Annotated in this window: 42 protein-coding genes (2 of these 42 cut by a window edge); 12 read left to right on the forward strand and 30 right to left on the reverse strand. The window is 46.1% G+C overall.

The features are described from left to right. From B7990_RS05295 to B7990_RS05315, 5 genes are all read right to left on the reverse strand, one after another. A protein-coding gene (locus B7990_RS05295) for a hypothetical protein (RefSeq protein WP_254917334.1) crosses the window boundary here: on the reverse strand, positions 1-376 show its 5' portion. The gene continues 131 nt to the left of window position 1, outside the view; 376 of the gene's 507 nt are visible here — the first part of the coding sequence; it begins with the start codon at positions 374-376; the stop codon falls past the left edge of the window. A gap of 49 nt (positions 377-425) precedes the next feature. Further along, a complete protein-coding gene (locus tag B7990_RS05300; protein WP_254917335.1) occupies positions 426-1,796 on the reverse strand; it encodes an SUMF1/EgtB/PvdO family nonheme iron enzyme in 1,371 nt (456 codons plus the stop codon). Then, complete coding sequence (locus B7990_RS05305) at positions 1,793-3,181, reverse strand: SUMF1/EgtB/PvdO family nonheme iron enzyme (protein ID WP_088639995.1); 1,389 nt, start codon at positions 3,179-3,181, stop codon at positions 1,793-1,795. The genes B7990_RS05300 and B7990_RS05305 overlap by 4 nt, the downstream gene beginning before the upstream one ends. Positions 3,182-3,212: 31 nt before the next feature. After that, positions 3,213-4,523, reverse strand: coding sequence for an SUMF1/EgtB/PvdO family nonheme iron enzyme (locus tag B7990_RS05310; protein ID WP_088639996.1), 1,311 nt, complete (start codon positions 4,521-4,523; stop codon positions 3,213-3,215). 77 nt (positions 4,524-4,600) lie between these two features. Beyond that, on the reverse strand, positions 4,601-5,854 hold the full coding sequence (locus tag B7990_RS05315) for an SUMF1/EgtB/PvdO family nonheme iron enzyme (protein WP_176407220.1): 1,254 nt from the start codon (positions 5,852-5,854) through the stop codon (positions 4,601-4,603). 346 nt (positions 5,855-6,200) lie between these two features. Here B7990_RS05315 and B7990_RS05320 point away from each other — a divergent pair, with 346 nt between their 5' ends. Further along, positions 6,201-10,658, forward strand: a complete 4,458-nt coding sequence (locus B7990_RS05320; RefSeq protein WP_088639998.1) for an acyl-CoA dehydratase activase — start codon at positions 6,201-6,203, stop codon at positions 10,656-10,658. 319 nt (positions 10,659-10,977) lie between these two features. Here B7990_RS05320 and B7990_RS05325 read toward each other — a convergent pair whose 3' ends face one another. From B7990_RS05325 to B7990_RS05365, 9 genes are all read right to left on the reverse strand, one after another. Further along, positions 10,978-12,990: a hypothetical protein gene (locus B7990_RS05325; protein WP_088639999.1), complete on the reverse strand. Its 2,013-nt coding sequence runs from the start codon at positions 12,988-12,990 to the stop codon at positions 10,978-10,980. A gap of 307 nt (positions 12,991-13,297) precedes the next feature. Further along, a complete protein-coding gene (locus B7990_RS05330; RefSeq protein WP_088640000.1) occupies positions 13,298-14,737 on the reverse strand; it encodes a glycosyl hydrolase family 8 in 1,440 nt (479 codons plus the stop codon). A gap of 86 nt (positions 14,738-14,823) precedes the next feature. Beyond that, on the reverse strand, positions 14,824-16,281 hold the full coding sequence (locus B7990_RS05335) for a hypothetical protein (RefSeq protein ID WP_254917336.1): 1,458 nt from the start codon (positions 16,279-16,281) through the stop codon (positions 14,824-14,826). A gap of 22 nt (positions 16,282-16,303) precedes the next feature. Next, entirely contained in the window at positions 16,304-19,243 is a 2,940-nt protein-coding gene (locus B7990_RS05340) for a TIGR02171 family protein (RefSeq protein WP_254917337.1), read from the reverse strand. Between the two features lie 104 nt (positions 19,244-19,347). Further along, positions 19,348-22,140, reverse strand: a complete 2,793-nt coding sequence (locus B7990_RS05345; protein ID WP_088640003.1) for a TIGR02171 family protein — start codon at positions 22,138-22,140, stop codon at positions 19,348-19,350. A gap of 72 nt (positions 22,141-22,212) precedes the next feature. Then, positions 22,213-24,936: a TIGR02171 family protein gene (locus B7990_RS05350; protein ID WP_088640004.1), complete on the reverse strand. Its 2,724-nt coding sequence runs from the start codon at positions 24,934-24,936 to the stop codon at positions 22,213-22,215. Beyond that, the gene (locus B7990_RS05355) at positions 24,933-27,782 is read right to left on the reverse strand and encodes a TIGR02171 family protein (protein WP_088640005.1); all 2,850 of its coding nucleotides are present in this window, start codon (positions 27,780-27,782) and stop codon (positions 24,933-24,935) included. Before B7990_RS05355 ends, B7990_RS05350 begins: the two co-directional genes overlap by 4 nt. A gap of 95 nt (positions 27,783-27,877) precedes the next feature. Further along, a complete protein-coding gene (locus B7990_RS05360; protein WP_088640006.1) occupies positions 27,878-28,687 on the reverse strand; it encodes a transglutaminase family protein in 810 nt (269 codons plus the stop codon). Continuing rightward, positions 28,672-30,627, reverse strand: coding sequence for a hypothetical protein (locus B7990_RS05365; protein ID WP_088640007.1), 1,956 nt, complete (start codon positions 30,625-30,627; stop codon positions 28,672-28,674). Before B7990_RS05365 ends, B7990_RS05360 begins: the two co-directional genes overlap by 16 nt. Before the next feature lie 156 nt (positions 30,628-30,783). Between B7990_RS05365 and B7990_RS05370 the strand changes: the two genes are divergently transcribed. The 4 genes from B7990_RS05370 to B7990_RS05385 all read left to right on the forward strand — a co-directional run bounded on the left by B7990_RS05370 (position 30,784) and on the right by B7990_RS05385 (position 33,781). Continuing rightward, positions 30,784-30,975 (forward strand): TM2 domain-containing protein, encoded by a 192-nt coding sequence (locus tag B7990_RS05370; RefSeq protein ID WP_073422902.1) that lies wholly within the window; start codon positions 30,784-30,786, stop codon positions 30,973-30,975. Between the two features lie 136 nt (positions 30,976-31,111). After that, positions 31,112-31,738: an RdgB/HAM1 family non-canonical purine NTP pyrophosphatase gene (rdgB, locus tag B7990_RS05375; RefSeq protein WP_088640008.1), complete on the forward strand. Its 627-nt coding sequence runs from the start codon at positions 31,112-31,114 to the stop codon at positions 31,736-31,738. Positions 31,739-31,805: 67 nt separating this feature from the next. Continuing rightward, positions 31,806-32,846: a tRNA-dihydrouridine synthase family protein gene (locus B7990_RS05380; RefSeq protein ID WP_254917338.1), complete on the forward strand. Its 1,041-nt coding sequence runs from the start codon at positions 31,806-31,808 to the stop codon at positions 32,844-32,846. Then, a complete protein-coding gene (locus B7990_RS05385) occupies positions 32,843-33,781 on the forward strand; it encodes a radical SAM/SPASM domain-containing protein (RefSeq protein ID WP_088640009.1) in 939 nt (312 codons plus the stop codon). Before B7990_RS05380 ends, B7990_RS05385 begins: the two co-directional genes overlap by 4 nt. Before the next feature lie 49 nt (positions 33,782-33,830). Here B7990_RS05385 and B7990_RS05390 read toward each other — a convergent pair whose 3' ends face one another. Beyond that, entirely contained in the window at positions 33,831-34,325 is a 495-nt protein-coding gene (locus B7990_RS05390; protein WP_088640010.1) for a nucleoside deaminase, read from the reverse strand. Between the two features lie 92 nt (positions 34,326-34,417). Here B7990_RS05390 and B7990_RS05395 point away from each other — a divergent pair, with 92 nt between their 5' ends. After that, a complete protein-coding gene (locus B7990_RS05395; RefSeq protein WP_088640011.1) occupies positions 34,418-35,284 on the forward strand; it encodes an arginase family protein in 867 nt (288 codons plus the stop codon). Here the strand turns inward: B7990_RS05395 and B7990_RS05400 are convergent. The 6 genes from B7990_RS05400 to B7990_RS05425 all read right to left on the reverse strand — a co-directional run bounded on the left by B7990_RS05400 (position 35,271) and on the right by B7990_RS05425 (position 44,605). Continuing rightward, positions 35,271-35,462, reverse strand: coding sequence for a hypothetical protein (locus B7990_RS05400; protein ID WP_088640012.1), 192 nt, complete (start codon positions 35,460-35,462; stop codon positions 35,271-35,273). The genes B7990_RS05395 and B7990_RS05400 overlap by 14 nt on opposite strands. Further along, on the reverse strand, positions 35,449-36,006 hold the full coding sequence (locus tag B7990_RS05405) for a hypothetical protein (protein ID WP_088640013.1): 558 nt from the start codon (positions 36,004-36,006) through the stop codon (positions 35,449-35,451). The genes B7990_RS05400 and B7990_RS05405 overlap by 14 nt, the downstream gene beginning before the upstream one ends. A 247-nt stretch (positions 36,007-36,253) precedes the next feature. Beyond that, a complete protein-coding gene (locus B7990_RS05410; RefSeq protein ID WP_088640014.1) occupies positions 36,254-39,226 on the reverse strand; it encodes a type I restriction endonuclease subunit R in 2,973 nt (990 codons plus the stop codon). Positions 39,227-39,240: 14 nt separating this feature from the next. Next, the gene (locus tag B7990_RS05415; RefSeq protein ID WP_088640015.1) at positions 39,241-40,560 is read right to left on the reverse strand and encodes a restriction endonuclease subunit S; all 1,320 of its coding nucleotides are present in this window, start codon (positions 40,558-40,560) and stop codon (positions 39,241-39,243) included. Positions 40,561-40,667: 107 nt separating this feature from the next. Further along, positions 40,668-42,506 (reverse strand): class I SAM-dependent DNA methyltransferase, encoded by a 1,839-nt coding sequence (locus tag B7990_RS05420; protein WP_088640016.1) that lies wholly within the window; start codon positions 42,504-42,506, stop codon positions 40,668-40,670. 410 nt (positions 42,507-42,916) lie between these two features. Further along, positions 42,917-44,605, reverse strand: coding sequence for a carbohydrate-binding protein (locus B7990_RS05425; RefSeq protein ID WP_088640017.1), 1,689 nt, complete (start codon positions 44,603-44,605; stop codon positions 42,917-42,919). 238 nt (positions 44,606-44,843) lie between these two features. Here B7990_RS05425 and B7990_RS05430 point away from each other — a divergent pair, with 238 nt between their 5' ends. After that, positions 44,844-45,110 carry a hypothetical protein gene (locus B7990_RS05430; RefSeq protein ID WP_088640018.1) on the forward strand — a complete coding sequence of 89 codons (267 nt, stop codon included), beginning with the start codon at positions 44,844-44,846 and terminating at the stop codon, positions 45,108-45,110. A gap of 2 nt (positions 45,111-45,112) precedes the next feature. On the opposite strand, the gene B7990_RS05435 is transcribed toward B7990_RS05430, so the two are convergent. Next, on the reverse strand, positions 45,113-45,616 hold the full coding sequence (locus B7990_RS05435; protein WP_088640019.1) for a hypothetical protein: 504 nt from the start codon (positions 45,614-45,616) through the stop codon (positions 45,113-45,115). A gap of 152 nt (positions 45,617-45,768) precedes the next feature. Here B7990_RS05435 and hisC point away from each other — a divergent pair, with 152 nt between their 5' ends. Together hisC and B7990_RS05445 are read left to right on the forward strand one after the other, a co-directional pair. Further along, the gene (gene hisC / locus B7990_RS05440; RefSeq protein ID WP_088640020.1) at positions 45,769-46,878 is read left to right on the forward strand and encodes a histidinol-phosphate transaminase; all 1,110 of its coding nucleotides are present in this window, start codon (positions 45,769-45,771) and stop codon (positions 46,876-46,878) included. Next, positions 46,842-47,750: a pseudouridine synthase gene (locus tag B7990_RS05445; RefSeq protein ID WP_088640021.1), complete on the forward strand. Its 909-nt coding sequence runs from the start codon at positions 46,842-46,844 to the stop codon at positions 47,748-47,750. Before hisC ends, B7990_RS05445 begins: the two co-directional genes overlap by 37 nt. On the opposite strand, the gene B7990_RS05450 is transcribed toward B7990_RS05445, so the two are convergent. The 5 genes from B7990_RS05450 to B7990_RS05470 all read right to left on the reverse strand — a co-directional run bounded on the left by B7990_RS05450 (position 47,747) and on the right by B7990_RS05470 (position 52,759). Further along, complete coding sequence (locus B7990_RS05450) at positions 47,747-48,631, reverse strand: NAD(+)/NADH kinase (RefSeq protein WP_088640022.1); 885 nt, start codon at positions 48,629-48,631, stop codon at positions 47,747-47,749. The genes B7990_RS05445 and B7990_RS05450 overlap by 4 nt on opposite strands. Before the next feature lie 108 nt (positions 48,632-48,739). Continuing rightward, complete coding sequence (locus B7990_RS05455; RefSeq protein WP_088640023.1) at positions 48,740-50,107, reverse strand: 3-phosphoshikimate 1-carboxyvinyltransferase; 1,368 nt, start codon at positions 50,105-50,107, stop codon at positions 48,740-48,742. 19 nt (positions 50,108-50,126) lie between these two features. Continuing rightward, a complete protein-coding gene (locus B7990_RS05460) occupies positions 50,127-51,311 on the reverse strand; it encodes a prephenate dehydrogenase/arogenate dehydrogenase family protein (protein ID WP_088640024.1) in 1,185 nt (394 codons plus the stop codon). Further along, positions 51,311-51,574 carry a chorismate mutase gene (locus B7990_RS05465; protein WP_014547164.1) on the reverse strand — a complete coding sequence of 88 codons (264 nt, stop codon included), beginning with the start codon at positions 51,572-51,574 and terminating at the stop codon, positions 51,311-51,313. Before B7990_RS05465 ends, B7990_RS05460 begins: the two co-directional genes overlap by 1 nt. A 21-nt stretch (positions 51,575-51,595) precedes the next feature. Further along, a complete protein-coding gene (locus B7990_RS05470; RefSeq protein WP_088640025.1) occupies positions 51,596-52,759 on the reverse strand; it encodes a mechanosensitive ion channel family protein in 1,164 nt (387 codons plus the stop codon). 57 nt (positions 52,760-52,816) lie between these two features. Here B7990_RS05470 and galE point away from each other — a divergent pair, with 57 nt between their 5' ends. Then, the gene (gene galE, locus B7990_RS05475) at positions 52,817-53,833 is read left to right on the forward strand and encodes a UDP-glucose 4-epimerase GalE (RefSeq protein ID WP_088629247.1); all 1,017 of its coding nucleotides are present in this window, start codon (positions 52,817-52,819) and stop codon (positions 53,831-53,833) included. A 76-nt stretch (positions 53,834-53,909) separates the two neighbouring features. On the opposite strand, the gene B7990_RS05480 is transcribed toward galE, so the two are convergent. The 3 genes from B7990_RS05480 to B7990_RS05490 all read right to left on the reverse strand — a co-directional run bounded on the left by B7990_RS05480 (position 53,910) and on the right by B7990_RS05490 (position 56,567). Further along, positions 53,910-54,335, reverse strand: coding sequence for a hypothetical protein (locus tag B7990_RS05480; RefSeq protein WP_088640026.1), 426 nt, complete (start codon positions 54,333-54,335; stop codon positions 53,910-53,912). Between the two features lie 239 nt (positions 54,336-54,574). After that, positions 54,575-55,165, reverse strand: a complete 591-nt coding sequence (locus tag B7990_RS05485) for an inorganic diphosphatase (RefSeq protein WP_088640027.1) — start codon at positions 55,163-55,165, stop codon at positions 54,575-54,577. Positions 55,166-55,298: 133 nt separating this feature from the next. Next, positions 55,299-56,567 carry a BamA/TamA family outer membrane protein gene (locus B7990_RS05490; protein WP_254917339.1) on the reverse strand — a complete coding sequence of 423 codons (1,269 nt, stop codon included), beginning with the start codon at positions 56,565-56,567 and terminating at the stop codon, positions 55,299-55,301. 100 nt (positions 56,568-56,667) lie between these two features. Here B7990_RS05490 and B7990_RS05495 point away from each other — a divergent pair, with 100 nt between their 5' ends. Both B7990_RS05495 and B7990_RS05500 read left to right on the forward strand, forming a co-directional pair. Next, positions 56,668-57,132 (forward strand): hypothetical protein, encoded by a 465-nt coding sequence (locus B7990_RS05495; protein ID WP_088640029.1) that lies wholly within the window; start codon positions 56,668-56,670, stop codon positions 57,130-57,132. A 123-nt stretch (positions 57,133-57,255) separates the two neighbouring features. Beyond that, on the forward strand, positions 57,256-57,671 hold the 5' portion of the coding sequence (locus B7990_RS05500; protein ID WP_088640030.1) for an ATP-dependent helicase C-terminal domain-containing protein. Its footprint extends 2,212 nt past the window's final position; 416 of the gene's 2,628 nt are visible here — the first part of the coding sequence; its start codon is at positions 57,256-57,258; its stop codon lies beyond the right edge, outside the window.

The following is a 57,671-nucleotide window of genomic DNA, read 5'->3' on the forward strand; positions in this document are numbered from 1 at the left end:
ATGTCAGGCACGAATCGCTAGATATAATCGCTTTTAAGGAAGTTTCCCATGCGACAACAGGCTCGTCAACACAAATTTTAACGATTTCGTTTTTTTCTACTTCGAGCCAGTTTTCCTTGTTCAATGTATTGCGACTTACATTAAATGTTCTTTGGATTTTATTTTCAGGAATCTTTTCCAAATTTTTTCTTGGCTTGACACCTTTGACAGGCTTTTTCACCAAAATCGGGCCATTAAATCTTTCGGCGAGCCCAACAAGCTTTGAATACTCCAAGCAGTCCTTATACGCACCGCGGCTTTCTCCATGCTTGTCGTAATAGAACTGAGCATTCGCAAGCGCAAAGCATAACGTTAGGAACAACAAAAATATTTTCATACAATTGAATATACAAAAAGTGGACTGGGATAGCTTGGTCCTTCATTTGTCATTTAGATTTTACTTCTGTCCATTTGGCGTTGTTGCCAATGTTGCGGATGAGGCGGAAGCCAGCATCCATTCCGCCGTTATAATTTGATTCATAATATCCATAGTTTATCCATTTCCAATAAGGAAACATATCAATGGAATTTTGTTCGTATTCTTTTTTGACATGGTGGTCACCGCCTTTCAAACAAGATGGTCGACCTTGAAGACCTTTAAAAGGATTGCGTTCTTCGAAGAGAACATGCTCATAGACTAAGCCGAATATGTCGTATAGACCATATCCATTGGGAAGCAACTGTCCTACAGGTTCTGATTCGTAGTAATGCTTCCATGTTGCAAATCGTGCGTATTTGGCGGTTTCTTCAAATGCTACGGATGAATCACCCCATGGAGCTTTATTTTTTTTATCGCCACCACGTGCAAACATCATCCATTCATCATAATAGGGTAATCTGTATCCATCGGAGGTTTTGTCGACTTCAACTAGAATGAATCTATTGTAAGTGTACAAGTCATAATCATAATTGCCTATGACGTACCGGCCTTTTGATAAGATTTTTGATTCATCATAATCGTTCGCTGAAAAAATGTAATATGGTTTCAGCCCTTCTCGAGAACTGCGTGCATTAGCATACTTCATTGCCTGTAACAATGAAATTAAGCAAGCTGCAGAATCGTGGGTTACGCAGTTTTCATTTCTGATGCTATTATTCTTTCTGGATGTCCTTTGCTCTGCAAATTCTTTTAATTGTTTGTTTACAAACGAAGGATTTGCTGGGAGCGAATCCCACATTAACTGCGTTATTTCGCAGTTTGTTACGGGATACTTATCGACTAAATATGTTCCTGAGACAGATACAAACCTTTCTGGATCGCTTTCTGGTGAATGAGGATTGAAAATATCCCCTTTTCTGTCTTCAAATTTATTAAATCCTAACAGAACCTTTTCTTTTTTAAAATTCAAATACTTCATGCCTACCGCTAAATTAATCTTATGGGTTTTATTGCTTTTATGAACATAAACATTGATAGATTCAACCCCAATAAGCGTCGGCAATTGGAGCACGAAACATGAATCATTGTAAATACTTGATTTCAATGAAGTTTTCCAATCCTTAACTTTTTTATCTATGCAGACTTTGACAATTTCATTTTTCTCCACTTCGAGCCAAAGTTCTTTTCGCAGGGAATCGCGGCTTACCTTAAACGTTCTTTGAATTTTATCTTCTGGAATGTTTTTCAAATCTTTACTAGGATTGATGCCTTGTGCATTCGCAAGCGCAAAGCATATTGTTAGGAACAACAAAAATATTTTCATACAATGGAATATACAAAAATGAGAACCGGAATCACTCGGTTCTGCATTTGTCAATTAGATTCTACTTCTGTCCATTTGGCATTATTGCCGATGTTGCGGACTAGGCGGAAACCGCCAGCGTATTTAGGAAAATAATCGTTTGAAATGTAATCGTAACTAATACTTTCCAAGTCTGAACGACGGATTCCACCTTTTAAACAAGCTGGGCAATCATCTATGCATCTTAATGGGTTTCTCTTTTTTTCTTCTTTAGGTTCAATGGTAAAAAAAACATTATAATTATCTCTTGAATAATTATGCTTTTCAAATAGAACTTGTTCTTCAACTAATCCAAACATATCATATAGGCCAAATCCATTAGGCAAGAGTTTTCCAACAGGTCCTGATTCATAATCATTTTTGCACCAATGAAAAAATGATATTATCTTTTGTAAAAGACCTAAATCCTTTAAATCAGAACAACTTACCTTATCTTCAAATTTTGCGTATTTAGAAATTTCGTTAAAAGAAGTTGAATTACCCCAGGGCACATTATTCTTTTTATCACCTGCACGAGCGAGCATAACCCATTCGTCATAATAAGGAAGCCGATAACCATCAGAAGACGAATTATCATAAACTTCTATCAAGTTATTTTCATGCTCTATGAAATCATGGTAAACGATAAAATAATGATGCTCGGGAACTTCTTCAACTCCGTTACGATTGACAGACCTCGCTTTGCGATCAATTTGTACAAATTTATTACTAGTGTTTGAAAAGATATAATACGGTTTTAGACCTTCGCGAAGACTGCGAATATTGGCATATTTCATCGCCAAATATAAAGGAATTGTACTTGCTGCAGAATCATGGGTAATACATTTTTCGTTATTTTTTCTTGATTCCTTTTTTTGTACCCAAAATTTTGTAAAGTCATTTTCCATGGTATCTATTTGGGGAGAATTTAGAGGAATTTCATCCCATAACAGTTGTAAAAAATCACAATTAGTCACAGGGTATTTATCAACTAAATAGGAACCCGTAACATATACGATTTTTTCTTCATAAGGATTCATTTGGTAATCGTCATTTCCGTATAAAGTTTCTTCATTTTTGAAGTTCAAATACTTCATACCGACAGCTAAATTGATTTTATAGACGCTGTCAGAATCTGGATACTTCACATTAATTGGGTTGACGCCAACAAGCGTTGGAATTTGAATTTTTAGACACGAATCGTTTAGAATTTCTGTATTCAGCGAAGTCTCCCACGTGCGGACTTTTGCGGCAACGCAAATTTTGACGGTTTCGTTCTTTTCGACTTCGAGCCAAGTTTCCGCGCCTAAAGATTCACGATTGAGATTAAATTTTTTCGCAATCAACAAATACGGAACGACATGAACCGACCAAATAACAACAAAAAAAACTATAACGAATATTAAATATTTTTTATTCATCGTAGATAAAATAGATTTTTTTATTTAATCACTAATTTTCATCAACGGTTTTAATTTCTGTCCATTTAGCGTTATTGCCGATATTGCGGATGAGGCGGAAACCTTCAGCTCTGCCTCCTGTATAATTAGGTTCCGAATAACCATAAGTAATGTCTTTCCAATATGGTTCATATGTTACCTCTAGCGTTGGTTCTAGCAAAGCTCTATTGTTCCCTCCTTTTAAACATGATGGACTCCCTCTTTGTACAGAAAATGGATTATCTTCTTCGAAAAGGACGTGTTCCCATACGAGCCCAAATATGTCATATAATCCATAGCCGTTTGGTTTTAATTGTCCCACAGGCTGTGTATATCCATTTCCTATGCCAAAATTTGCATACCTCTGGGCATACTGTAAAGATGGTAAATAGTTACCCCAAATAGCTCTTTTTTTCTTATCTCCGCCACGAGCAAACATCATCCATTCATCGTAATATGGGAGTCTGTACCCATCTGATGATTCATCAACGGATACCTGAATATAAGCGTCTTTTGGATTGTTGAAATCAAGGTAACTAATGATGTATTTTTTTCTTGATATAATTGCTTGATTGTCTTTTGTTGTTTTGGAAAAAACATAATATGGCTTTAAACCTTCACGTTTGCTCCGCTCATTTGCGTATTTTATTGCTTGAAACAAGAAAATTGAACTTGCTGCAGTGTCATGGACTGGGCAATTTTCGTAGCGAACACTTGCTCCTTGTCTTAGAATCCATTGCTCAGCAAGATCTTTAAAAAAGCCACCCGGATAGGTTGATTGAAATGGAATACTATCCCACATTGTTTGAATGATTTCACAATTAGTTACTGGATATTTATCGATTAAGTATGCTCCTGTGATTGAAACCAGCCTTTCAGGATCCTCATTGATGTGCTGAAACATCCTTATGTCTTGCTCGGTATATTTGTTAAAACCAAGTAAAACCTCTTCATTTTTTAAATTCAGATACTTCATGCCGACGGCCAGATTGATTTTATAGGCACTGTCTGAATCTGGAAACTTCACATTAATTGTATTGACTCCGATAAGCGTCGGAATTTGAACTTTTAAGCATGAATCATTGAGAATTTCGGTTTCCAACGAAGTTTCCCATGCGCGGACTTTTGAATCCATGCAAATGTTGAGGGAATCGTTCTTTTCAACTTCAATCCATGTTTCAGGGCCTAAAGAATCTCGATGCAAGACAACATTTCTTTGAGCATTGTTCAACAAGTCTTCTGCACTCGGTTCTTTATCCGAGCAAGCAATGCTGAGGATTATTGCAGCAAGAAAAGCTATTTTCATTCCGACATGACTATTCATACGGCGTAATATACAAAAAAAGGCAAAAATTTCTTGATTATAAAGGGTTCATTTTTTGTCAGAAAAAATTTATTTTTTCACTTTGATTCGGACTTGGCTTCAGTCCATTTGATGTTGTTGCCGATGTTGCGGACTAGGCGGCCTCCTCCAAAATACCCTCCCCAATTTGGCTGTGAAGAACCATAATTTAAATCCTTCCAATATGGCTCAGCTGTTGCTTTACCTGCTGGATGTTCTTTTAATGAACGATTGTTGCCCCCTTTCATGCGAGAGGGATTCCCGTTTTGATCTGGAAATATATTAGAATTGTCCAAAAAAACATGTTCCCATACAAGTCCAAATATGTCATATAGGCCATACCCATTAGGTAATAATTGACCCACTGGTTCTGAATTCCAACCTTTTCCTGTTACTAGTTTAGCGTATTTTTGTGCATTTTCGAGAGTTGCTGAACTGTAGTTGCCCCAAGGTGCTTCGTTTTTTTTGTCTCCACCACGAGCAAACATCATCCATTCATTGTAATAAGGAATTCTATAGCCATCTGAATATGTGTCAATTAAAACATAAATATCTCCATCTTCATGATCTGTAAAGTCTAGATAGCTGATGGAAAAATATTGGTTTTCTGATAAGGAACTCTGACTGGCTGTGGTGAAATGGTAATAAGGTTTAAGCCCTTCACGAATACTGCGTGCATTCGCGTATTTCATTATTTGATATAAGAATAAGGTGTTTGCTGCAGAATCTTTAGTTGAGCAGTTTTCATTACGAATGCTTCTTTTTTTTCGGGAAATCCAATTGTTTGCAAATTCCTTTAATGTTGGGTTTAGTTTTGGAGTTGTATCGGGTATATCATCCCATAACAATTGTGTAATTTCGCAATTGGTTATGGGATATTTATCTACTAGATAAGTCCCTGTTACAGATACAAACCTTTCCGGATCTGTGTTTGTAAAATAATCAGATGTTGCTGCGATATCTTCAGGGTATTCATTATATCCAAGTAATACTTTTTCGTTCTTGAAATCAAGATATCTCATCCCGACAGCTAGATTGATTTTATGGGAACTATCCGAGTTTGGGAAATACACGTTAAGAGTTTCAACACCAATAAGCGTCGGAGCTTGGAATGCTAGGCAGGAATCGTTGAGTTCCACCGTACTCAGCGAAGTTTTCCATTCGCGGACGGGCGTGTCCAAGCATATTTTGATGGATTCGGCCTTTTCGGCTTCAAGCCAAAGCTCGTTTTTTAGCGAATCACTCTTTATATTATATTGGCTAGCATTCGCCAAAGCAAGGCTGGCAGCAATTAAAAGAACGGCTTTTTTCATTCCGACGCGGCATTTCATACAACTGAATATACAAAATTCATCAGTTTTAAAGATCCTTCGACTTCGCTCAGGATGACACTAGAAGTGACTGAATCCTTCCTCCCTGACGGTCGAGGATGACTCAGGATCAATGACCGTAACTGGATCCTTCCTCCCTACGGTCGTCAGGATGACGCATTTGTACCACCACCGCACTCCCCTTCTAATGACCAATGACTAATGACCAACAGCCTTGTCCACTGCACATGCGAGCAATTACCTAAAATTCGCCAAATTGCGCGTTTTATCGCCTTAAACGCCAAAAGTCATTTTCAAATAATGAAAAAAAACTAAATTTGGCTTCACTATGAATACTTCTATGAACGATTTATGGGTGGGTGTCGACGTAGGCTCCACCACTGTGAAAATTGCTGTAGTCGATCCCGAGACATCTAAGCTTTTACACTATACATATCAGCGTCATAACGCCATGCAGGCGAAAAAGGTCTACGAGGTCCTGCGCGAAGCCCATGCCCTTTTCCCGGGCAAGAACTTCAGGGTCACGTTCTGCGGTAGCGGCGGTCAGCCGTTCGCCGAGGCCACTCACGCCTTCTTTGTGCAAGAAGTAGTCGCAAACGCACTTGCGGTGCGTGCCACCTACCCCGATTCCAGGGTCGCCATCGAACTCGGCGGTCAGGATGCCAAGGTTGTGTTCTTCGAAAAGGACAAGACCACCGGTAAGCTCATCGCCTCTGACATGCGCATGAACGGTGTCTGCGCCGGCGGTACGGGTGCATTTATCGACCAGGTCGCGGAACTCCTCCGCATCAAGACGGAAGTATTCGAAAGCTACGCCAAGCGTGGCCAAAAAGTCTATGAAATCTCGGGCCGTTGCGGCGTGTTCGCCAAGACGGACATCCAGCCGATGCTCAACAACGGCATCGCCAAAGAAGATATCGCCCTTTCGAGTTTCCACGCTATCGCAAAGCAGACCATCGGTGGCCTTGCCCAAGGTATGGAAATCAAGCCGCCTGTCATTTTTGAAGGTGGTCCCTTAACGTTCAACCCGACTCTCGTGAAGGCTTTCAAGGAACGCTTGGGCATCTCCGATGAACAGGCGATTGTCCCGGAACATTCCGAAGTGCTCGTTGCCATGGGCGCCGCACTCGCTAACGGTTCCATGTTCGCGAACCAGGAATGCATGTACCGCGAAGAGGGTTCTCTCGACGCACTCGTTCACTTTAACGAAATCCGCCAGGCCGAGAACAAGGCCAAGGCAGCCTCCGACCTCTTCTTCCAGAGCGAAGCAGAATACAAGCTGTTCCTCGAAGAACACAAGATGGCGGACAACCATTACCCGCAGCCGCCTTCCGGCACGACCATCAACGCCTACTTGGGCATTGACGCAGGTTCTACCACCACGAAGTTCGTGCTCATCGACGAAAACGAAAAGGTCATCGACGGCTTCTACGCGAGTAACGACGGTGAACCGCTCGCCGTCTTGAAGCGCGCCATGGTGGACCTCGCCGACCGCTACGAAGAATACGGCGTGAAGCTCAACATCTTGGGCGTGGGTACAACCGGTTACGGCGAACAGCTCTTTGCAAAGGCCGTGCACGCCGACTACCACACGGTGGAAACGGTCGCCCACGCAAACGCGGCCCAGCGCCTCTGCCCCGACGTCTCGTTCATCTTGGACATCGGCGGTCAAGACATGAAGGCCATCTCCGTGCAAGACGGCGTCGTCACGGGCATCATCCTCAACGAAGCCTGCTCCTCGGGTTGCGGTTCATTCATCGAAACGTACGCCCGCAGCCTCGGCATCCCGATGGAAAAGATTGCGGAACTCGCTTTCAACTCCAAGAGTCCGTCTCAACTCGGCAGCCGCTGCACCGTGTTCATGAACAGTTCCATCATCACGGAACAGCGCGATGGCAAGCAGCCCGAAGACATCATCGCGGGTATCTGCCGTTCCATCATCAACAACGTCTTTACGAAGGTCATCCGCATCCGCAACCTGAATACGCTCGGCAAGAAGGTCGTGGTGCAGGGCGGTACGTTCAAGAACAACGCCGTTCTCCGCGCCTTCGAACAGTACACGGGCCTCAAGGCCATCCGTCCGGAACGCCCGGGCGAAATGGGCGCTATCGGTATCGCTCTCCTCACGAAGAAGTTCATGGAAGAAAAGCGTGCTGCCGACCCGAACGTGCAAAGTAAGTTTATCGGGCTTGAAGCCATGCGCACCTTCAGCTGGCACAACCAGCCGGGTCAGCTCTGCCAGTACTGCACCAACCATTGCTCCCGCACCATCGTCACCTTCAGTGATGGCCAGAGCTTTGTGACAGGCAACCGCTGCGAACGCGGCGAAGTCACCGCCGACCCGAACGATCCGGCCACAAAGAAGCTCATCGCCGAAATCAACAAGAAGATGCAGGCCGTGCCGGACATGATCAAGCGCACAAACCAGCTCCTGGTCAAGGACTACGCTCCGCAGATTCTCTTGCCGCAGAACGGAAAGACCATCGGTATCCCGCGCGTACTCGAATTCTGGAACAGCCTCCCCTACTGGAAAGCATTCTTCACAGCCCTTGGTTACACCGTTGTCGTAAGCCGCCAGAGCGACTACAAGATGTTCGAAGCAGGTCTTCACAGTGTGCCTTCGGATACAGTCTGCTTCCCGGCCAAGCTCGTCCACGGCCATGTGCTGAGCCTCATCGAAAAGAAGGTCGACCGCATCTTCTTCCCGATGATGATTTCGCTCCCAAGCGACCACACCAAGTTTAACGCCACGACGGTCTGCCCGGTCGTGCAAGGTTACCCGAACATCTGCCAGAACACGGACGAACCCGAAAAGAATTACGGCATCCCGATGGACCAGCCGATTTTCCACTGGGCAAACACCAAGCTCCGCAGAAGCCAGACCATCGACTGGTTCCACGACAACTGGAACATTGACAAAAAGATTTTGGACAAGGCAGTCACGGAAGGCGAAAAGGCACTCAACAATTACCGCACCACACTCCTCGAAGAAGGCCAAAAGATTCTCGACGAAGTGAAGGCAAACGACAGCTTTGCCGTTGTGATTGCAGGCCGCCCCTACCATGCCGACTTGCTCATCAACCACAACATTGCAAGCCACTTTACCGCCATGGGCATTCCGGTGCTCACCACCGAATCGCTCCCGGGCGTTTATGACCAGGATGTTCCGAGCCACACCCGCGTGGAAATCAAGAACACGTTCCACTTGCGCATGCTCGGCGCAACGATGATTGCTTCAAGAGACCCGCATGTTGAACTTGCCCAGATCGTGAGCTTCGGTTGCGGACATGACTCCGTATTGACCGATGAAATGATGCGCATGATGCACCGCGATTCCAACAAGGAAATGCTCATGCTCAAGCTCGACGAAGGTGACGCAAGAGGCCCGGTGGGCATCCGCATCAAGAGCTTTATCGAAACCGTGAAGGCCCGCCGTGCGGCAAACCTCCCGGACAAGCCGATTTCGAACGAACCGCAGTTCCACACGCCGTACGTGGCGAGCGACAAGACCAAGCGTATCATCTTGACACCGAACCTCTCGCCTGCATTTGCCATTCTCGCAAGTTCCTACATCCAAGGCAAGGGTTACCTCTCGGATTACCTCCCGGTTGCAGACAAGCGCGCTATTGAACTCGGCAAGAAGTACGTGCACAACGACATTTGCTTCCCGTGCCAGATCAACATTGGCGAATGCCTCAAGTGGCTCGAAGAACACCCGAACGTTCCGCAGACCGAAGTTTCAATGTGCCTTGCCAAGAACTGCGAAAACTGCCGCGCTGTGCAGTACTCCGTGCTTGGCCGTAAAGCTCTTGACGAAGCGGGTTACAAGGACGTTTCCATCATCACGACCGGCATCGACTATAAAGGCATGCATCCGGGATTCCAGCTCGGGCTCGACTTCCGTCTCCACACGCTCTGGGGCCTTGCATTCATGGACGCCATCGAAACGGCTTACCGTGCACTCCGCCCCTACGAAATCCACAAGGGTGATTCCAAGAAGATTTACAGCAAGTGGATGCCGGAACTGATGAAGACCGCCGCCACCCTCAAGAAGACGGAACTCGGCTCTGCTAAGCGCCTTGTCGAAATGCTTCGCCAGTGCATCGACGAATTCAACAAGGTCGAAATCACGGAAGCCCGTCAGAAGGGCATCCGCAAGCCGCGCGTTGCCGTGCTCGGCGAAATCCTCATGAACTACCACCCGAGCGCAAACGGACATGTCGAAGACTACCTCATGGACAACGGTATGGAAGTTTACCTCCCGGGCATGATGGACTTCTTCCGCGTTGACGAAGTTGTCCGCGCCGAAAAGATCAAGCGCGGATTCTCGGCAAACCCGATTGCAGACCGTATCGAAGGAAGCGTCACCGCAAAGCTCTTTGCACACGCCGCAGAAACAGCCAAGAAAGTCATGCAGTCGTTCAAGCTCTACGAACACCACGCCGACTGCTTCGAACTCGTGAACTACATTGACGGCATTATCGACCCGACATACAACACGGGTGAAGGCTGGCTCATCCCGGCTGAAATCCTTTACAACTCGAAGCACGGCATCAACAGCTTCATCATTGTGCAGCCGTTCGCCTGCCTCGCCAACCACATCAGTGGCCGTGGCCTCACGAAGGCTGTAAAGGAACGTTGCCCGCACGTGCAAATCCTGAGCTTGGACTACGATCCGGATACCAGCTTTGCCAACATCGAGAACCGCTTGCAGATGCTCATCATCAACGCTCGCGAACTCGAACGTGCGAATAAGGTGAACGGCCCTGCGGCCAGTAGGCAGTAGGAAGTAGACAGTAGACAGTGTCATCCTGAGTGAAGTCGAAGGATCTAAACATTAGAAAAGGAACCCCCGACGGGGTTCCTTTTTTTTGCATCGTCATCCCACATTCTCGTCATCCTAACGCGAAGCGGAAGGATCCAGTTAAATCCAGCTTTCTCATTACAAGATTTAACTGGATGTTTACCCAAAGGGCATAACTCCACTAAGCTACTTAAGTAGCAAGTGTCGTATATCGGGACTTTGTCCCTCAACATGACGATAAAAAAAGACTTCCTCTTTCGAGGAAGCCCTTTTTCACAATTTGACTTAAATCGTTAACGAATTAGCGGACTGCAACGCGCTTCGTAGCGAGGACCTTGCGGCCTTCGGAGAGGCGAACAATCACAGCACCCTTGCCAGCAAACTGAGCCATGTCAACGGTCTTTGCAGCACCGGAGAATGTTTCAGAGAGCAGCATGTCACCGCGAACACTAAAGATCTTCACGGACTTCACGCCGTTGGAGGTCGTTGCGATGTTCAAGGTGTTGTTCATGACAACCAAGCTAGCCTTCGCTGCAACTGCGGCAACGACATCGAGCGTACCGTTGTTACGGCCATTAGCCTTGGAAATAACCGGATCTGCCTTCGGCTTCACGACTTCAGGTTCACCGCAAGAGGTTTCGACCCACCACCAGGTCTGGGAGGCTTCTTCGTTAATCCACTGCGGAACACCTTCACGGACGCGGTCCGGATTCATGGTGTAGCACTTGCCAGCACCCATGTTTCTCAAACCAGAGTTGTAGCAATGCTGATCGTAGTCGCCCGTACCGTTCTTGAATTCGATGCAAGCAGAGACGACGATTTCGCTAGAGCTAGATTCAACAGAGCTGGAAGATTCCACGCTAGAGCTGGATTCAGCAGAGCTGGAGGATTCTTCGCTGGAGCTGGATTCAACAGAGCTGGAAGATTCTTCGCTGGAGCTAGAAACGACTTCGCTAGAGCTAGAGACAACCGTACCACCGCACGGAGTTTCAACCCACCACCAAGTCTGGGTAGCAATTTCGTTGATCCAGAGCGGGTTTTCGTTCTTGCGGTCCGGGTTCATGGTATAGCACTTGCCCGGAGCCATTTCCTTAAGACCAGAGCTGTAGCAGTGGTCGCCGTAGTTGCCCGTACCGTTCTTGAACTCGATGCAAGCAGAGACGACGATTTCACTAGAGCTAGATTCAACAGAGCTGGAGGATTCTTCGCTGGAGCTGGATTCTTCGGAGCTAGAAGATTCTTCGCTAGAGCTGGATTCTTCGGAGCTAGAAGATTCTTCGCTGGAGCTGGATTCTTCGGAGCTAGAGGATTCTTCGCTAGAGCTGGATTCTTCAGAGCTAGAAGATTCTTCGCTGGAGCTGGATTCTTCGGAGCTAGAAGATTCTTCGCTAGAGCTGGATTCTTCGGAGCTGGAGCTTTCTTCGCTGGAGCTAGATTCTTCGGAGCTGGAGCTTTCTTCGCTAGAGCTGGAATCCGGATTATAGGAACTGGTAATTACAATATATTCTTCTTCGCTGGAGCTGGATTCAGCAGAGCTGGAGGATTCTTCGCTGGAGCTGGATTCAACAGAGCTGGAAGAGACTTCGCTAGAGCTAGATTCAACAGAGCTGGAGGATTCTTCGCTGGAGCTGGATACAACAGAGCTAGAAGATTCTTCACTAGAACTAGAGACGACAGAGCTGGAGCTTTCTGCGCTGGAGCTAGAAAGTTCAACACCGCACGGAGTTTCAACCCACCACCATGTCTGGGTGGCGATTTCGTTGATCCAGAGCGGGTTCTCGTTCTTGCGGTCCGGGTTCATGGTGTAGCACTTGCCCGGAGCCATTTCCTTAAGACCAGAACTGTAGCAGTGGTCGCCGTAGTTGCCCGTACCGTTCTTGAACTCGATGCAAGTAGAAACGATCGGTTCTACGCTGGAGCTAGAGACAACAGAGCTGGAGCTTTCTGCACTGGAGCTAGATTCCACGCTGGAGCTGGATTCTACAGAGCTGGAAGAGACTTCGCTAGAGCTAGAGACGACAGAACTGGAGCTTTCTGCGCTGGAGCTGGAAGCAGCTTCGATGCAAGGCGTTTCAGTCCACCACCAAGTCTGGGAAACCATCTGGTTAATCCACTGCGGGACGCCTTCCTTAATACGATCCGGGTTGATGGTATAGCACTTGCCCGGAGCCATATCGAGAAGACCTGAATTATAACAATGCTTGTCATAATCGCCCGTTCCGTTTACAAACGGAATACAAGGAGAAGCTTCTTGAGCAAACACCATTGCTGATGCCAAGCCCAAGAATAAGGTTGTTTTTTTGGTTGTTTTCATTTATTTGCCTTTTTTTAGTTTATTTTAAGGTCAAATAAATTTAGTAAACAAATCATACAAAATAAGTTTAAGTATATAATATCTTTACAAGAAAGGCATAAATTGCTTAATTTTCAAGAATTTAGGCAAAAAAGCACACCAAGTAACTTAATTTTTACAGAATTTAGCCGTAAATATTTCACTTGGACGATACAATATGTCTGTAAAAAAGCAAACAAACATTTACAAATAAAAAAAATCCGAGAATCACAAATTCCCGGACTTTTGTCATTCAGGCTCAACCGAGCCAGAAAATTCATTTTATGATTTAATCCAACTTGATCTTCTTGAGGCTCGTGACGCCTGCATTTTTCACGCGGACAACATAGAGACCGTTCGGGACTGCCTTTAGCGAAACATTCAACGAGCCTTTGGCCTGACGGTCAAAAGACTTCAACACGCTGCCCGTCATAGAAATCAAATCTACACGGACATTGCCATTTGCTGCAATCTGGAGAGTCCTGCCGGAGAGAGTCATCTTCGGGGATTTCGCCATGATTGTCGGCAAAGCAATTGTACCTTCGCTAGAGCTGGACCCCGGATTCACAGAACTCGAAGAAGTCGGCTGAGACGGATTTGCAGCGGCAAGGTTCGGCATATTACCCGAAACAAGCAAGCCATTCAAAAGCTTGAGGGACTGGTTGAAGTAGTTTTCGTCACCGAGAGCGACGGCTTCCTTCCAGTATTCATCGAGCTTGGCCTGGTACTTTGCATCAGAGATAAGCGAAGTCATGAGGGAAGTCACGAACGTGCTGTTGTGATCGTTGCCAAGGCTACCCGACTTTCTGAGCACAGGACCCTTCATGTCGGCTGCTTTGACGGTAGAAACAAATTCAGCCATTTTCTTGTCGAGTGCAAGTGCACGTTTATCGCCATGCCAGCAAACAGCCTTTGCGTTACGCCACGGAGCGCGGGAAGCGTCGTAGCTGTAATAGTCGTCTTCGCTCTTGCCGTTCTTGTCGGTCCAGTCATCAATGAGGCCCGTCGAAACTTCAGCAGAGCTGGCTTCGTAAAGCTTCATGTTGGCATCGTATGCGGATTCGCTCCAGAAGCTCGCGTTTTCCGTATCGACCAAAGCAAAAAGCGGCATATAGGCCGGGTCAAAATAGCCCGGGTTCTTGCGGTTGTAGCCGGCATCGCCCCACTTGTCGCCCGGCAAGTGCAAACCGTTCGATTCAAACTCGAACTTTTTCATGGACTGGATGAGCTTCTTGGCATCTTCCTTGTACTTTTCATCGCCAAACTGGTAATAAGCCATCACGAGGGCTGCGGCGGCATCGATATCGCCATCAAGAGCAGCACCCTTGTCATAAGCCTGGTTCAAGTTACCGACCTTCCAGACCATCAAGCCGTTTTCGTTCATCATCTTCTTGTAGAAGTTCCAAATCTTGTCGAATTGCAGCTGATAACTGGTCGTGTTGTCGCTAAAGTAAACCATCAAAAGCATACCGTAGCCGACACCTTCCGAGAAGTATTCGTTGGAACCCGGATCAGAACGCACACCGGCGACATCACCGTCTTCGTTGTACATGGTCTTCATCCAATAGGCAAACTGGGATTTCAGTTCTTCGGAAGCTTTAGCCTTGTCGCTCAAAAGCGTCGCATTTCCACCGTAATCGGACATTTGCGGAAACGGGAAATTCACCTTGGCCTCGGCGAGTCCGAAAGCAAACAAGCCAGCAAGTCCCAACTTGACCAAACGATTCATACACAACTCCTATGCCCAAAGGGCCGTTAAATCTATCTAAAAATAAATTATTAGCGACTAAATTTAAGTTTTTTTAGTCTTACGTTTTAATGCGCTGTGCGATCCATCACGACAAAAAGAGAATCACGGTACGCAACGTGCCATTTTTCGCTAGAATCAAGGGTTCCAAGCAATTTATCCCACCTCGCATAATAGCGCAAAGGAAGCACGACACGGTCGATATCCAGCGAATCGGCATCGTGGAGGAATGTTTGCGGGGACTCGGCGTACTGCAAATATTTTTCAAAAAATTCCGCCGTTTTCAAGATAAAACGTCCATCGATGAATGTCGAATCAGATGGATTCATAAACGCCAAATAGCCGCCGGCGCGATCATCGTTAAACAGCCTGCCCGAATGCGGATTTTCAAGCATCCACTGCGTCGCCGCCACAGGCACACGCTGGTACGCAACCATGGAACGGTCATAAAACGCAAGGGATTTCGCCCAAAGACCAAGGGTAAAGGCGATAAGGAGAGTAGGAAGCAGGCGGTAGGCAGCAGGCGGTAGACGATTGGGCAAACGCGAAGGTCGAACATCGTGACTCTGCTTGCATAGACATAACCGAGGCCAGCATTTGACGCCTACTGCGAAAAACACCGGCAAAAAGAGAACGAAATTGCGTTCGGCAACAAGAGCAAGAATCGCAGTTGTCAAAAGCCAAACCGATTCAGAACGGCGCAAATGACGAACCGACGCAACAATCCCCGCCAAAGAAAATACAACCATCAGCGCCGACTGCAAAACGTTCTCCCCAGCCTTCAAAAGCGTAATGGGCGAACGGTTCTCCGCAATTTCACTCGCAAAAAACGCTGCCGAAGGAGAAAGCCCTAGCAAACGGTCCAGCAAGCCAAACGGATACAGGAACAAGTTCAGTCCATCGCGATGCAAGAGCGGCATTGCAAACAGCAATACGACAAACGCACCCCAGCGACGGCTCCACCCATTCGCCCATAAAATCAAAAGTGCAAAAAGCGGGCCTAAAATATAAAGTCCCTGAAACCGGCACCACAACCATTGTATGGCTAGAATCAAGACCGCCGCCCCCGCTGTTTTCACGACATTATGCGGCTTGGCAACGCGATTCGCGCATAATCCGCGCATTTCATTTCGGGAACGGAACAACCACGGCAACACATTCCAATAAATCCCGAGAAACAACAAGCTAAAAAGCACTGGCCTAATTTCAAGCTGGTATCGGAAAATAAAGAGGATAACCACAGCAATCGCGGAAGACATCAAATTGCGGCATTTCACGCCACGCAAAAACAACGCAAATACAAGCCCCCACAATATCGCCTTGAACACGACTAAAAGCGGAGCACCGCCAACATCATAGACAATTGCCACCACCTGCTGAAAATACTCGTGTACATTCACAACAGGCTCACGCACAGGCGTCCAGGTCGTCACCCATTTGCGCGCACAGGCCAAGTGCCACCAGATATCGGTATCCGTCAGTGGGAAAACTGCAAAAAGAACAACAGAAACGATTATCAAAAACAAGTTGCAAGCCCTAGAAAGTCAATCACTTTGATTTTCGCAAAGACTTTATCAGAGAATCGAGACGCGCAGAAAATTTTTCGGCACCAAACTTATTCAAATGATCATAATCATGAGCCATCGAACTTGGGTAATCGTGATCGCCCATTTTATTTTCATCCATGAAAATAAAATTCGAATTTTCATCCTCCATTCGGCGCATTTCTTCAATCAATTTTTCTGCATGGCTACGCAGCATTCCATGACGCGAATAGGAACCTGTTTTTTTATAATACGGACTTACAGGGAATGTAACCCCAACAACTGTGATATTTTGCATTTTCGCCAAACGGACAAGATCTTTCAGCTTTTCGTAATTACTAAAGAAATCCGAAAGGCATTCATTGAAAGGATGATAGGCCAAACACATATTCACATTCGAATCCGGCATGCAATTTTCTAAATGGTAAGTCGAACGACAGATTTCACTTCTATTGTCAATAACACATTCAGCATAATCTTTATCCACCAGGCAAGTACTCCACGTTGAATCTATATCAATTTCAGCCACGCCATTTTCATCAGTCCATCCACGTTTTTCCATACTCTCAAACCAGCCTTTACGGGCAACAAACTCTTCAGCATCAACAGGTGAATTAAGCTTTACCAAATTGACAAACGAAGAATCAACCCCTTCTGGGTAAAACTCATGATTTACATCATATTCAAAGCCCAAAGAACCGCTCATATTCCTATCAACATCCGTATGCCCATCATAATTGAACCACATATCAAAATCAAGACTTACAACAACATATTTCAATTTTGGACATTGATTTGAAACATAGTTTTTAAAAAGATAATGGATGCAATGCATGTCGCAGGGAATTCCAGAAAAATTCAAGGAAGGAACACTCATATCAAGCGGATTAAAACCAGATCTCATACGAGAATTGCCAAGTCCAATCAATTCTATGGAATCCTTAAAAGTCCAGAAAGCAAGCATTTTACGGGATAATTCACTAGCAGACAGATTTTCCGCAGAAAGATACACGCCCACGCTGTCTTCGCTCCAACTAGTTTCACTCGTCGTTTTATCAAATGGTGTCCAGAAACAAGGGTGCCAAAGTTCATCGCCCTCAACAAGATTCGTTATAGAGCCTGTTTTTATATTCACCAGCGCAATTTTCTGATGCGCACCATCAAAATTTGTAAGTGTAACCACCGCAAAATTGTCTTCATTCAGGACCCATTCGCTATGATCGAATGTATAACCCTTTGGGGCAGCAACAGAAGTACGCAATTTTCCTTGCTCATCGGCAACAAGCAAACGTTCATGCACCTGATAGTTTTTTCCAACAAATTCGGTCCCAGTCTTTCCTGCAAAATCCAGAAAAAGCGTTTGTTTAGAATTCCTGTTCAATGAAGCGTTGCAAGCCTGATCGCTATTGAACCATACCGTATCGACAGCTTTGGATGTTACCGTAGACTTGTTCTTTGCAACACGGGCCCGCAATAGACGCGCCCCAGAGACAGAGAGCTTTTCATCATTGCTAATTCCCCCATGATAAGCGCCATCGAAAAGCTTAACAGGCTTGCCAAAGGCTCCCTTTGAAAAAGGAACCTGCCAAGTACTCTGCGAAAAGAAATCAGACTTTTCTTTATTGTTTCCAGCATCTGTAACATAGACAATTACCGTATCCCCATTTTCAAGGACGCGCCAACGCGGAATCGCAGCAGATTTGACATCCAGCTTAACAAGATTCGTTCCCACTTCGTTCAGATCGCGAACATAGACCGTTGATTTACCGGCAATACCTTCCAGTCCAGTACAAAACGCCACATGCTTTCCGTCCGGTGAAATATCAGGATGATAGACCTCTAGCGAATCCTTTATTTCAACAGCAACCGGAGATATCTTTGACAAATCGACATAAACCAAATTTCCAGAGACATCATTACGGAAAGCCAGTTTCAAACGGTTTGTCCCTAAAAGGGACGACAACATTTTCCTATTGGGCAAGACAAGGATATTCGAAGAAATGGCCTCCCCCGAAGCATCAAGCCAAACTGGTTTTGCGATTTTTCCATACGCTAGACGAAATCCCAAATAGTCCGAATAACTTGCACTCGTTACAGTATAGACATCGCCCCGCGAATAAAGATTTATTGTCGAAGGATCGCTCCTAAAGCTACCCCCCTTAATAACGCGTTCATCAAAGTTACCTCCATTCAAAGCACCCATATAATTTGAAATTACCGTATCCTGGAAATTTCCAAGCCAGTCATTCACCCATTCAGCTACATTACCCGACAAGTCACAAAAGCCCTTTTTATCTTTCTTCAGGCATACTTCATGTGTCGCAAAATCAGAATTACTTGAATTCCAGCTATTCGTCGAATCAAATGAAAGACCCGACGCGAACACCCATTCAGCTTCTGTCGGCAAGCGGAACGCATCAACTTCAGGCTTAAACTTAAAGCCTTCAAGCAACACACAATGGCCGTTCTTGTCAAATTGCGCTGAAGAATAGGAATAAGCGGAATCAATCCCGTTTTTTTTGCTTTTCGCATTGGCAAAGAGAACGGCATCATAATAAGTCACATTAGCCGCAGGCAGTGATTCATTGTCACAATCAAGCGTAAGGTGCCCCTTTTTCCCTCCCATAAGGTCGTTAAACTCTTTACAAGTGATTTCACTTTTGCCCAACAGAAAACTGTAATCAAAAGCAACTTCCATTTCAGGCCGTTCATTGCTTTTCGCTGATTTAAGAGCCGTACCTAGTACTACTGATTTTCCAGCAGATTTGATATAGATAAAATCATCCTTCAAATCAACATTTGAGCAATCAACATCCCATGCGAATCCATTTGTAGATTCCCCAGAACACGCCACAAGAAACAGCATTGCTACAGCTGCAATTAAAGTAAAAAAAGATCCTCTCGCATATACTCCATACATATCAAGTCCCCTTATTTTTACCATATATAGCTTTTTTAAGGAAACATCTTTAAAAGTGCGCCAAGACGCCGCGTAAATTTTGCAGCGTCAAGCGTACTTAAAAAGGATATATGCCAAAAGTTCATATTTTATTTAAGCGTTTTCAACAAGGAATCTATCCTCGCCGTTATAACTTTTGCACCCTCTAGCCCCAGATGATCTTCGTTGGAAAACTCACCTTCAGCATAGTCATGGTTACCATCCTTGTATTCATCAAGGACCTTGAAATTCGGATATTTATCAACAAGTTTCTGAACGGATTGCTTTATGATTTCTACAGCATCACGAGTTGGTCCATAGCGTCCCCAAGATATTGTTTTTGTATAATTTGGAGATTGCGGATAGATAACGCCAACAACGTTGACTTCGAAATTACGGGCAAACTCCAGTATTTCTAGAAGTTTTTGCAAGTTGTAGTTATAGCGTAATTTATCATAATCAAACCATAGCGGGTCATAATCAATAGGAGGCACATCGCTACCCCAGCCTACTGTAGTCGATTTGTACATTCCACGATGATACCCGAATAATTCATATTCATATTCATTCGGATTCAATGCCGCCTGAGATGCAGCCACCATATCGCCAATAAAACCGTCCTGCCAGTAGTTATGGTTTTTATCGTATTCATATCCAGGAATATTGGAGAACCAATCAATCCAGTTTTCATCTTTAACATACCAGCGATCATAATCCAAAGCCAGAACTATCGTTTTCAACTTCGGCATCAAAGGCAAGATATAATTTTTAACAAAGAAATTCGTACTCATCAAATCTTGAGCGGAATAAGACATATTTATAGCAAATCCTGATTTGATAAATTCAGGATCCACGCCCGCGAACGATCTGGACGAACCGATAACAACGACCTCTGCGGAATCTTTATACTTCCAGAAATAATCCATTTTTACTTTCATGATTCGAGTATAAATATTCGTTTTTTCGGTCATATAAGCACAAGCACTATCAAGATTAAGCTTGTCATCGCCACTAGGCGGGACTATCGTCTTAACCCATAAGCTCGGGTGCCAAAGTTCATCGCCTTCAGCAAGGTCAACAATGCTGCTATCAGACAAATTCACCAAAACAATTTTCCCATGAGCATAATCAGCATTTGTAAGCGTCGCAACAACAAGGTCGCTAGCACCAGAAACCCATTCCGTGTGATCAAATGCATAACCGTTCGGAGCTTCTACAGACTGGATAAGCTTACCTGTAGAATCGGCAATCAACAGCCTCTTATGCGTTCCATAATTTTCGCCAACAAATTTCTGTCCAGTTTTTCCACCAAAATCAAGGAACAGCGTACGTTTGCTGCCATCCTTAGCAATAGAGACATTGCAAGCCTGCTCTGCTTCTTTGCCATTTTTATACCATACCGTATCGACCGCTTTTCCAGAAAGATTCGAGCCTTTCGCTGCGATACGCGCACGCAATTGCTTCGAGCCAGAAACAGCAAGCCTGTCATCTTCGCTGATGCCCCCGTGATAAGCGCCATCAAACAATTTTTGGGGTTTCCCAAATTTTCCATTCGAGAACTTCACCTGCCAGGTAGAAGCCTTCTTGAAAGACGATTCTTCCGTATTGTCATCTGCATCGGTCACATAGACGATAACCGTATCGCCATTTTCCAAGACTCGCCAACGCGGAATTTCAGCGCTTTCTACATCCAGCTTGACAAGGCCAGAACCAGATTCTTTCAAATCGCGCACATAAAGAGCAGAATAGGCTTTTGTACTCTTGTTATAACTCGAGACTCCTTCATATCTCGTGCAAAAAGCAACTTTTTGACCATCTGGCGAAATTTCAGGATGATAAGCATCAAGAGAATCTGAAATTTCATTCACTGAAAGCATCCCACTCGAATAATCGATAAATGCAATATTCCCCATAGGATTATTGCGGAAAGCAAGCTTCACATGGAAAGTTCCAGTCTTTGATCGCAATGCTGCTGAATTTGCAAGAGGCGAGACACGGCTCGTAATAGCCTTGCAATCTTTTCCCATCCATTCTGCATCAGGAATCGAACCAAATGCTAGACGGAAACCAACATAGTCAGCCTTAGTCGCCGATGTAACCATGTAAGTATCACCACGATTATAGAGCTTAATTACGTCCGCCTTGCTATGGTAGCTTCCTCCCTTCAAGACACGTTCGTCATTAGAACCACCATCAGGAGGTCCAATAAAGTTCTTTACGGGCTGGTCACAGAAGTATCCGAGCCAGTCATTGACCCATTCCATTGCGTTTCCGACAATGTCACATACAGATTGGCTCGAATCCGTCTTACTGCAGACTTCATGCAATTTAAAATCAGAATTTTCAGAAGTCCACGCTTCAGACGTTTTCCAATACTTTAAAGCAACAAGAGACCATTCTGCTTCTGTCGGCAAACGATAGGCATCAACTTCTGGATGGAAGACGAAACCTTCTAAGTTTGTACAGCGCTTTTTCTCGTCAAACTCGGCACTAGTATAGGTATAGGCAGTATCTAAAAAGCCCTCAGCTTTACTACGTTCATTTGCATAAAGCACGGCATCATAAAATGTCAAATTCGTTGCCGGAATCTTATCGCTAGAGCATTCCAATTCAAGCCCAGTCAGAGGCTTCATGAGGGAATTGAACTCGCCACAAGTAACCTCATGCTTCCCAATCGAAAAGTCATAATCCATTGTGACTTTCATCTCGGGGCGTTCATTGACATTGGCCTTGGCATCGTTCGTTCCAAGACTGACGACCGAATTATCGGCATGGACAAGAAGCATTCCCGCAAGAGAATCATTCTCCGTCGTAATTTTATTGTTGGGAGAAGAAACGCCACCAGATTCCGAGCATGCAACTAGAAATAAAACAGAGAAGAAAAGAGATAATTTTTTTATCATAATAACCAAAATAGAAAAAATACTTTTCCAAAGCTAAAGAAATTAACTTAATTATTCCGTATTTTCACAAACTCATTCCAAAGTCATTAGCAAAGAATCAAGTCTATGCGTAAACAGCTTTGCCCCCACACCGCTCAAGTGATCCGCATTGTAAGCCATATCATCCGTATAGTCGTGTTCACCAAATTTGTTTTCGTCAAACACAATGGCATCGAACTTTTTAGAAGCTTCAATAAGTTCCATGGCAATACTACGACGCGGTCCATAAATACCAAACGTTCCCGTTTTCGCATAACCCGGATTCTGCGGCAAGACGGCCAATACGACCTTTAGCCCTGCTTGACGGGCTTCAACTACAATTTCTTCAAGCAAATGCTCATTTTCGGCAAATACAGGGGATTCATATGTAAGCACATTCGAATCCCTGATGCAAACGGCGGCAGCCCAGTTTCCGGTCGGCAATGAAAAATCTTCAAGTGTATAGAGAAGCTGCAAAGCGGATTCAGGACGAGGAGTTTCCTTTACGACATCCAAAAAATGTTCTGGCAGGCTATCCACCCAGAAATCATGATTTTCATCGTACATATATCCAGGAACCTTATTGTAAATCACATCAATCCAGGTCGCATTTGCATCCGCCCAGAATAAATCTGGCGATAATTCCAAAACCAGGACCTTCAATTTTTTCAAATGTTTCAGAATATAATTTTTAAACAAGTAACTCGCACCTGCCATCTGTCCCGCAGAAAAAGCCATATTCAACATATTATGGGATTTCACCTCTTTATCGCGAAGAGCAAACATCATTCTCGACGAACCGAGCGCTACAGCGGTAATTTCATTTCGATTTTCCCAGAAGCGTTCCATCTTAACGCGAAGATCCAAAGCGCCACTAGACGCCGAAGTTAGATAATAGACCCCCGCACTGTCCGTATCAAGAGTTTTACCTTCGTAGCGATTTTTGGAATGCCATAGACACGGGTGCCAAAGTTCATCGCCTTCGACAAGAGTCTTGATTGAATCTGTAGACAGATCAACCAGAACAATTTTTTGATGGGCGCCATTCAGGTTCGTAAGCGTCGCAACCACCAGATTCGAGCCGCCCAAGGCCCATTCCGTATGATCAAAGGTATAGCCTTGTGGCGCGGCCACACTATGAACAAGTTCTCCTTTCTCATTTGCAACTAGAAGCCTTTCATGGGTATTGTATGATTGACCTACATAATTAGCCCCAGTCTTGCCGCCAAAATCAAGGAATACCGTCCGGTTACTGCCATCATTAGCAAGAGAGACATTGCATGCCTGCTCTCCATTATACCAGACAGAATCTTTCCCAGACGACATTCGTACACGCAAAAGAGTAGATCCCGTAACCGCAAGCTTCTTATCAGAACTTACGCCTCCATGGAACGCCCCATCAAAAAGCTTTTGCGGTGTTCCAAATTTTCCTTTTGCAAACGGGACTTGCCATGTACTCATAGCCGCAAAGTCAGCATCCTCTTTATTATTTGCGGCACTTGAAACATAGACAATAGAGGTGTCGCCCTCATCCGTGACGCGCCATCTTGGAATCGCAGCGCTTTTGACATTCAGCTTCACAAGTCCTGAACCCGAAGCATCTAAATTTCGGACATAAATACTTGAAGTCCCAGGAACCCCTTCGACGCCCGTACAAAATGCAACAAGTTTGCCATTTGGCGAAACATCGGGATGGTAAGCCTGAATTGTATCCTTGATTTCAACGACGGAGTTGATTCCGTTTCCATAGTCGATATACGCCAAGTTGCCCGTCAGATCATTGCGAAAAACAAGCTTTGACTGGAACGAACCCGTCATGTGCTTAGTCTCATAAATTCCTAACAGCGGAATCACAACGGACTCTTTAGCAGTACCATTTTCATCAAGCCAAATCGCATTAGGGATCGGTCCTATTGCAAGCCTGAATCCTAAATAATGGCCTTTTGTCGATGACGATACCGTATAAATATCACCACGGCCATAGGTGTTTATCTGTGACGGGTCGTCCCGGAAACTACCTCCCTTGACAACGCGTTCCCCAAGACTTCCACCATCAGCGCCTCCCACAAAATTCGTTACAGGACTACTGCTAAAAAAAGTAAGCCAGTCATTCACCCATTCTAGGGCATTCCCAGCCATATCGTAAACGCCAAGATCATTTGCTGGAGAAGTTGCTACGTCCTGAATTTCAAAATGAGAATTTTGATTATTCCATCCCTTTTCAGGATACCAACCTTGACTTGCGACATACACCCATTCAGCCTCAGTCGGTAAACGAAATCCATTTACTTTTTCATGAAAAACAAGCCCATCCAAATCAATACAGCTTCCCTTTGCATCGAAAGAAGCTTTCGTATAAGTATAGACGGTATCCAAATTTTCAGCCTTGCTTTTTGCATTTGCGAAAAGAACCGCATCATAGTACGTCACATTTGTCACAGGACTCTTATCATTACACACACCACTACATTCGGCACCGGCATTTCGCCGCAAGGCACTGTACTCCGCACGGGAGACTTCATGTTCGCTTATATAAAAATTATAAGTAAAACTAGCATCCATTCTCGGATATTCACTAGCACGTCCGCCTTCTCCATTTATTCCAAGCGATGTTTTTTGACCATTCGCATTAACATAGACAAAGCCATCAAAACTGAGCACCGGCGGAGATTCAATGCCATACGGGAATTTATTTTCCTCAGTACATGAATTAAAAAAAACAAGGGAAAATAAAACAGCCGCAAGCAATCCAAAATTCATCTGAACGACATTTTTCATTTTTTTGACTCCAGAGACAGCAAAACGTCATTCAGCCGAGATGTAAGCCTCATAGCACCGGCATTGCACAAGTGGTCTTCATCAATCGCCATTTGTCCGTCATAATCATGCTTGCCCATTTTATTTTCATCCATCAACACAAAATTCGGATACTTTTTATTCAAAGCTTCTAATTCACTAATCATCTTTTGAGCAACGCTACGACGAAGGCCATAACGTCCAAAAGCACCTGTTTTCGCATACTCCGGACTCTGCGGGAAAATAAGGCCAATCACACGAACATCTCTCTTGGCGGCTTCTTTAACGATATCGATAAGCGCATTCTTGCTATCGTTATAAATGCCCTTATGTTGATCATAATAGGTGCTATCCATTTCAATTTCGGGCTTTTCTTTCCATTCCCACTGGCAATAAGCATTTGTATAGCGCCCACGATCGTTCATATAGTATTTTTCATCCGATGAACCTACAGAATTCTGTGTATATTCCAGCAAGCCTTCCGGAACACCGTCTTTCCAGTAATCATGATTTTTATCATACACATACCCTGGATAATTATCAAAAGTCGTATAGAATAAATTATCTCCATCAGGTCCATCAATTTTATACCAAAAATCAATATCTAGCGAAACAACAATATACTTCAGCTTTTTCAGATGGTTAAAGAGATAATGATTTAATAAATCCCTAGACGTATAAATAGAATTTGGTGTATGGCCAAAATTCACAGCAAAAAATTTTTCATCCAATCTAGATGGGCTAACTCCATACATGGACCTCGAAGAACCCAATATCGCCACATTAATAGAATCATGGTATTTCCAGAGAAGTTCCATTTTAAACCGCATGATAATAGAGGCCCACTCATCCGATGGATGCAAATAAACGCCAGCACTGTCCGGATCAAGTTTAGATTTTTCAGGGGCATAATTTTTTGTTCGCCAAAGACATGGATGCCAAAGATCATCACCTTCCACCAAATCCAGGATTGAACCATCCGCAACATTCACGAGAACAATTTTCAAATGGGCGCCATTTGCATTTACGACCGTAGCCACAATAAAGCCGCCATCCTTTTTAGCATCGGCATAATTCAGCGCCCATTCCGTATGGTCAAATGTAAAGCCTTCAGGCGCAGGAATAGTCTTAATAAGCTTTCCTGTACTGTCAGCAATCAGCAAACGTTCGTGCGTTCTGTAACTTTTTCCAACAAACTCAGCTCCTGTTTTTCCACCAAAATCAAGGAACGCTACACGCTTGGATCCATCGTTTGCAAGGGAGGCATTGCAAGCCTGTTCACCGTTATACCACACGGTATCGCGACCATCCGAAAGCATTTTTCCCGGATTTGCAATACGCGCACGAAGCAGACGGGCGCCAGTAACAGCAAGTGTATTGTCGTCAGAAACACCTCCGTGATACGCCCCGCTAAAAAGCTTTTGAGGCGTTCCGAATCGACCTTTTGCATACTTCACTTGCCATGTACTCTTGGATTTAAATTCCGAAGTTTCTTTATTGTTTCCCGCATCGGACACATAGACGATCACCGTATCGCCATTATCCAGAACTTTCCACCGTGGAATAGAAGCATTTCCCTTGATATTAAGCTTTATAGGTCTTGTTTTGGATAGACCCAAAGGGCGAATGTAAAGATCAGACTTTCCAGAAACGCCTTCTAGACCTGTACAAAATGCAATAAGCCTACCGTCTGGAGAAATATCTGGATGATAAGAATCTAGTGTATCTGTGATTTCAGAAACAGATAAAGTTCCATTAACGTAATCGACAAACGCCAAGTTTCCCGTTGCATCATTGCGAAAGGCAAGCTTAATATGATATGTATCAAAATTTTTTTTGATGACAGAAGCACTCGCTAACGGCATGATTCGGCTTTCACGAACTAAACCGTCATGTCCCATCCAAACCGCATTTGGGATCTTGCCGAATGCAATACGGAATCCCAAATAATCTGACTTTGCCGCCGAAGTCACAATGTAGACATCGCCACGATTATAAAGCTTGATAGAAGACGGATCGTTGCGATAGCTACCGCCCTTAATGACCCGTTCCCCAAGAACTCCGCCATCTGGAGCACCGACAAAGTTTGTAATGGTCGTATCTCTAAAATAGTTAAGCCAATCAGAAACCCATTCCTTCACATTTCCGCCCATGTCACAGAAATCACCGTGAAGGTGCGGATACGAACAAACATTTTTGGGTTCGAAATCTGAGTTCTGCGCATTCCATTCCGCAGACGGGTTCCAATCGCGATCGGCAGCCAGGATCCATTCCGCTTCCGTAGGCAAACGATATGCGTCTACTTCAGGATGAAAGACTAACCCTTCCATTGAAGTACAGTTTCCGATATCATCTATATTTGCAGATGAATACGTATAGGCCGTATCGTAGCCTTCCCGTTTGCTGCGTTCATTGGCATAAAGGACGGCATCGTAATAAGTCACCTTTGTTACAGGCAACAGATCAGAATCCTTGCCTCGGCACCGTTCGTCAAAAGTTGTCCCCATAACACTTTTAAATTCAGCGCAAGTGACTTCATGCATGCCTAAGGAATAATCATAATTCAGGGCAACACGCAACTGGGGCTGTTCATTTACTTTCGCGGAGGGCGCATAAGTACCAAGATAAGTCACCGAGCCGCCGCTTTTATGCTTTACATTCGAAGCTCTAACAACCACAAGGCCGTCATGAACCTTATCCTCTTCTATCGGAGCATGGAGCCAGACATGATCCCCCAAAAAAGTTTCACATCCAGAAAGCACAAGAACGGCCGATACTAAAAAAAGTATCTCTTTAAAAAATTTAAAACAATTACGAGCTGTGGACATTTCCCCATAAAAATAGCTTTTTACGTCTATCAAAACCAAGAACGCCCCGTTGGCATCCCTTTTAAATAAGCAGAAAAAACGTGAAATGCGCCGAGCTACAATAAATCCGGCAATCGGCTTTTTGCAACAGCCTGATTCACGCCAACACCCGGATATTCAGGGAAAAATTCTTCGGCCATGCGGTACCACGTAAGCGCACGAGGAATGTCGTTTTCAAGATACAGATTGCCGATATCAAATGCGGCAAGCCCTATGAACTGTCGTGTTTCAAGAGGCTTAAATTCAAGACCGGTCCAGGGACCTTTTTGGTACTTTTCACGGTATTCTTCATCGGTGTAGGTAAAGCCGCGACGGTTCGGTTCCAGGTTCACAAAACTGTCCGAGGTGCCGTAACGCAAAAAGACGTGTCCCGGAAGGAGAATGGCGTCGAGAGGCAAACCGCGCACTTCGGCCACCATGAGCGCAAGCCACGATAGCCCCATGCAGCCGGACTTTCTGTTTACAAGAACGCGAAGCGGGAGCACGGATTCTTTTGCAACCGCAGCCTCGCCCGCCCCGGCAAATTCGATATTCCAAAATTGCCAAAGCAGATTTTTTAGGGATTGCAAAGTATCGTGATTCACTGCGACACTGCTATCAAAATAAGCAAGCCCCGCATGCCAATCGCTAACAGAATCAAGGCAACCCGGCGCACGTTCTTCAAAAACGCAAGCCATTTCGCGATAGCTCATGGACTCGTTCTTCCCGTTCCAAAGCAGAAACGGGAGTGCAATTACAAGCGTCGCGAGGAAAAGCAGCCAGAATAGTTTGGACGAGAGACGAAAGACGAGAGACGAAAGACCCTTCTCTAGTCTTTCGTCTGTAACGAGCTTCGCGAGCGTTCTTTCGTCTAGAAGCCGTCCCATTCCATCGGGCTTTGCCAGTAGTCGCGAGCGGTCATCATGTAAATCACGAGACGCTTGCTCAGCATGTCCTTTTTCATCTTCTTGAGGCGAGCGCGAACGCCAGGGCCACCGCCCCAGCTCGTAAGCACCTGCACATCAAGCCCCGTTGCATAAGCAAGCAGAGAACCCGGGCCACCGCTCTTCTGGTCCACAGATTCAAACACGCCCGTGAAAGAATCGCCCATCAAGAGGATCGGTGCATTTTTGCCGCCCTTGTAAGCCTTGTCGCCCTTGTAGATTTTCATGCCTGCAAGAGTATCGGCAGCATACTTGGACTTTTCCTTATCCGGCAAGTGAGCGACCAAGTCCCCTTCGCGCAGCACTACCGTATCCTTCATCACGAGGCTACCCGGTTGCGGATTCGCATCGGCATACCAGCTGTACTGCGTCACGCGAGAAGCAAGCTGTTCCATTGCAGCAAGCATGCCCGGCAGCGCCCAGTGCGTATCGTAGCGCTGGTAGCTGTAATGCGGAGCGTCATCGCCACTGCGGGCCGCCATCAGCGACGGGTAAAGGTCAAGTACGTCAATCCCAGCCGCAAGCATTTCACGGATAAATTCACGACCATTTACGTTCACGCACAAATCTGCAGGTGTTCCCTTTACAAGCATGTCTGCATAAATTTCTTCTTTCACAGGAACCGGAACCACGAGAAGCTGAACATTCATGGAATCCAAGTACTGCTTGAGTTCAATCATTCTCGGAAGCGGATTGTGGAGGCTATCCTGACCGCTAATTTTATCTGCAACAAGATAGTTTGCATTGCGACGGAACCAAAGCATTCCGTTATCGGCCCAGGCATTCTGTTCCTTCGGGAGCTTCGAGAGTTTTTTCTTCAAGGCTTCGCGGAACTTCTTTGTCGCAGGCGTTGCAGGGCAGCTATTTTCCATAGCGGCAAGCGTTTCCAAACGAGCATAAGAACTCGTATCAAGGGTACGGTTCACAGGCACCACTTCGCCCGCAGCAGCAAGAGAATCAGCCACGGCAGCAGCACGGAGCTGTTCATCCGTCAAGCGGAACGCAGGAACTTCAAACGCCACCCACATAGGCTTACCCATCGGGTTTCCGCGCATCACTGCAAACGGACGATTAGCGCGGGAATTTTCCCAAATGGCACCTGGAGTATGTTGTTCCAAGTCCGTATTCAAAGTCGGATACCAGTAAGACGAGAGCGTACGCGCCCAGTTCATCGCCTCTTCACTGTTCATCTCGGCCGTCATGTAGTAGTTCAAGACTTCCGCAGACTCGCCGCCCGAAACAAACTTGAGTTTACCGTAAAATGGAGCACGGCCTGTCCAGACAGCAGGCATCACTTCGGCCCACCATTCAATTTTGCCCTGATTATCACCTGTTCCAGGCACTCCCCACAAACGACTTACAGTCTGGAAAGCGCGGAAAACATCAGGTTCATTCCACTTGACCGCCTCAACTTCATTCAAAGCCTTTGCAAGGGCATCATCGCCCGTCTGCGCATAGAGAATTTTCGCAAACGGTTCCCACGCAATCGGAGCTACACCGGCAACAGCCTCCGGTTCGTATTCCGAAATCGAGTCGAGCATCGGGAAAGGGTATTCAGCAAGTTTTGCATTTGCCATTTTGCCCGTGTAATTTTCAGGCTTTTCATCCATACCCGCCATGCGAATCGGATTCGAAAAATACGCTGCAAAATCGAGAGCCGCAAGAGTTGGCTTCTCGACGACACGCACTTGCTTATCAAAATCAAGCACACGCATTTCAAAGACAGCGACTGGAGCAACAGGCATCGGAGGAATGTAATCCGGGGTCTTTGATTCAGCTGCTTGAACGGAAGGATTGACAGACGGAGCTGCACAAGATGCAGCAAGGAACATACCCGCAGAAAGCCCTGCAAGGCACAAAAAAGAAGTCGATATTTTTTTCATTTTCACGAAAGGAATAATAATAAATGTTTAAGTAGATAGATATGGTCATTAGTTATTAGTTGATGGTTATTGAATATTTCTAATGACTATGGACCATTGACTAGCGGCTATTCCGCACATTTTCTAAATTGTACTCGTAAAAAACAAGGAGCCTTTATGCCTTCTACTGGTGAACACAACAAATGGATTGCCCTTGCCCTCTGTATTCTGCTCGGATACCTGGGTTTGCATCGCTTTTACGAAGGGAAGATCTGGACAGGAATCTTGTGGCTTTGCACCGCAGGACTCTTTGGCGTAGGCGTTGTCGTTGACGCCATCTTGATCGTCATGAAACCGGAACATTATTAATTAGTTATTAGTCAATAGTCAGTAGTTATTAGACTTGTCATCCTGAGCGGAGCCTGTAAAGGCGTAGTCGAAGGATCCAGTCAAATTATTAATTAGTTTAGTAGACCGTAGGAAGTCGGAAGTAGACAGAGAAAAAATGAAACGTTTATTTGTTATCGCGACCGGTAGTGCCGGAAAAATTAGAGACTTCGCTCACATCTTGGGCACAGACCATTACGAATTCAAGACCTTAAAAGACATCGGTTTTGACGAAGACATCATCGAAGATGGGAATTCCTTTGCCGAAAACGCCATCATCAAGTCGAATACAACGGCTCAATGGCTCGCCAAGCGCAACATCGAAGCGACCGTTCTCGCCGATGATTCCGGCCTAGAAGTTTTCGCATTGAATGGCGAACCGGGCATCTACAGCGCCCGCTATTGCGGCAAGCACGGCGATGATGAAGCCAACAATGTCAAGCTGATGCAAAAACTCGAAGGTATCGAAAACCGCAAGGCACGTTACTTCTGCGCACTCTCGTACCAGACTGTCACCAAGAACGATCAAGGTGAATTTGTCATCAGCAAGCCGATCATTTTCGAAGGCGAATGCCGTGGCGAAATCAACCACACTCCAGTCGGCGACATGGGCTTTGGCTATGATCCGCTGTTTGTCCCGGATGGCGAAACAAGAACTTTCGCGCAGATGGAACTCGAAGAGAAAAAAATCATCAGCCATCGAGGAAATGCCATCAGAGCTTTGAAGAAAGCTCTCGGGAAGTAACGAGAGTCGCCGGGTTCGCAGGAAATTAAAGGTCCGCAAGAAAATAAAGGTCCGCAAAAATCGCGCCATGCTGAAAATTCTATTCGCACCGCTACAAGGTTACACGACGGGCATTTATCGAAAAGCCCACGCTGAAATCTTTGGCGGTGTTGACGCCTATTACACTCCATTCTTGCGGATTGAAAACGGTAAGCCGCGCGAAAAAGATTTGCGGGATTTAGAAATTGCGAATGCAGATTGCGCAAATGTAAGATGCGCGGGCATCGCGGAAGGAATTGCGCGCGACGGGAATGCGCGCAAGGAGAACTGCGCGGGCTACAAAGTCGTTCCGCAGATTATTGCGAACAGCGTCGATGAATTTAAAATCCTTGCAGAAGCGCTAATCGCCAAAGGTTACACGGAAATCGACTTCAACATGGGTTGCCCCTTTCCAATGCAAGTCAACCGCCATCGCGGTGCCGGACTTTTAAGCGACATACAGGCCGTCCAAGAAATCATGGACGAAATCAGGAAATTGTCTAGCGTTACGAACGGAACCGCGCCGATAAAATTTTCCGTCAAGATGCGCCTTGGACAGGACTCCCCCAACGAGGCATTCGCACTTCTCCCGATTCTAAACGAAGCGCCACTCACGCATATCACGCTCCACCCAAGACTCGGCAAACAACAGTACAAAGGCGCAATCGACTTCAAATCGTTCGAAAAATTTTATGAGGAATGCCGTCATCCACTCGTTTACAACGGCGACATCACAAGCGTTTCGCAAATCTGTGAAATGGAACGACACTACCCGAAGCTCGCAGGCGTGATGATTGGCCGCGGACTTCTCGCGAAACCAAGTTTAGCAGCGGAATACAAGGGATTGCGCGATATAAATAGCGCCGCCACCACGCAGGATTTTCTCGGCAAACTTTTTCAGATGCACCAGGTCATTTTCGACCACGCTTGCAAAACATACCAAGGCGACAGCCAGATTCTCTCGCACGTACAAAATTTCTGGGAATATCTCGAACCAAGCATTCCCAAAAAGATTTTCAAGAAAATCAAGAAAGCAGGCAAACTCAGCGAATACCAAGAAGCCATCATAGAGATGAGGGGCCAGTCGTGAACAGCGTCTACATCGAAATCACGAATGTTTGCAACTTGCATTGCAGTTTTTGCCCCTGCGGAACCGCCGCAGACAACGGATATGCCGACAGCGGAATTGCGGAAGAAAATTCGTCAACGTCCACGAACCGCACGTTCATGGATTCCAAGCTGTTCGAAGCATGCATCACAGACGCTCAAGAAATCGGAGCGACCAACGTCTACTTTCATGTTCTCGGTGAACCCACGCTCCATCCTGGTTTTGCACATTACGTCAAGAAATTAGAACAAACGCCATTAAAGCTCACGCTCACAACAAACGGCACAACGATTGAACGCACAGGCCGTCAAATTCTCGCGTCACCCGCCGTTCGCCAAGTCAACTTTTCGACACACGCCTACGCAGAACTCCCCCGCGAAACCGCTGAACGATATTTGCAAAATGTGCTGGATTTTTGCCGTCTCGCGATTGTCGAGCGCCCCGATCTCTACATCAATTTGCGATTGTGGAATGTCGGCGCCGAAGATGCCTCCTCGTGGAACAGCTACATGCTTAAACGCATCCACGAGACTTTTGGCGTTGATATCACGCCCGGGCATTTCTGCAGTCGCCACAAGAGTTTCAACATCACCGGCCGCCTCTATTTGCACGAAGACACAAGATTTGAATGGCCAAGCATAGACGAAAGAACGGGCAAAGCCCTACAGACGAGAGACGAAAGAATCGCAGGCACGTGCCGTGCGCTTGACACTCATATTGCAATACTCCACGATGGGCGCGTTGTCGCCTGCTGCCTTGACCACAGCGGACAAATTACGCTCGGTCACATCACCGAACAAAGCCTTGCCGAAATTTTAGAAAGCCCACTCGCGCAAAACATAAAAGAAGGGTTCGCGCAGCACGAACTACGCCACCCTTTTTGCCAAACCTGCAGTTTTTGCAAACGGTTTAAATAAATTTTTAGTTATTGGTTATTAGTTATTAGTCATTAGAAATAACGGGAATCTAATAGCGCGTTTTGTCCGTCTTTGTCGCCCACTTTTTGAAAGCGACAAGCGCTTCGTTCCGCATAAAATGGTCGCACTTGATGGCACGTTTTTCGTACGGCAAGTCGAGCTGATCATAAATAAAGGAATCGTCGAATTCAATTGCAGCAGCATCGGCCTTTGTATTCGCATAGCAAATGCGCTTGACACGAGCCCAGTACAGAGCGCTCAGGCACATCGGGCAAGGTTCGCAGCTCGTGTAAACGGTACAGCCGTCCAGCATGAACGTCCCGAGTTTTGCGCAAGCGTTTCGAATTGCAGTCACCTCGGCATGAGCCGTCGGATCATTATTCGGCACAACGCGATTTGCGCCCGTAGCCACAACCTCGCCATCCTTGACAATCACAGCGCCAAAAGGGCCACCGCCATTATCGACATTATCAACGGACAACTGAATCGCCATCTGCATAAAGCGTTTGTCTTCGTCCGTAATATTCTTCAATTCTGCTTGCATAAAAACTCCTTGACCACACTAAGATAATCAAAAACTCAACGAAAAACAATAAAAAGCGCTCGTTCCAACCCCATCTTAGCTATTTTTGAATCATGATGATCACGGTTCAAGATTTCACGGGCGTTTACGCCGAGCAACCCTTTATGCAAGAACTGCGCGCCACCGCAGAAATAAGCAAGGACGTTCGCTGGCTCGACTGCACGAAAATCGTAGGAACCGACTGCTACTGTGACGACGACGCCATCAAGGAAATCAATGCGTTAATTGACAGCGCCGAAAAACACAGCAAGAGTGAATGCAGCATTATCGAGAATCGCGGCAACTCCACAAGCACCCCGGACATCCACTTCTTTGACAATGGCAATTATCATTACATGAGCAAACTCTGGACCGACAGAGTTCAAGAACCATTTACGCTCATCGTATTCGACCACCATCCCGACATGCAACCACCCCGCTTTGGCGGGATTTTAAGTTGTGGCGGTTGGGTCAAAGAAGTTCTCGACAACAACAAGTTTATTCAAAACGCAATCATCATCGGAGTCAAGAACGAACTCGTCGAAACCATCCGCGAAGAGCTTTCGCAATCCGGAGAAGCAAGTATTTTAGAGAAAGTTACGTTCATCAAAGAAAGTGAACTAAGCATTCTCTCGTCTCTAATCTGCAGCGATTTTGTGAACGTCCTCTCGCCTAATCTCTACATTTCCATTGACAAGGACGCACTCTCGCCATCCTATGCTGTAACCAATTGGGACCAAAGCTCGCTTACACTTGACGCCCTCAAAAATTGCATCACAGCCCTTACCACAAATCGCAAAATTCTCGGTATAGACATCTGCGGCGAGCGCGCTCACGATTTCGAAGGCGATGAGCACCACACCATCCAAGAAGCGGATACACTCAATAGCGAGCTAAATCGAAAACTTGTTGAGTTTTTGCAGAAAATCAAGGTATCTTGAACTGCAGAATTTCTTCAGCAGTCAATTCATCAAATTCCTTACCCACACGCTCGGCGTACTTTCCCAATTCATAGATATTCAACTTGCTTTTCGGCGGATTTTTATACGGATTAGGCGGAGCCAAATACTCTTCCATGGAATCCGCCAAAATGACGGCAGGCTTTCTAATTCCACTCATATGTATAAACCTCCAGGAGTTTTCGAGACGCTTCTGTTTTAACAGCAAATTGATATGGATGCAACACACCCAAATAAGTCGCTCCTAATGCTTCAATATAGTGATTTAAAATCTTTTTGTTAAGGGCGAAGCCATAAATAAATCCATCATAGCCCAAAGCAAAAGAACGGTCAGCTGCAATAGCAAAAAGGTGACCTCCAATACCAACATATTTTTGAACTTTTGCCAAATCTTTGTTATTGTGCGGAGCAGTACAAGCCCAATGGATATACGCAGCCCGAGCATCAACATCATTTCGAACTCCAACAAGCCCCTGGATTTCATTATTTTCCTTCAGCGCAAGAGCAAAGACTTCAACTTCTTTGGGTATTTTAATCCAATTAATTCCCCACCCGTTCTTTTCACTGAATTTTTTCAGGAAAGACCGACTTTCAATCCTGAACACAACAGTTTCTTTGATTTCCCCAGTTTCAGTATCTTTAAGGCAAGGTACAATTTCGTCAAGCCAAATACCGATACAACCGACATTTACGCATTTCTTCATATTTTTCTCCTTCCCTGCAGACAAGCTGAAACAGCGGGGCTTAATTGTTTGTCGCCCAAAGCATACAAGTACACATTTGAACACTAACAAATATAAATTACTAGATGGCGATAGTCAAGAGGTTTTCCACTTTTTTGTCATTTCTCTCATTTAGCAACCCATGGTTGCTATTTTGCAATTTCAAAAAGAGCAGGCATTGCCTGCTCTTTTTTTGCAAGCAGAACTTGCACAAACTACTTAACCTTCCCTATCCGACAGTCGCTCTCACCATTGTTCTTGCAGCAGAAATGACCCGTTCCACGAGGAAATTTTGAAATTCCTGATTATTAAGGAATATGCGGAAGAGTTCCGAGCGAGCAGCCATATTCTTGACGATGATTTGCTGTAAAGCGTCGTTGCCTTCGATTTGCACGGTCGATTCATCGGCATGCAAAACGGCATTGGCGAAGCTTTCATTTTCGGCAAGTTCCTTGGGCAATTCGTCAATATCCTTCTTAACTTTATCGGGATATTCCCATTCCACACCGCCATAGCGTTGATTGAATTCCTCCAGAATATCACTCAACTTGACGAGTTCCGGTTCCTTTTTGCCAACAGCTCCATTACCTGTCGGCACGGGCGCGATTTCGGCATTCTCGTTTTCGAGAGAAATCTTTGCCGCTTCTTGCTCCACAATTCGTAATTGGTCAAAGTCAATAGAATCTAACAAGCCTTCTGTAAAGTCGTCATCTTTTAACTTTGGCAATTTCGTCACAAGAAACTTGTAGAACGTCCAGCGTTTTTCCCAATCCTTACTACCGAACGGCATAATGGCAGCAAGGAAGGTATAGATGCGCACGAAATTCTTCATAGCGCTCTTGCAGGCAATCTGCTGTTCTTCTTGCAAGTCATTCTTGAATCGTTCTACGCACGTATCAATAATCGGGTCCAGTTCTTCGCGCGGGGATGAACCCAGATATTTTCTGCAATACAAATCTATCTCGGCTTGCGTGTAGATATTGTATTCATCCAACTCAAAAATCAAGTCGTTCAGTTTATTCGGATCGGTTTCGCCAGCAAGCGTCGTCATCTTGTAATAGCGTTGGAACGACGCCTTGATATTTTCAGGCTCATTCGCGAAATCGAGAATGAAGGTATCTTTCTTTTTCGGATGACAGCGATTTAAGCGGCTAAGAGTCTGCACAGCCTTGATATCTGTTAAGCCCTTATCAACATACATCGTATGCAGCAGCGGTTCATCGTAACCCGTCTGGAACTTGTCGGCAACAACAAGAATACGGTACGGATCCACCTTCATGTTCTTTTCAATATCAGCAGACGGGAACTTGTTAATGCTGGCTTCGGTTTCTTCCTTGCCATGATACACCTTTTTTCCGCTGAACGCAACGACAGCCTTATACGGGCTCCGCATATCTTGCAGCTGTTTTGAAATGGCGTAATAATAGTCAATCGCCCTTTCAATTCCGGCGGTCACCACCATCGCACGGGCCTGTCCACCCACCTTATTTTTGTTGATAACATTATTGATAAAATGATTTACAATAATGGCAGCCTTTTTCTCGACCGTTTCAGGGCGACTTTCCACATACCAACGGATTTTCTTTTGAGCTTGGTCTCGATCAAATTCGGGGTCTTCCTTTTGCTTGCGAATGAGTTCCGATTCAACAACCTTGTAATAGCTCTGATACGGCGTGTAATTTTTCAGCACATCCAAGATAAAGCCTTCTTGGATAGCCTGACGCATTGTGTAATTGTGGTGAGGCTCAAATTTCGGTTTTCCATCGGGCTGTGGAATCTTTTTACCGAACATTTCAAGAGTCTTGTTCTTTGGGGTCGCGGTAAAGGCATAATAATTCGCATTCTTCACCATCTTACGACCTTCTATAGTCTTGTTCAAGATGTCTTCGAAATCTTCCTCACTCTCAGCATCAACACCGGAAATTGCCATATTCATTTTAGCCGAAAGCGAGCCGTTTTGACTACTATGAGCTTCGTCAATGATAATTGCAAAACGACGGTTTGCAAGCGTCGTGCCTATTTCCTTGAGAATAAAAGGGAATTTGTGAACAATCGTGATGATAATTCGCTTGCCAGCAGTGAGTTCATTGCGCAGCGTTTCCGAAGAATCCGCCCAACCAACAATATTACCAAGTTGGTTATAGGCTTTAATATTATTACGAATTTGCTTGTCAAGATTCACACGGTCAGTTACAACAATGATGGAATCCATCAGTTTCTCTGTACCACGCAATTGCTGAGCAAGCATAAAGGCGAGCCACGTAATCGTATTCGATTTACCCGAACCCGCACTATGCTGAATCAGGAATTTTTGCCCTAATTCATGCGACTTGGTTTCTTGCACCAGATAACGGACGGCATCAAGCTGGTGGTAACGAGGCCACACAACAGATTCTTTAACAAGCCTTCCTTTTTCATCTGTAAATCTAGCCACTTGTGCCAAATTTTCAATAATGTACGAGAGCGTAGGCTTTGTAAGCACGTAATCCCATAAGTAGGCCGTTCGCGGACCATTCGGATTCAACGGATTGCCAGCACCTCCATCAACACCCTTGTCAAACGGCAGAAACCACGATTCCTTACCCTTCAATTCCGTACACATACGAATATTATCGTCATCTACGGCGAAATGGACTGCGCAACGCTTGGGTTGCAGCAGAAATTCCTTGGGATTGCGTTCATTCGGATTTGAATACTGTGTAACAGCATTCAAGAGAGTCTGACCTGTATAATGATTCTTGAGTTCAATGGTGATGATGGGCATACCGTTAATAAAAATCACCATGTCGATAGACAAGTCTGGATTCGCTACGCTAAAGTGGACTTGTCGCGTGACAGAAAAAATATTTTTATTGTAAAAGACATGTCCCGATTCGCTTAACTCAGAAGGGAGTGGGTAATACATATCAAAATGCGTGGTATTGTAATTATAGCCCTTGCGGATTACATCGATGACACCACGCTTGGTAATTTCATTTTTGAGTCGTTCGAAGAATGAATGTCGCGAGTGTTCATTACTGAAATCTACAGCATTTCGAACTTTATCCTGTTGCGTATCACAAAGGAACGTTTCGACCTTATTGCAATCTAAAGCATAATCGGTGCTGTAATCGGACGATATTCCCCTAGAGTAAGCATTCTGCTCAAGAAGGTATTTTTCAATGAGAGTTTCGAGACCTTTTTCTGAAGTATCCGTCGGCATGATTATACCTCGCTTTAACAGACTTTCACTTTTCCTGTCACAACATCGCTAATTAAGCTTTGTTTATACTCGTTCAAATTCGCAATCTGATTTTCGATGGACGCAATTTGAGAATCAATAGAAGCAACCTTCTTTTCGATATATGCAACAATTTCTTTTTGTTCAGAAAGAGGTGGAACAAAAACTGGCATTCGTTTCAATTTATTCCAAACTAAATTTCGTTGAATTGATCCAACACCTTTTGAGCAAATACAATACATAGCAACCATAGAACGATCTCTCAACAAATAATTGGCAAAGTTTCGTTCTAGTTTCTCAGACATCTTCAAAATCACATATGCAGGACTTACAATCCCTCTAAAGAAGGACACACCAACAGAACCACGCCAAGCCTGTTGATTGTTTAACACAAAATCACCCACTTCAACGAGTTGATATTTGGACAAATCTTCACTAGTTGCGTTCGCTCTTTTCTCACCACCATCAGAAAAACGAATAACCCCTTTATCCAAATACACCGATAAAAGTTCTTCGTCACAATGTCCACATTGAGATTTTTGCTCAAATAAAGCACCAAAAGGTAGTTTTTCCCAATTCTCTGGAATTTTTCCAATCCAGCTGATGCCGGAGTCTTTCATTCGGCAATTTTTATTCAATTTGCCTGTGACAGCATTAGCGATAACAGACTGTTTGTACTCCTTCAAAAGTTCAATCTGTTTTTGCTTTGCCGAAACAAGTTCATTGATTTGCGCCGTCTTTTTGTCCAAGTATTCCGCAATCGCCTTTTGTTCAGAGAGAGGAGGAAGTAGCAATTTACAACGCTTCAAATGAGCTCTTGTAACACTATAAACTTTTACGCCGTTTACACGAGTTCTAATTTGAGATCTCCAAATATCAGATTGAAAAAGATAAGCAAAGAATGGTCCGTTTTCTTCTTTATTTGTAAACGCAATTATTGTATGATAGCCTGCAAAAATCTTTCTCGTTTCCGTATTTAAAACACAATTACCACAACCATCTAAATCTTCTGAAGTATCGGCAAATACAATATCATTTTTCCGCAATAAAGATTGCGGATTTGAATCAAGCCATGAAGATTCAACAAATCTCAACAAATTTCTTTTTAAAACAGTTCCTTCATTTTCCTTAGAATGAATTTGCCCATAACTGACAACAGGGACTCCATTAATTTCATCATTAATAAGGTTATCCTTTGTAATCGGCAAGCCCTTTCCCAAAGAGAATTCAGACCTAAAAGGAACAACATCCCAATGCTCCGGCACATTTCCTATCCAAGAGATTCCTGAATCTTTATATCGCGCATACTTTCTCATATAGACAAATTCCTTTAGATTCTTCGACTCCACTTCGTTCCGCTCAGAATGACACTCGAATAAGAGATTGCTTCGTCACAACGTTCCTCGCAATGACGTGTTCATCCTTACTCTTCCAGAATCTCCGCCAAGGCACCTTCGGTTTGCCGTTCCAGTTTCATGATGTCGTTCTTGATGTCTTTCAGGCTGCGGAGTTCAACGGGCTTGTAGAAATACTTGGTAAAGCTCAATTCGTAGCCTACGGTGGGTTCGCCGAAAATCACGTCGGGTGTATAGGGTTTGACTTCGTTCTCGTAGAAGCCTTCAATCCCGCCCGGATAGTTCATCGGAATCTGTTCCGTTTCGTTACGATTCGCCTTGTATTTTACATTGCCCTTCTTGTCCTTGACCGGTTTGCCATTCTCGTCCAATACGGGCTTCATCAGCGGCACAGACCAGTAACCGAATTCAGAATTGTCGAAAATCTTGCTCTGTTCCGTTTCCTTGAAATCCATCAGGAGTTTCAAAATCTTTGCTCGATCCGCCTCGTTCGTTTCGCAATTTTTTTCACCCAAGTTTTTGCGGAGCGGAGTCTTGATGGCAGTCGCGTCAATCAACTGCACCTTGCCCTTGCGGCGTTTTTCCTTACGGTTCGTGACAATCCAGATGTAGGTGCCTATACCCGTGTTGTAAAAGTCCTTTTCGGGCATGGCGACAATCGCTTCGAGCATGTCGTTTTCAATAATATACTTGCGCAAGTTGCTGTTGCCCGAGCCTGCATCGCCCGTAAAGAGCGAACTTCCGTTGTGCACTTCCACAATGCGGGTGCCAAGTTCTGTATCTTTCATACGGCTGACATTGTTCGCCAAAAAAAGCATCTGCGGATCACCAATGTCGGGAACAAAGTTTACATCGTCCGAAAGAACAAAACGACTGTCGGTGATATCCTTCTTGTCCGTAATTCCCCAGTTCTTGAGGTCTTCTTTCCATGCAGTACCGAAAGGCGGATTCGAAATGCAGAAGTCGTATGTTTCGCCAATGTGGCCATCTTGCGAGATGGTTGAACCAAACGCTATGTAATCACGCTGTTGTTTGTTCAATGAATAGTTAAAACTTTTAATTTGACCCGAAATCATGATGTCAGCCTTGCAGGTCGCATATGTATCCGGCATCAGTTCCTGGCCGAAAATGTGAATTTTGATTTTCTTGTCGCGTTCTTTTGCCATGTCAAGGATCTTGTCCTTGGCAACCGACAAGATGCCACCCGTACCGCAGGCACCATCGTAAATGGTGTATGTTGAGTTTTCAAGTTTATCCGCAATCGGTAGAATCGTCAAGTCGGCAAGCAACTTGACCATATCACGCGGAGTAAAATGACGACCGGCGCTAGTCACTGCGTATGCTTCATTGAAACGACGGAGCAGTTCCTCAAATACTGTTCCCATCATGTGGTTATCGACACCGGGCAAAGCTTCTTTGCCGCTAGCGTCCTTCACAGGTAGGATTCCCAAGTTGATGGACTTGTCCGTAAACTTTTCGATGATGGAACCCAAACGGTTGCTTTCGGTGAGTTTGTCGATGGTCGGCAACAGTTCGAACTTCTTGACGATATCCTGAACATCCTTGCTGTAACCGTCGATGTATTCCAAGAAGTTCATTTTGAGGCGGGAAGGATTCGTCTCTGCCGTCAGCGTGCGCATTGTGAACTTCGAAACATTCACGAAGGGGTACTTGGTAATGGCGGTCAGCACAGGCTCGTAATTCACTATTTTCTGTTTGTCCAGTTCAGCCTTCTGTTTGAGAACAGCCTCTTTCGTGGGCTCCAGCAAAACGTCAATACGGCGGAGCACCATCATCGGAAGAATAACCTTCTTATAATCGACCTGTTCAAAAACATCTACCAGCACATCGTTGGCGATATTCCACATAAAACTGACCAGCTTGTTGAACTGCTGCGTATTACCCATAAGAACCTCAATTGTAAGCCCTTATGCAAGCACAATCAACAATCGCTCTAGATGACGTTTATGACAACAAAAAAGGCGTGGAATCGAATGCACCTACCGCCTCAGGTAACGACCAAGTAACCCAGTATCAGATAAGCACAAACGACCCACGCACAGGGTGCGTGAGTGTCTGCCTTACTCTCTGATACTTGAAATTTTGGTCGTTTTCGAGGCGAGAATAAGAGCTATAACTCAAATTTCTATGCGCCCTACATCTTGCGATGCAAGGCTATGTCACAAATAATATAGATTATTCAGAAAAGAAAGGAGATTCCCCGCCTTCGCGGGAATAACAAAAAGCGGTCACTATGGCATAAAAAGGAGATGCCGGAACTAATCCGGCATGACAATGCAAAACAAAACGCATCAATCTACTTCACGGCAATAAACTTGCTGCGTTCCACGCCGGGTGCTGAAACCCGCATCACATATAGGCCAGCAGGCAGCCCGCGAGTCATCCATGCAACATCACCGACTTTTGCAGATTCAACATTCATGCGACGCACCAAAGCGCCCTTCGTATCAAAAATGCTAACGCGATAGACGCTCGGCGCGACCATAGCAAACGACTTTGAACGAATCGACGTCGGCTTTTCCGTCGTATCTTTTTCCGCGGACTTCACAAGCGTTACATCAAACTGGTCGATGTTCGGGCCATCATTACCGCCAACGGTTGCAAACTTCACTGCATTTTCGCCTGCGGCAAGATTTACCAAGACTTCAGCCGTTTCCCAGACGGTCCAGCCACCCGTTGTCTTGAAAGATGTCGTTGCCGTATCTAAACCAGCAGAAATCGCAAGAGAGCGTGCTTCACTGGAGCCATTTGCAAAATCGATATCAAAGCGATATTGGCCAGCCGTATCGACTTTCACGTTCACGACGACATCGCCGCCCTTATCGAAATTCACATAACCATCGCCGTGGTAGCCGCCATTGCTACTTTCAGAAACGCCACCTGTAATCGTACCCGTTTCGGCCTGGTACTGTTTATCAGGTGTCGGTGGTTCCGGTTCCACATAATTGGCATCACATTCCGTCGGACTCTTGAGCGTAGCGCCCGCATTTGCCTTCACGGCAGCTTCGACTTCGCTCGCCTTGAGCATAAAGCTCGTGTATTCATAAGGCGGCGTAAAAGAAGTCCCTGTTCCCTTTGTATTGCCCGAGCAATTCGTAAAGATGTTATCAATAACTTCGTTCACGCCAGTGCCGTTCGCATTGCCCGTATAAATCGGGTTTGCTTCGTTGATAAATACATTGCGTTCCGTACGCACTTTGCACATGTGGCCAGCCGAAACGCCAAGCACATCGGTTCCGTTTGTGATGCTAGCATTGCCCGTAAGCAAGTTATTCACCACATGAACGTTTCCGTAACGGCAGCGTGGCTTGCGCTGGTTTGCCGCCTGCCACCAGTTGAACATGTAAGTCACATTCAGCTTGCCTTCGCTTTCGGGTTCATTGTCAGAACTGCCGATGAGATTCGAAAGGTTGTGCGAACTCTTTTTCTTGTAGCCAAAAATGCACCACGTAAACGTTACGTTATCTGCTCCTTTTACCACATCGGCATTGCCATCCTGACCATCCCAGAATTCACAGTGGTCAATCCATATATTTTTGGAACCGTTATTTTCAATGGTGAGATTGTCCCAAGCCTGCTCAGCATTACTGCCCGGTCCTTGAATCACGATATTGCGAACGATGATGTTAGACGCCTTGCTAATGTGAATTGGCGCTTTAAGCACTGTTCCCGGCTTAAGTCCGATGATGGTCTTGTTGGAACCCGTGATATTCAAGCGGTCCCCCGTTCGCCCGCTCCAGCCATCGCCAAGCGTACCATCAATGTAAATCACACGCGGAGAAGAATCCTTCGCGTACTTTTGCAAATCGGCAAAAGTCGTCACTGTAATGGGAGTCGCATTTCCGCCACCGGTCACATTAAACTCGGTCGAAGTACGGCCCGAACGAGTCGCCCAGCCAATCGGCTTGCACTGATCCACAGCAGCGGATGCAGAAACAGCAAACGCGCATAACACAGTCAAAAATCTGCTAGGAACCTTAAACATCTCACATCTCCTGACTCACCAAAAGTTTTTCATCTATTTTCACGAAACATTCGTAGAATTATACCCTAGTGAAATCTATATTCTTAAGCGAAACATGCAACACTCTGGCAAAGCATTTTTCTAGACATTTTGTCAAAGAATACAATAACCCTTTCGCCATCATACTTTTTTCTGCTTTTTGAGATAGCCACCTTGATGAAATAGGCAAAAGAAATATCTTTCAATCGAGGAAACGGCCATGAAAAAATTCTTTATTTCCCTGCGGGAACAAATCGTAAAAAGACTGCAAAGTTTATCATTCAGAACCGGCGTCATCGTCCTTTCGCTTTGCATTCCCTTTTACATCTTGTCGTTTGCGCAAATGGCACTCCCCATTTCGGCCGAAGCCAAGGGGATTCTTTGGGTAGTGCTGTTCGGGCTTGCCAAAACATTTCAGTACGGCGGACTTTCTATCATCGGCGTTGAAGGAGTCAAAAGACTAAAAGGCTTTTTCAAGAAAGCGTAAAACTATTCATCAGCACAAAGCTTATTGTCATAATAAATAGCATATTCGATAAAATCTCTTGCTGTTTTATTTTCACATAATAATTTTTTGTCTATTCGATATTTCTTCTTCATTTTTTCGTTCACCAACATTCGTCCCGCATTTTTAAGCCATACATTTTTATTCTCAACCAAATATTTCAAGTTAGCGGGCGACAAGAAAAACACGGAATCAGGAACAAAAGTCATCCACAATAAATGATGTAGATTGAAATCGTACTTTTCCTTTTTTACAATGGAATCAAGAACGCAATTCATACCCCGATTCCCTAACGGCAAAAGAATATCAGCATCATCAGTTTCATATTGACCATTAATGTATTTTTCATATTTGTCAAAAGCTTGACTCAGCTTTGCGTTCCACTTACAACAAGACTTCTGCGTGCAACTAGAAAATGCAAAAAGCGGCGTTTTGCAGAATAATACAAGAACGAAAACTATTAAGAAAGGCAGATGACTGTACTTCATATTTCTAACCTAATATAAAAAATTGCTATTATTCCTTACGGATTACAAATCTACAGGATCCATCGATGAATTAAGGAGATTCCCGCCTTCGCGGGAATGACAAGTTCAGAACGAATCCTAAACGTAAATCATTAACCACTGATTACTGCAAAATGGATATTAACGAACTCGCACAACAGCATATTTTGAAGCAGCCGCTCTACGTGACCGGCAAACCCATCGCCTACACCGCTCGTGAATTCGGTCTCGACCCGAAAGACATCGACAAGCTCGCCAGCAACGAAAACCCGTTTGGCCCGAGCCCGAAGGGCATGGCCGAAGCTCGCAAGGCTTTGGAAGAAGTGAACCTCTATCCGGATGGCGGTTCTTATGATCTCATCGGAAAGATTGCTGAATTCCGCGGCGTGAACCGCGACCAGATTGCTGTGGGTAACGGCAGTAACGAAATTTTGGACATGATTGCCCAGGTGTTCCTCGGCCCCGGCACGGAAGCCGTCATGGGCAACCACAGCTTCGCTGTCTATAAGCTCGCTACGATGGCCATGAACGCCAAGATTGTTGAAGTTGACATGCCCGCTCCGGGATACAACTACAACCTCAAGGCCATGCGCGACGCAGTGAACGAAAAGACCCGCATCGTGTTCCTCGCTAACCCGAACAATCCGACCGGTTCTGACCTCACCGCCAAGGAAATTTTGGACTTCGCCGACAGCCTCCCAGAAACTTGCATTCTCGTGATGGACGAAGCCTACACCGAATTTATCGAAGACACGCCGGAACTCGTTCCGGATTTCAACAGCCGCATCGCCGCCGGCAAGAACATCATCTGCTGCCGTACATTCAGCAAGATCTACGGTCTCGCAGGCCTCCGCGTGGGCTACTGCATCACCCGCCCGGAAATCGTCGCCCTCATCAACCGCGTGCGTGAACCGTTCAACGTGAACAGCATCGCTCAGGCAGCTGCCATCGGCGCTATCGACGACCAGGAATACGTGAACAAGGTTCGCGAACTCAACAAGAAGGGTCTCGAACAGCTCAAGGCTGGTTTCAAGGAACTCGGCCTCGCCTACGTTGACAGCCACGCAAACTTCATCGCCGTCAGCGGATTCAAGGATCCGATGGACGCCTTCAAGTTCTTGCAGGCCAAGGGCACCATCATCCGTCCGCAGCCGGCTATGGGTGACGTGCTCCGCATTACCGTCGGTACCGAAGCTCAGAACAAGAAATGCCTCGAAAACATCAAGGCATATCTCGGCAAGTAAACCGAGAAAGAGACTGCGCGAAGCCCGCGCCTAGCGCCAAAGCTCACGGCGTTGCCCGTGTGATTTCTAAGCGCGGTTTTTGCAGCAGAAGCCAAGCAGAAAACCTGGTCCGCGAGGGCCGGGTTTCTTTGCGTGGTAAAATCGTCCGCGATCCGGACACTCCCGCTCGCGAAAATGATGAAATTTGCGTTGACGGAAAGCATGTAAAAGCAAGCGAGTTCGTTTACTTTATGATGAACAAGCCGCGTGGCTACGTCACTACGGCAAGCGACGAGAAAGGGCGCGCAACCGTCATGGACCTTTTCCGCGAGCAATACGCCAAGATGTTCCCCGGCAAGCCCGTGCCACACATATCGCCCGTTGGCAGACTCGATGCAGCCAGCGAAGGGCTATTGTTATTTACAAATGACACGCAATGGGCAGACGCTTTGCTGAATCCGCAAGAGTCGCGCGATTCAAAGGCAGGAATGACAAGCGCAAGCGTCATCCTGAGTCCCGGAACGGAGTCCGGGATAAACTACGCGAAGTATCCAGTAAAGATCCAGCATACAAAAATCTACCGGGTGCAGGTCGCAGGAAAGCCAACTGCGGCGGAACTTTCGCAAATGGAAGCGGGTTTCAATGTTCCGCCACGCGTCTTTGGCGAACCCGAAGAATTCATGCACGCCGTCAGCGCCAAGCTCTACAGCGCAGGCGAAAAGAACTGCTGGCTCGAAATCACTTTGGACGAAGGCAAAAATCGTGAAATCCGCCGAATGCTCGCGAAGCTCGGCTACGAGGTTTTACGCCTTGTGCGCATAAAGTTCAGCAATTACGAATTGGGCGATTTAAAGCAAGGCTGCATCAAAAAAATTGACGCCCCGCAGCATTAAGCAGAACGCGGCTTCCCCGTCCAGCCAAGCTTTTCGCGAAGAGCGCCCACAAATCCCGTGTGACGCATACGAATAAACGTCGTCACAAGCTTACTTTCAGACAACATCACGTATTCATCTTGCTTCATTTCAAGCGTGATGCGCCCGTCAAAAACGAGATCGAGCGAGCAATTCACCGCCGAAGCCATTCGCAATTTTTTATCCGTAAGAGAAAGCACAAGCGGACGCACCGAGAGGCTGCTCGGAGCCACAGGCGTGAGCACCACCGCAGGCGTCGAAGGATGAATAATCGGGCCGCCAGCCGCCAAATTGTAAGCCGTTGACCCCGTCGGCGTCGAAACGAGAATCGAATCCGCCCAGTATTCCGTCAGGCAAGTATCGTTATAAGCCACGTTCACGTTCACCATGCGTTCCGGAGCATGCGCACGCACGTGGACTTCGTTCAGCACAGTCTGTTTTGCTATACACTTTCTGCCGTGGTAAACAGCCGCCTCAATCATCATGCGTTCACGAGTCGAGAAGTCGCCAGCAAGCAAGCTATCGAGCGTCTTGGTCAAGCCCTCCACACGCGATTCCGCCAAGAATCCCACGCGTCCGGCATTCACACCAAGAATCGGGATGTTATGACCAAGCGCCATGTGCGCAGCCGTCAGCACAGTTCCGTCACCGCCAATCGCAAGCAGCAAATCCGTCTTCTGCAACGCGGATTCTTTCACCACGCGAATCGGCTTTTTCACGAGTTCCTTGAGGGAATCGAGCGCGTAAAATTTCACCTGCGGGTGTTCAAGCGCCCAAGAAGTAATCTGCTTCAAGGCACATGCCAAATCGGCACTTTTGTCCTTGAATCCGACAATTCCAATGCTGCTGAAAGACTTGTTCATTTATAAATCCTACCACTGCGGTTTTATTTGCTAGCCAAGAAGGCGATTCCGGCACGGAGGCCGGAATGACAGATCGGGCAATAGCATTCTATCATTCAGCCTAACCACCTATTCCTTCTTCTCGGCGTTTTCAGCGACAAGCACATTCGCGAGCTTTTCGACAACGCCTGGGAACATCGCTTCGACCTTGTCCATATTTTCGACAGGTTCATCGTTCTGGAGCGCAAGCGACAACACGCTCAAGGCAAGCCCCATCTGCGCCGAATCGCCACCGTCAAAATCGCTACCGTTCACAATCGTTTCAAGGCCGCGAATCACAAGGCCATCGTCATACACGCCAACTTCGGCACCCGTCTTGCGCAAGTTCACCGCCAAAAATTCATTCTTGGGGCGCATTTCCTTGCGGACTTCCTTGGGCACGCGCAAAATCGTTTCGCCTTCGCCATAGCAAGCCGCCACAGCCAACAGCGGGTATTCTTCGAGCGCCGTCGCAATCACGTCTTCGCTAAAGCGGCGGCCTTGCAAACGCTTGCCGGAAGCAAGCGGCTTGATTTCGACATCGCCAAAAACGTCACCGTACTTTTCACGACGGCTCACCGTTTCGACGTTTGCGCCCATACGCTTGAGGCATGTGAGTGCACCTGCACGGCTGCTATTCAAGTCCACGTTCAAAAGCTTGATGACGTTATCCTTCGGCATGTTCCCGACAGTCGCGAGTACCGCAAATGCAGTCGCTTCCGTCGTATCACCCGGCACATAGTATTCACGCGCGGTAATCACCTTCGTCTCCGAAAGTTCCGTAAACTGCGTACGTTCAATCTTCTTGCCCTGAGCAATCATCAAACGGCGTTCAAATTCACTCAACTGTTCCATGCCACGGCCTTCATATTTCACAGCCGCGCCAAAGTAGATGAGCATTTTCGTCCACTGGTCATGCACCGTAGACTTTTCTTCAAAATTCAAATAGTCATTGCGGATAAGCGCACGGAGCAAAAGCCTGTTGCGCATCACAGACGAAACGTTCCCGAGAGAATCCTTCTTGACGTTCAGTTCATCGCGCAAAAAGTTAAAGACAAACTTTGCCGGTTCATCCTTTTGCACCTTGATCTTGAAATACTTCTGGAGCGTTTCCTTCGCCGTATTCACGCGGGCAATGCCGGCATCATCAACTTCTGCGGCAAACGTGTAAAGCAGTTCATCGTCCTTGCTTGCGAGCGTCCAAAGCATCACATTATCGGCTTCGCCAAACTTGAACGGAAGCATGGTCGGAATAGAGTACTGGAACCCCTTGCCATTCAAGACAAGCTGATGCCCTTGCAATTCGTAAGTGAGACCAAAATCTTTCAGCGCCTCGGCATACTTTTCACTACCACTTGCCCACGCAAAATTTTCCAAAACGGTGCGGCCATTCACCAAAAGCGCCATCACCAACGTCAAATTCATCCGTTCACGGTCGGGATTCATCAAGAATTCCATCGTCTATTCCTTAAGCAAATTAACGTCTTTCTTTAACTTCGTATTCCAAATATTGCAGCGTCTTCACGGCACGGGCCGCTTCTTCTTGAGTCTTGAACGCAAGCAAAAGCGTACCCGCCACATTTTCGCGGACCTTCATGAGTTCTATGTCGCGAATGTTAATACCCTCTTCGGCAAGCGGCTGCATCACGCTCAACAGAGCGCCCGGCTTATCCTTAAGCTGGACCGTAATTTCGTAGAACGAGTTGGTGTTATTGCGACCCGGAGCAAACAAGCTCGCACGGCCATCGTTACCCGCCTTGAAAATATCGGCAAGCGCCTGCGAATTATCGGCTATCACGCTACGCTCGTCATTTTCAAAATCACCCGAAGCAGGCTTACCGTCTTTCACGACGTTGAGTCCGTTCATCGCCGCAATCGTCTTGTCGAGACCATCGCGGACTTCGCAAAGGGCGCGAGTCGTCTCGTCGCGATTCGTCACGGCGATATCGTGCCACATTCCCCAGCCCGAGGCGGCAATACGCGTCATATCGCGGAAAGCGCGGCCTGCAAAATGCTGATAGTTGTGCTTGAGCAAGCGTTCCGGCAAATTCCCAGCAAGAGTCGAGCTCAGCATCTGCGGCATGTGACTCACCCACGCCATCGTGCGGTCGTGATGTTCCGGCGGGAACACGACAGGATTTGCGCCCACAAAGCGGATAATTTCCAGAAGCGGGGCGTAAACAGATTCAGGAGTTCCATCCGGCGGACAGACAAACCAGTACGCATTTTCAAAAATCGCAGGATCGTTGTATTCGCAAGTGCGCTTTTCGGAACCCGCCATCGGGTGGCTGCCGACAAAGCGGAACGGAGCGGGCAAGCGAACGCCCGCCTTGCAAATTTCAACTTTCGTCGAACCGATATCGCTCACCAAGATTTCTCGGCCAGCATCAGCACCAGCCCACGAAACTTTACCGAGAGCGTCAATCATTTTAAGAATGTGGAGGATCGGCGCACAGAGCAAAATCAGGTCGCTATTCTTCGCCCACTTTTCGGTTTCATCGTATTCAAAAAATTCATCGGCAAGTTCAAGTTCACGAGCGCGCTTGAGCGTTGCAGGTGAACTCACAGCACGAATCTTCGTCGGAAGCTTAGCCTGTTTGATGGCAGCAGCAATCGAGCTTGCCAAGAGGCCAAACCCCACCATAGTAATGCGGGCAACCATTATTCTTCCACCTTGCGAGTTTCTTCCATGATGACACGGAAAATATTCTGGAACGATTCCGGAGAAAGCGGGCCACCGGCCTTTGCGGCCTTCTCGGCGACCAAATTCAAGACAGACTGTTCGCGACCTTCATCAAAAACGGGCAAACCTTTCTGCTTCTTGATTTTCCCAATTTCAGCAGCGTATGTAGCCCTCTTGTTGAGGAGCGACATCAGTTCATCATTAAGTTCGTCAATGCGAATGCGCCATTCATTAATATCCATATTGACGAATGTAGAAAAAAATTACGGCACACGGTTCGCGTACTGGTACAGCGAAAGCCCAAATTCCGGGAGCGATGCAATCAGAAAATCAAAAATATCGGACTGGATATTTTCGTATTCGATCCATTCCACCGTATTGGCAAATGCATAGATTTCAAGCGGGAGTCCCGTCGGCGTTGGCGCAAGCTGGCGCGTCATGAGCGTCATGTCTTGAGCAATCGTCTTACGGCTGCGGAGATATGCCGTGCAGTAAGCCCTGAACGTTCCGATGTTTGTCAAATGGCGACCATTCAGTTTTGTAACCGTGACATTTTCCGACACACCCGAACCTTCACCGATTTCACTTAACTTTTGTTCCAAGTACGGGCGCAGTACATCAATCTTCATGAACTTTTCAATTTCTTCAGGCGTCAAAAAGCGGATGCTCTGCTGGTCAATGAAAAGCGAACGCTTGATGCGGCGACCGCCCGATTCCTGCATACCGCGCCAGTTGCGGAAAGAATTGGTTATCAAGTCGTACGCCGGAATCACCGAAACTGTATTATCCCAGTTACGCACTTTCACAGATGTAAGCGTAATGTCAATGACCGAGCCATCGGCATGGTGGCGTTCAATTTCAATCCAGTCGCCCTTGCGCAAGAGGTCCGACAAGTTTATCTGGATTCCAGAGACCAAGCCAAGAATCGAGTCCCTGAAAACCAACAACAAGACCGTTGCCATGGCACCCAAAGTCGACAAAATAATCACCGGACTTTTATTCACAATCTGTGACGCCACAAGGATGGTCGCCACGCAGAACATCGCAAGTTTTATGGCCTGGAAAATGCCACGCATCGGGCGTAGCTTCATTTTCACATTGCGTTCATTCAAACTTTCAATGACATCAAGCACAGCACTTGCAAGCAGGAACGCCGCCACCGTAAACAAAATATTTCCGATATGTTCACAAAATTCATAAAGCCAGTGTCCCTTCGCAAGCACATACGGGAACGACTGCACCAGAATTATCACCGGCACAAAAAAGAGCGCTCGCGAAATCACTTTCTTTTTCACAAGCAAGTCATCAAACTTGTTCGGAGTCTTTATGGCAATCCATTTCGCAAGCGGATGCACCACTAGATACAAAAACGCATAAACAGCAGCTACGACAGCAGAAAGTATCGCAAATTGGTAATAATCGTTCATGCCTACAATCTAAAAATTTCGTATATTATGCACCGAACTTTTATCATTGGAGCAATCATGAAAATAGCCGTTATGGGTGGCGCAGGATACATCGGAAGCCACACCATCATCGAACTCTACAAAGCAGGTCATTCCGTTGTCGTCGTCGATAACCTCGTAAACTCAAGCGATGAATCGCTCCGCCGCGTAGCAGAGCTTGTCGGCTCCCCCATTCCATTTGTGAAAGCAGACGTCCGTGACGCCGCCGCAATGGACAAGATTTTCAGCGAAAATAAGTTCGACGCCTGCATCCACTTTGCAGGGCTCAAGGCCGTCGGCGAATCCGTCGCAAAGCCGCTCGAATACTACGAAAACAACATGAACGCTACATTCGTGTTGCTCCATACCATGCGTAATCACGGCTGCAAGAACCTCATTTTCAGTTCTTCGGCAACCGTTTACGGCAACCCGGCACAAATCCCTATTACAGAAGCTTGCCCTAAAGGCCAATGCACCAACCCCTACGGACAGACAAAATCCATGCTCGAAGAAGTTCTCCGTGATGTGCAAAAAGCAGACCCGGAATGGAATATTGTTTTGCTCCGTTACTTCAACCCGATTGGCGCACACCCGAGCGGACGCATCGGCGAAGACCCAAACGGTATTCCAAACAACCTAATGCCATACATCACGCAGACCGCAGTCGGTCTCCGCAAGGAACTCGGCGTGTTTGGCAATGACTACGACACCCCGGACGGCACTGGCGTCCGCGACTACATCCACGTCTGCGACCTCGCCTCTGGTCACGTGAGCGCCCTCAAGGCTATTGAACGCAAGTGCGGACTCGCCATTTACAACTTGGGCACAGGTCACGGCTACTCCGTGCTCGACGTCGTAAAAGCATTCGAAAAAGTCAACAACGTCAAGATTCCATATAGCATCAAGCCACGTCGCGCAGGCGACATTGCCACCTGCTACTGCAACCCGCAAAAAGCATTCGACGAACTCGGCTGGAAGGCTCAGTATGGCATTGAAGAAATGTGCCGCGACGCCTGGAACTGGCAAAAAAACAACCCCAAGGGTTACAAAGGATAAAAATTTAGCCTCCCGCCTTAAGCGAGAGGCTTTTTAATTTCAGCAAACGAACTCACGCTCGCCATCACGCCACAATTTAGCGATCATGGTGGTGATGGTGCCTGCGACCAGAATCGCGATACAAATCTTCGCATTCACCAATGCTGCGAGCAGAGAAGAATCTGCCACGACGCGGATCCTTGCAATCAATATGATCAGGACGATCGCGACGGTAATCAATCTGCATCCAGACATCACCGTTGCTGCAGTAAAAGTCAAATCTGCGTTCCTTGTCACCACGATAGCATTCACCGCGGCTGTACATTTTCTGGTCATTTCCATAACGCTCGACATGAATCCTGTCATGACGGTCACACCTCGGTTCTGCATATCGACAACTTACAGACGGAGGATCCATACGAGAATTATCCCCTTTCTTGGGAGCAAGATTAATCGAGAACGCCATAGCCGAAGTACTAAGCATCATTAACGACATGGCACAGGTAAGCACAAGCTTATTCATATGACCTCATTATACTTTGAGTGTTACAACAAAGATAATATATTAAATATTTTGAAACAAAACCAAGTCTTTTTACAAAAAAATCCTGCCACTAAGGACAAGATTTTTTTGAAAATTTTCAAGCAAACGGTCTCACGCGACTCTCGCCTTTAGATTAATAAAAAAACAACTCCGTCGTTTTTTCTAGATATTGCGCCTCGGTCATAAAAACGAGCAAGCTCGTTTTTGCAACACTCGGCTTATATCAACTCCTCAGCAGTTATTTTGTCATCGTGTTCGGGTTCCTGGTAGCAGGATTCCGGCACCTGGACCTGGTTCTGAAAATAAGCCTTATGCGCAGCAATCACCTTTTCACGGGCAAACGCAGCATCCTTCCATTCACCAATTTGTACGTCCTTGCCTTCCAGTTCCTTGTAGTTCTGGAAGAAATTCTTCGTAATGCGGAGGAACATCTGGTCTACGTCTGTAATGTCGCAGAACGGACGCGGATTAAATATAGGTACGCCCAAAACCTTGTAGTCCTTCTTGCCACCATCGGTCATATCAAGAGCGCCAATGACGCGGCACGTGCAAACCGTACCCGTAATCATGGATGCCGGGCTATAAATGAGCATATCCAAAGCATCGCCATCATCAGCCTTGGTGCTCGGGATAAAACCATATGTGCAGGGGTAACTCATGGAGCTCAAAAGGCAACGGTCAAGACGGAACACATGCAGGCGTTCGTCGTATTCATACTTCAAGTTCGTGTCTTTGCCGATTTCCACGACGCAATCCACTTCATAAGGATACTTGCGTCCAATAGGAAGATCTAGATAATTAATAGCCATTTACTCTCCGTAGGCCCACATTGAGCCTCATTATCTTTTTATTACAAATATAATCCCTAATTTAGTATTTATTCAGAAACTGTAAAGTCTTTTTTTACCAAAGAGTCTTCAATTCCTAAATCCTAACTCCGAATTACCGACTCCGCCAGCGAGCCGAAGTCACCTTGTCGAAAAGTCCAAAATAGAACACCGGCTCACCGTGATCAGGACTGTACCCCACCTCAAAGCGGATTCGGTCCAGCGCAGGAATCACGATATGCAGTCCGCCATAAACAGCGCCTTCATAATTTTTCCAACCAGGAGCCCCCTTGTCCCAAAGCACACTTGCATCAAGACCCGCCACCAATTGGATTCCGTAAAAGAAATTGATTCCCCAAATCGAGGCCGGACGGCGTTCACGCAACACAAAACGCTCTTCCAAAGTCAATAGCATTTCGTGCACCCCTAAATGCAATGAATCCGACTCATGACCTCGGAACGTATTTGCACCGCCGTGATAGTAATAATCATATCTTTGTACTTTGCCTGGACGCAAACGGACAAGCGCCGTAGCCCCAGAGACAAATCGACCAATCGTATAATAGGCTCTCGCATCTTCCAGGAACTCGACAAAGTTTTCGCCCCGCTTTCCGCCAACGCCCACATGCGTTACCATGCTTTCAAAATATATTCCCTCGCGTGAATCAAGTTCGCTATCACGATAGTCAAATGCGACGCCGAGTCCAAATTCCGGCAAAACACCCGGTCCCTTTTCGAGATAGCGGTACACCGTTTTTCCAAGAATCGAGAAATGCGAAAGCAATTTCCAGTCTACATCTAAACTAAGCAACCATGTGGCATCCTGGAATCCACGAAGGTCATCCCAGCTGTCCGTCCGCAAGAATTCAAAATTCCAGCCCAGCGGAAGGTCAAACAAATACGGTGAACTGGCATAAAAAGCGTACTCATTATTTTCGAAGAACGGGTCTACTGCCGTACGGAACTGGACTTCCGCACGGATGTCTTCGCCAAGCACATTCAAGTTCGCAAGGGCAAGCCCAAGCATGAGGCCATCGCGGTCAGTCTTTTTGCCAGCCGGCGAGGGGATCCAGCGGAAGATTTCTTTAAAATTATAAACTACATTCCCATTTTTACAGGATACAGAAATATCCGTAAAGAGGTCCAGGTCTTGCAGGCGAAGCTTCTCGGATTCAAACGTCTTCTGCGAAAAAACATCCCCAACCTTATGCGAGAGTTCGCGCCACACCACACGCGGCTTCGTATGCTCCAAGCCTTCAATTTCAATCGATTCAATTTTTGCACCATCGCTACACTGGTCAGAATCCACACGCAGCGAATCCGACTCTGCAGCGTTTGCAGATACAAAAGCGGAAACAAGCCCCGCCAGCAAAAAAGTCTTCACAAAAAAATTCACGAATCAAAGATACAAAAGGCTATCCCCCTGCATTTTCGCAATACTCCAAAAAATTGCTATATTAGGGATACTCAAAATTGAGGTGATTATGTTAGACTTTTTAGCAAACAACTGGCCCTACCTGGTTATCCTGGTCGTGGTCGTCGCTTTATTTTTTATTATCCGTGGTGCACTCAAGGGTCTGAAAGCCAGAAGCCCGTTCAACATGGAAAACATTCGCAAGAGCACCGAACCGAACTTCCTCGCCCTCCAGCAGAAGTCCAAGGCTTTGCTTGCCGATGCCGACATGGTCTGCGAAATCAAGCCGGGTAGCGATCAGGTCATCCCGAAAAAGGAAGATGTCAAGTTTTTCCGTCGTGCTGTTTCACAGAAGTTTAAGCTCGCCGTGTTTCAGGTTCCTGGTACAAACAAGGTCGTTTTCTTCTTCTGCAAGACCGAAGCCGGCATCAAGAGGAGACTCCAGAACCTGGTCATCAACCAGAAGTTCCGCGAAGGTAAGCCTCCTTACATCGACGCTGCTACTGGTGAAAAGCTGAGATACCCGAAGGCTTAGTCAGACAAAAGACCGCTTCGCTCACAGACTAGAGACGAGAGAAGCGAAAAGATTTAATTTATATACCCCGGTCATTGTGCCGGGGTCAACTTTTTTAAAGAGACTCAAAGAGAACCATCTACAATGCGCACGTACAAAGATCTAGCCATTGCCGAAGAAGAACAAAAGCTCATAGACGCTGTAAACAGGACGAACAACTTGCTCGTCGAAGCGCCCACCGGTAGCGGTAAGTCGTTGTACATTCCGTGGTTCTTGAGCAATCACTTTAGCGGTCGCATTGTCGTCTTGCAGCCAAGACGCATCGCAGCACTTGCACTTGCACAGTACTCTGCAAAACTTCACAACGAGCCTTGCGGAAAAACAGTCGGTTATCAGTTCCGCCAGGACAGCTGCAAGTCCAGCGCTACGCGAATCTTGTTCCAGACGTACGGTAACTTTTTGCAGGAACTTTTGCACGGCAAGATGGACGCTGAATGGGTCATCTTCGATGAATACCACGAACGCAAGGCCGACATGGACTTGCTCTTTGCGTATCTGCT

The sequence above is a fragment of the Fibrobacter sp. UWB4 genome (assembly GCF_002210345.1).
Classification (GTDB): Bacteria; Fibrobacterota; Fibrobacteria; order Fibrobacterales; family Fibrobacteraceae; genus Fibrobacter.

Excerpts from the sequence above, each read along its gene's own strand:
- B7990_RS05305 (WP_088639995.1), bottom strand. The coding sequence starts at position 3,181 with ATGAATAAAAAATATTTAATATTCGTTATAGTTTTTTTTGTTGTTATT.
- B7990_RS05310 (WP_088639996.1), bottom strand. The coding sequence starts at position 4,523 with ATGAATAGTCATGTCGGAATGAAAATAGCTTTTCTTGCTGCAATAATC.
- B7990_RS05315 (WP_176407220.1), bottom strand. The coding sequence starts at position 5,854 with ATGAAAAAAGCCGTTCTTTTAATTGCTGCCAGCCTTGCTTTGGCGAAT.
- B7990_RS05320 (WP_088639998.1), top strand. The coding sequence starts at position 6,201 with ATGAATACTTCTATGAACGATTTATGGGTGGGTGTCGACGTAGGCTCC.
- B7990_RS05325 (WP_088639999.1), bottom strand. The coding sequence starts at position 12,990 with ATGAAAACAACCAAAAAAACAACCTTATTCTTGGGCTTGGCATCAGCA.
- B7990_RS05330 (WP_088640000.1), bottom strand. The coding sequence starts at position 14,737 with ATGAATCGTTTGGTCAAGTTGGGACTTGCTGGCTTGTTTGCTTTCGGA.
- B7990_RS05340 (WP_254917337.1), bottom strand. The coding sequence starts at position 19,243 with ATGGTAAAAATAAGGGGACTTGATATGTATGGAGTATATGCGAGAGGA.
- B7990_RS05345 (WP_088640003.1), bottom strand. The coding sequence starts at position 22,140 with ATGATAAAAAAATTATCTCTTTTCTTCTCTGTTTTATTTCTAGTTGCA.
- B7990_RS05350 (WP_088640004.1), bottom strand. The coding sequence starts at position 24,936 with ATGAAAAATGTCGTTCAGATGAATTTTGGATTGCTTGCGGCTGTTTTA.
- B7990_RS05355 (WP_088640005.1), bottom strand. The coding sequence starts at position 27,782 with ATGTCCACAGCTCGTAATTGTTTTAAATTTTTTAAAGAGATACTTTTT.
- B7990_RS05360 (WP_088640006.1), bottom strand. The coding sequence starts at position 28,687 with ATGGGACGGCTTCTAGACGAAAGAACGCTCGCGAAGCTCGTTACAGAC.
- B7990_RS05365 (WP_088640007.1), bottom strand. The coding sequence starts at position 30,627 with ATGAAAAAAATATCGACTTCTTTTTTGTGCCTTGCAGGGCTTTCTGCG.
- B7990_RS05370 (WP_073422902.1), top strand. The coding sequence starts at position 30,784 with ATGCCTTCTACTGGTGAACACAACAAATGGATTGCCCTTGCCCTCTGT.
- rdgB (WP_088640008.1), top strand. The coding sequence starts at position 31,112 with ATGAAACGTTTATTTGTTATCGCGACCGGTAGTGCCGGAAAAATTAGA.
- B7990_RS05380 (WP_254917338.1), top strand. The coding sequence starts at position 31,806 with ATGCTGAAAATTCTATTCGCACCGCTACAAGGTTACACGACGGGCATT.
- B7990_RS05390 (WP_088640010.1), bottom strand. The coding sequence starts at position 34,325 with ATGCAAGCAGAATTGAAGAATATTACGGACGAAGACAAACGCTTTATG.
- B7990_RS05395 (WP_088640011.1), top strand. The coding sequence starts at position 34,418 with ATGATGATCACGGTTCAAGATTTCACGGGCGTTTACGCCGAGCAACCC.
- B7990_RS05400 (WP_088640012.1), bottom strand. The coding sequence starts at position 35,462 with ATGAGTGGAATTAGAAAGCCTGCCGTCATTTTGGCGGATTCCATGGAA.
- B7990_RS05405 (WP_088640013.1), bottom strand. The coding sequence starts at position 36,006 with ATGAAGAAATGCGTAAATGTCGGTTGTATCGGTATTTGGCTTGACGAA.
- B7990_RS05410 (WP_088640014.1), bottom strand. The coding sequence starts at position 39,226 with ATGCCGACGGATACTTCAGAAAAAGGTCTCGAAACTCTCATTGAAAAA.
- B7990_RS05415 (WP_088640015.1), bottom strand. The coding sequence starts at position 40,560 with ATGAGAAAGTATGCGCGATATAAAGATTCAGGAATCTCTTGGATAGGA.
- B7990_RS05420 (WP_088640016.1), bottom strand. The coding sequence starts at position 42,506 with ATGGGTAATACGCAGCAGTTCAACAAGCTGGTCAGTTTTATGTGGAAT.
- B7990_RS05425 (WP_088640017.1), bottom strand. The coding sequence starts at position 44,605 with ATGTTTAAGGTTCCTAGCAGATTTTTGACTGTGTTATGCGCGTTTGCT.
- B7990_RS05430 (WP_088640018.1), top strand. The coding sequence starts at position 44,844 with ATGAAAAAATTCTTTATTTCCCTGCGGGAACAAATCGTAAAAAGACTG.
- B7990_RS05435 (WP_088640019.1), bottom strand. The coding sequence starts at position 45,616 with ATGAAGTACAGTCATCTGCCTTTCTTAATAGTTTTCGTTCTTGTATTA.
- hisC (WP_088640020.1), top strand. The coding sequence starts at position 45,769 with ATGGATATTAACGAACTCGCACAACAGCATATTTTGAAGCAGCCGCTC.
- B7990_RS05445 (WP_088640021.1), top strand. The coding sequence starts at position 46,842 with ATGCCTCGAAAACATCAAGGCATATCTCGGCAAGTAAACCGAGAAAGA.
- B7990_RS05450 (WP_088640022.1), bottom strand. The coding sequence starts at position 48,631 with ATGAACAAGTCTTTCAGCAGCATTGGAATTGTCGGATTCAAGGACAAA.
- B7990_RS05455 (WP_088640023.1), bottom strand. The coding sequence starts at position 50,107 with ATGGAATTCTTGATGAATCCCGACCGTGAACGGATGAATTTGACGTTG.
- B7990_RS05460 (WP_088640024.1), bottom strand. The coding sequence starts at position 51,311 with ATGGTTGCCCGCATTACTATGGTGGGGTTTGGCCTCTTGGCAAGCTCG.
- B7990_RS05465 (WP_014547164.1), bottom strand. The coding sequence starts at position 51,574 with ATGGATATTAATGAATGGCGCATTCGCATTGACGAACTTAATGATGAA.
- B7990_RS05470 (WP_088640025.1), bottom strand. The coding sequence starts at position 52,759 with ATGAACGATTATTACCAATTTGCGATACTTTCTGCTGTCGTAGCTGCT.
- galE (WP_088629247.1), top strand. The coding sequence starts at position 52,817 with ATGAAAATAGCCGTTATGGGTGGCGCAGGATACATCGGAAGCCACACC.
- B7990_RS05480 (WP_088640026.1), bottom strand. The coding sequence starts at position 54,335 with ATGAATAAGCTTGTGCTTACCTGTGCCATGTCGTTAATGATGCTTAGT.
- B7990_RS05485 (WP_088640027.1), bottom strand. The coding sequence starts at position 55,165 with ATGGCTATTAATTATCTAGATCTTCCTATTGGACGCAAGTATCCTTAT.
- B7990_RS05495 (WP_088640029.1), top strand. The coding sequence starts at position 56,668 with ATGTTAGACTTTTTAGCAAACAACTGGCCCTACCTGGTTATCCTGGTC.